The 57,671-nt window shown below is 56.8% G+C and carries 47 protein-coding genes (1 of these 47 only partly in view); 32 read left to right on the forward strand and 15 right to left on the reverse strand.

The genetic code is table 11. The features are described 5' to 3' along the window. The first annotated feature begins 142 nt into the window (after window positions 1-142). From ACI0FJ_RS15890 to ACI0FJ_RS15900, 3 genes are all read left to right on the forward strand, one after another. Window positions 143-604, forward strand: a complete 462-nt coding sequence (locus ACI0FJ_RS15890; RefSeq protein WP_424304933.1) for a DUF6790 family protein — start codon at window positions 143-145, stop codon at window positions 602-604. A gap of 264 nt (window positions 605-868) precedes the next feature. Then, on the forward strand, window positions 869-2,176 hold the full coding sequence (locus tag ACI0FJ_RS15895; protein WP_424304935.1) for a (Fe-S)-binding protein: 1,308 nt from the start codon (window positions 869-871) through the stop codon (window positions 2,174-2,176). A 132-nt stretch (window positions 2,177-2,308) separates the two neighbouring features. Then, window positions 2,309-2,956, forward strand: a complete 648-nt coding sequence (locus tag ACI0FJ_RS15900; RefSeq protein ID WP_424304937.1) for a hypothetical protein — start codon at window positions 2,309-2,311, stop codon at window positions 2,954-2,956. A 256-nt stretch (window positions 2,957-3,212) separates the two neighbouring features. Here the strand turns inward: ACI0FJ_RS15900 and ACI0FJ_RS15905 are convergent, their stop codons facing one another. The 4 genes from ACI0FJ_RS15905 to ACI0FJ_RS15920 form a co-directional block, all read right to left on the reverse strand. Further along, the gene (locus ACI0FJ_RS15905; protein WP_424304939.1) at window positions 3,213-3,962 is read right to left on the reverse strand and encodes an SDR family NAD(P)-dependent oxidoreductase; all 750 of its coding nucleotides are present in this window, start codon (window positions 3,960-3,962) and stop codon (window positions 3,213-3,215) included. A gap of 138 nt (window positions 3,963-4,100) precedes the next feature. After that, the gene (locus ACI0FJ_RS15910; protein WP_424304941.1) at window positions 4,101-5,981 is read right to left on the reverse strand and encodes an aryl-sulfate sulfotransferase; all 1,881 of its coding nucleotides are present in this window, start codon (window positions 5,979-5,981) and stop codon (window positions 4,101-4,103) included. A 12-nt stretch (window positions 5,982-5,993) separates the two neighbouring features. Next, the gene (locus tag ACI0FJ_RS15915; protein WP_424304943.1) at window positions 5,994-6,302 is read right to left on the reverse strand and encodes a thioredoxin family protein; all 309 of its coding nucleotides are present in this window, start codon (window positions 6,300-6,302) and stop codon (window positions 5,994-5,996) included. Between the two features lie 35 nt (window positions 6,303-6,337). Next, complete coding sequence (locus tag ACI0FJ_RS15920; protein ID WP_424304945.1) at window positions 6,338-7,870, reverse strand: SLC13 family permease; 1,533 nt, start codon at window positions 7,868-7,870, stop codon at window positions 6,338-6,340. Window positions 7,871-8,190: 320 nt separating this feature from the next. On the opposite strand from ACI0FJ_RS15920, the gene ACI0FJ_RS15925 reads away from it, so the two are divergent. The 6 genes from ACI0FJ_RS15925 (at window position 8,191) to ACI0FJ_RS15950 (ending at window position 13,697) form a co-directional block, all read left to right on the forward strand. Continuing rightward, the gene (locus ACI0FJ_RS15925) at window positions 8,191-8,880 is read left to right on the forward strand and encodes a Crp/Fnr family transcriptional regulator (RefSeq protein WP_424304947.1); all 690 of its coding nucleotides are present in this window, start codon (window positions 8,191-8,193) and stop codon (window positions 8,878-8,880) included. 104 nt (window positions 8,881-8,984) lie between these two features. Beyond that, window positions 8,985-9,260, forward strand: a complete 276-nt coding sequence (locus ACI0FJ_RS15930; RefSeq protein WP_424306476.1) for a transposase — start codon at window positions 8,985-8,987, stop codon at window positions 9,258-9,260. Window positions 9,261-9,271: 11 nt separating this feature from the next. Beyond that, window positions 9,272-10,138, forward strand: a complete 867-nt coding sequence (locus ACI0FJ_RS15935; RefSeq protein WP_424306474.1) for an IS3 family transposase — start codon at window positions 9,272-9,274, stop codon at window positions 10,136-10,138. A 975-nt stretch (window positions 10,139-11,113) separates the two neighbouring features. Further along, window positions 11,114-12,397 (forward strand): serine--tRNA ligase, encoded by a 1,284-nt coding sequence (gene serS / locus ACI0FJ_RS15940; protein WP_424304949.1) that lies wholly within the window; start codon window positions 11,114-11,116, stop codon window positions 12,395-12,397. Between the two features lie 78 nt (window positions 12,398-12,475). Then, on the forward strand, window positions 12,476-13,132 hold the full coding sequence (locus tag ACI0FJ_RS15945; RefSeq protein ID WP_424304951.1) for a hypothetical protein: 657 nt from the start codon (window positions 12,476-12,478) through the stop codon (window positions 13,130-13,132). Window positions 13,133-13,148: 16 nt separating this feature from the next. Next, a complete protein-coding gene (locus tag ACI0FJ_RS15950) occupies window positions 13,149-13,697 on the forward strand; it encodes a GNAT family N-acetyltransferase (protein WP_424304953.1) in 549 nt (182 codons plus the stop codon). A gap of 118 nt (window positions 13,698-13,815) precedes the next feature. On the opposite strand, the gene ACI0FJ_RS15955 is transcribed toward ACI0FJ_RS15950, so the two are convergent. After that, window positions 13,816-14,916, reverse strand: a complete 1,101-nt coding sequence (locus tag ACI0FJ_RS15955) for a linear amide C-N hydrolase (RefSeq protein WP_424304955.1) — start codon at window positions 14,914-14,916, stop codon at window positions 13,816-13,818. Window positions 14,917-15,297: 381 nt separating this feature from the next. Between ACI0FJ_RS15955 and ACI0FJ_RS15960 the strand changes: the two genes are divergently transcribed. Next, the gene (locus ACI0FJ_RS15960) at window positions 15,298-16,074 is read left to right on the forward strand and encodes a DUF169 domain-containing protein (protein WP_424304957.1); all 777 of its coding nucleotides are present in this window, start codon (window positions 15,298-15,300) and stop codon (window positions 16,072-16,074) included. Between the two features lie 385 nt (window positions 16,075-16,459). On the opposite strand, the gene dnaE is transcribed toward ACI0FJ_RS15960, so the two are convergent. Further along, window positions 16,460-19,924 (reverse strand): DNA polymerase III subunit alpha, encoded by a 3,465-nt coding sequence (gene dnaE, locus ACI0FJ_RS15965; protein WP_424304959.1) that lies wholly within the window; start codon window positions 19,922-19,924, stop codon window positions 16,460-16,462. Window positions 19,925-20,140: 216 nt separating this feature from the next. Next, complete coding sequence (locus tag ACI0FJ_RS15970; RefSeq protein WP_424304961.1) at window positions 20,141-21,424, reverse strand: class II fructose-bisphosphate aldolase; 1,284 nt, start codon at window positions 21,422-21,424, stop codon at window positions 20,141-20,143. Window positions 21,425-21,731: 307 nt separating this feature from the next. Here ACI0FJ_RS15970 and ACI0FJ_RS15975 point away from each other — a divergent pair, with 307 nt between their 5' ends. Further along, entirely contained in the window at window positions 21,732-22,127 is a 396-nt protein-coding gene (locus ACI0FJ_RS15975; protein WP_424304963.1) for a response regulator, read from the forward strand. A gap of 663 nt (window positions 22,128-22,790) precedes the next feature. On the opposite strand, the gene ACI0FJ_RS15980 is transcribed toward ACI0FJ_RS15975, so the two are convergent. Next, window positions 22,791-23,951 (reverse strand): FUSC family protein, encoded by a 1,161-nt coding sequence (locus ACI0FJ_RS15980; protein ID WP_424304965.1) that lies wholly within the window; start codon window positions 23,949-23,951, stop codon window positions 22,791-22,793. 2 nt (window positions 23,952-23,953) lie between these two features. Continuing rightward, on the reverse strand, window positions 23,954-25,042 hold the full coding sequence (locus ACI0FJ_RS15985; protein WP_424304966.1) for a hypothetical protein: 1,089 nt from the start codon (window positions 25,040-25,042) through the stop codon (window positions 23,954-23,956). 155 nt (window positions 25,043-25,197) lie between these two features. Between ACI0FJ_RS15985 and ACI0FJ_RS15990 the strand changes: the two genes are divergently transcribed. The 4 genes from ACI0FJ_RS15990 (at window position 25,198) to ACI0FJ_RS16005 (ending at window position 29,322) form a co-directional block, all read left to right on the forward strand. Beyond that, complete coding sequence (locus ACI0FJ_RS15990; RefSeq protein WP_424304968.1) at window positions 25,198-25,980, forward strand: type III pantothenate kinase; 783 nt, start codon at window positions 25,198-25,200, stop codon at window positions 25,978-25,980. Window positions 25,981-26,052: 72 nt separating this feature from the next. Continuing rightward, on the forward strand, window positions 26,053-27,354 hold the full coding sequence (gene eno / locus ACI0FJ_RS15995; RefSeq protein WP_424304970.1) for a phosphopyruvate hydratase: 1,302 nt from the start codon (window positions 26,053-26,055) through the stop codon (window positions 27,352-27,354). A 147-nt stretch (window positions 27,355-27,501) separates the two neighbouring features. Further along, the gene (gene folD / locus ACI0FJ_RS16000; protein ID WP_424304972.1) at window positions 27,502-28,395 is read left to right on the forward strand and encodes a bifunctional methylenetetrahydrofolate dehydrogenase/methenyltetrahydrofolate cyclohydrolase FolD; all 894 of its coding nucleotides are present in this window, start codon (window positions 27,502-27,504) and stop codon (window positions 28,393-28,395) included. A gap of 291 nt (window positions 28,396-28,686) precedes the next feature. Next, complete coding sequence (locus ACI0FJ_RS16005; protein ID WP_424304974.1) at window positions 28,687-29,322, forward strand: LysE family translocator; 636 nt, start codon at window positions 28,687-28,689, stop codon at window positions 29,320-29,322. 49 nt (window positions 29,323-29,371) lie between these two features. Here the strand turns inward: ACI0FJ_RS16005 and ACI0FJ_RS16010 are convergent, their stop codons facing one another. Continuing rightward, window positions 29,372-29,842 carry a DUF3124 domain-containing protein gene (locus ACI0FJ_RS16010; protein ID WP_424304976.1) on the reverse strand — a complete coding sequence of 157 codons (471 nt, stop codon included), beginning with the start codon at window positions 29,840-29,842 and terminating at the stop codon, window positions 29,372-29,374. A 99-nt stretch (window positions 29,843-29,941) separates the two neighbouring features. After that, entirely contained in the window at window positions 29,942-31,321 is a 1,380-nt protein-coding gene (locus ACI0FJ_RS16015) for a phosphomannomutase/phosphoglucomutase (protein WP_424304978.1), read from the reverse strand. A 160-nt stretch (window positions 31,322-31,481) separates the two neighbouring features. On the opposite strand from ACI0FJ_RS16015, the gene hflK reads away from it, so the two are divergent. Further along, window positions 31,482-32,549 carry an FtsH protease activity modulator HflK gene (gene hflK, locus ACI0FJ_RS16020; protein WP_424304980.1) on the forward strand — a complete coding sequence of 356 codons (1,068 nt, stop codon included), beginning with the start codon at window positions 31,482-31,484 and terminating at the stop codon, window positions 32,547-32,549. Then, window positions 32,549-33,406, forward strand: a complete 858-nt coding sequence (gene hflC / locus ACI0FJ_RS16025; protein WP_424304981.1) for a protease modulator HflC — start codon at window positions 32,549-32,551, stop codon at window positions 33,404-33,406. The genes hflK and hflC overlap by 1 nt, the downstream gene beginning before the upstream one ends. Before the next feature lie 131 nt (window positions 33,407-33,537). Here hflC and trpS read toward each other — a convergent pair whose 3' ends face one another. The 4 genes from trpS to ACI0FJ_RS16045 all read right to left on the reverse strand — a co-directional run bounded on the left by trpS (window position 33,538) and on the right by ACI0FJ_RS16045 (window position 36,734). Then, window positions 33,538-34,545 carry a tryptophan--tRNA ligase gene (gene trpS, locus ACI0FJ_RS16030; protein WP_424304983.1) on the reverse strand — a complete coding sequence of 336 codons (1,008 nt, stop codon included), beginning with the start codon at window positions 34,543-34,545 and terminating at the stop codon, window positions 33,538-33,540. A gap of 148 nt (window positions 34,546-34,693) precedes the next feature. Further along, the gene (locus ACI0FJ_RS16035) at window positions 34,694-35,560 is read right to left on the reverse strand and encodes a hypothetical protein (RefSeq protein WP_424304985.1); all 867 of its coding nucleotides are present in this window, start codon (window positions 35,558-35,560) and stop codon (window positions 34,694-34,696) included. Window positions 35,561-35,562: 2 nt separating this feature from the next. Continuing rightward, window positions 35,563-36,321: a hypothetical protein gene (locus tag ACI0FJ_RS16040; protein ID WP_424304986.1), complete on the reverse strand. Its 759-nt coding sequence runs from the start codon at window positions 36,319-36,321 to the stop codon at window positions 35,563-35,565. Between the two features lie 113 nt (window positions 36,322-36,434). Further along, window positions 36,435-36,734: a YciI family protein gene (locus tag ACI0FJ_RS16045; protein ID WP_424304988.1), complete on the reverse strand. Its 300-nt coding sequence runs from the start codon at window positions 36,732-36,734 to the stop codon at window positions 36,435-36,437. Window positions 36,735-37,544: 810 nt separating this feature from the next. On the opposite strand from ACI0FJ_RS16045, the gene ACI0FJ_RS16050 reads away from it, so the two are divergent. The 15 genes from ACI0FJ_RS16050 to ACI0FJ_RS16120 form a co-directional block, all read left to right on the forward strand. Beyond that, window positions 37,545-38,579: a transporter gene (locus ACI0FJ_RS16050; protein WP_424304990.1), complete on the forward strand. Its 1,035-nt coding sequence runs from the start codon at window positions 37,545-37,547 to the stop codon at window positions 38,577-38,579. Window positions 38,580-38,599: 20 nt separating this feature from the next. Further along, entirely contained in the window at window positions 38,600-39,562 is a 963-nt protein-coding gene (locus tag ACI0FJ_RS16055; RefSeq protein ID WP_424304992.1) for an ABC transporter substrate-binding protein, read from the forward strand. Window positions 39,563-40,100: 538 nt separating this feature from the next. Continuing rightward, window positions 40,101-41,129 (forward strand): transporter, encoded by a 1,029-nt coding sequence (locus ACI0FJ_RS16060; RefSeq protein ID WP_424304994.1) that lies wholly within the window; start codon window positions 40,101-40,103, stop codon window positions 41,127-41,129. Window positions 41,130-41,258: 129 nt separating this feature from the next. Then, window positions 41,259-41,462, forward strand: a complete 204-nt coding sequence (locus ACI0FJ_RS16065) for a hypothetical protein (protein ID WP_424304996.1) — start codon at window positions 41,259-41,261, stop codon at window positions 41,460-41,462. A 115-nt stretch (window positions 41,463-41,577) separates the two neighbouring features. Continuing rightward, entirely contained in the window at window positions 41,578-43,395 is a 1,818-nt protein-coding gene (locus ACI0FJ_RS16070) for a sensor histidine kinase (protein WP_424304997.1), read from the forward strand. Continuing rightward, a complete protein-coding gene (locus ACI0FJ_RS16075) occupies window positions 43,388-44,749 on the forward strand; it encodes a sigma-54-dependent transcriptional regulator (protein ID WP_424304999.1) in 1,362 nt (453 codons plus the stop codon). The genes ACI0FJ_RS16070 and ACI0FJ_RS16075 overlap by 8 nt, the downstream gene beginning before the upstream one ends. Before the next feature lie 437 nt (window positions 44,750-45,186). Beyond that, entirely contained in the window at window positions 45,187-45,834 is a 648-nt protein-coding gene (locus tag ACI0FJ_RS16080; protein ID WP_424305001.1) for a succinate dehydrogenase/fumarate reductase cytochrome b subunit, read from the forward strand. Between the two features lie 12 nt (window positions 45,835-45,846). Beyond that, window positions 45,847-47,721: a fumarate reductase flavoprotein subunit gene (locus tag ACI0FJ_RS16085; RefSeq protein ID WP_424305003.1), complete on the forward strand. Its 1,875-nt coding sequence runs from the start codon at window positions 45,847-45,849 to the stop codon at window positions 47,719-47,721. Between the two features lie 27 nt (window positions 47,722-47,748). Further along, entirely contained in the window at window positions 47,749-48,486 is a 738-nt protein-coding gene (locus tag ACI0FJ_RS16090; RefSeq protein WP_424305005.1) for a fumarate reductase iron-sulfur subunit, read from the forward strand. Window positions 48,487-48,510: 24 nt separating this feature from the next. Continuing rightward, a complete protein-coding gene (locus ACI0FJ_RS16095; RefSeq protein WP_424305007.1) occupies window positions 48,511-49,350 on the forward strand; it encodes a fumarate hydratase in 840 nt (279 codons plus the stop codon). Beyond that, the gene (locus ACI0FJ_RS16100) at window positions 49,350-49,907 is read left to right on the forward strand and encodes a Fe-S-containing hydro-lyase (protein ID WP_424305009.1); all 558 of its coding nucleotides are present in this window, start codon (window positions 49,350-49,352) and stop codon (window positions 49,905-49,907) included. Before ACI0FJ_RS16095 ends, ACI0FJ_RS16100 begins: the two co-directional genes overlap by 1 nt. 290 nt (window positions 49,908-50,197) lie before the next feature. After that, window positions 50,198-51,520: a malic enzyme-like NAD(P)-binding protein gene (locus tag ACI0FJ_RS16105; protein WP_424305011.1), complete on the forward strand. Its 1,323-nt coding sequence runs from the start codon at window positions 50,198-50,200 to the stop codon at window positions 51,518-51,520. Between the two features lie 275 nt (window positions 51,521-51,795). Beyond that, on the forward strand, window positions 51,796-53,331 hold the full coding sequence (locus ACI0FJ_RS16110; protein WP_424305013.1) for an SLC13 family permease: 1,536 nt from the start codon (window positions 51,796-51,798) through the stop codon (window positions 53,329-53,331). 382 nt (window positions 53,332-53,713) lie between these two features. Further along, on the forward strand, window positions 53,714-57,331 hold the full coding sequence (gene nifJ / locus ACI0FJ_RS16115; RefSeq protein ID WP_424305015.1) for a pyruvate:ferredoxin (flavodoxin) oxidoreductase: 3,618 nt from the start codon (window positions 53,714-53,716) through the stop codon (window positions 57,329-57,331). Window positions 57,332-57,614: 283 nt separating this feature from the next. Continuing rightward, on the forward strand, window positions 57,615-57,671 hold the 5' portion of the coding sequence (locus ACI0FJ_RS16120) for a tetratricopeptide repeat protein (protein ID WP_424305017.1). 717 nt of this gene lie beyond the right edge of the window; 57 of the gene's 774 nt are visible here — the first part of the coding sequence; its start codon is at window positions 57,615-57,617; its stop codon lies beyond the right edge, outside the window.

Below are 57,671 nucleotides of genomic sequence, written 5' to 3' on the forward strand. Positions count from 1 at the left end.
ACCGACGCCCTTTCCCCCGCAGCCAAAGCATCATTCACCAAAGGGTGGCCGAAAGCATCCAAGATGTGCTAATACGAAGAAGAATATTCAGCTACGGCTGTGCGTACAGCCATGTACATTAACTTATTTTTTGGAGGCTACCATGTACGTCGCATATCTGGCCGTAGCCGCAGTTGTCGGCGCGCTTTTGCAGCTGTTGTTTGTCGGTGGCGGCTTTGCAGGCACTTTACTGGCCTGGTTTTTGGGGGTGCAGGTCGGTTTGGGCGGTATTTGGGCTTTTCTGGGCCACTATTTCAAATCCGCTGAAGTCGCCCGGTATATTGGCTGGCCTCCCGGCAGTCCCTTTCAAAAGGAAATTGCCTTTACCAATTTGGCCCTTGGCGTATGTGGCGTGCTGAGCTTTTTTATGCGCAACACAGCGTGGCAGAACGGTTTTTGGCTGGCCACCATTCTTTTTGCCACCGTCTTTCTGGTCGGTGCCTTTTCCGTCCATGTAAAGGAAAGAGAAAAGACCGGGAACACCAATCCGGGCAATGCCGGGCCGGTTTTTTTCGCCGACCTTCTTGTGCCCATTGCTCTTTGGGTGCTTTTTCTTGCCGCATAAGACAGTAGAGGTGCTGTCGATGCCAAGTATCTCATTTATCGATATAAATATTTTGACTTCTGTAGCAATAATGATGATTTTTCATATACGTGGAAAACTCATCTGCTTCGGTTGCTCCTCTTGCGCCAATTGGCTGGTCGTCGCTCCGGTCGCCCACTGATTTTCCCCTCCTGTCCGCTTCTTCCTTGACTCCACGTTGGTGGCGTCGGTTTTCCTGTCCGAACAGTTTCATGGAAGGACCGTATCTTTCCAAGGAGTCAGATCATGGCGGAACCCGCAATTCGCATCGAAGGCAGGCGGCAGGGGGCGTTTATGGACACGGTGATGGACATCCTGCCCCAGGGCGGGAACCTCAATTTGTGTCTTACCTGTGGACTGTGCGTGGCAGGCTGTCCGGCCACGGGGCTGGAAAATATGGACCCGCGCAAACTCCTGCGCATGGCCGCGCTGGGCATGGACGAAGAACTCATGGAAACGCCCTGGGCCTGGATGTGCACCATGTGCTTCCGCTGCATGCATGTCTGCCCCATGCAGGTCAACATCCCCATGCTGGTCTACGAGCTGCGCTCCCGCTGGCCGCGCGAGAAAAAGCCCAAGGGCATCATCGGCTCCTGCGACCAGGGGTTGCGTACCGAAGGCGCCAGTGCCGTGGGCATATCCAGCGAGGACTTCAAGTTCGTCATCGAGGACGTCTTGGAAGAGGTGCACGAGACCCAGCCGCGTTTCAAGGACCTGCAAGCTCCCATCAACAAGGAAGGAGCCTACTTTTTCTTTAATCAGAACTCCCGTGAACCGGTCAAGGAACCCGAGGAAATGATTCCCCAATGGAAAATCCTGCAGGCCGCGGGCGTGGACTGGACATACGGCACCTTGGGCTGGGGCGCGGAAAACTATTGCATGTTCGCGGCCGAGGATGACCATTGGCGCGAAATATTGGTCAAGCAGGTGGAAGGGGTGAAAAAGCTGGGCTGCTCCTCCTGGGTGAACATCGAGTGTGGCCATTCTTTCTACTCTGTCTGGGCCGGACTCAAGCGCTTCAATATCGACGCGGGTGTGGACTTCGACCACATCGTGCGCTGGTACGCCCGCTGGATACGCGAAGGCAAGCTCAAGCCCAGCTCGGACTGGAACAAGGACCTGCGTCTGCGTTTCACCGTGCAGGACCCGTGCATGGCCGTGCGCAAGTCTTTGGGCAATCCCTTTGCCGACGATCTGCGCTACGTGGTCAAGGCCTGCGTGGGCGAGGACAACTTCGTGGACATGTTTCCCAACAAGACCAACAACTATTGCTGTGGCGGAGGCGGCGGTTTCCTGCAATCCGGCTTCAAGGACGCCCGGCTTGCCTACGGTCGCATCAAGACCAACCAGATATTGGCAACCAAGGCCGATTATGTGGTCACCCCTTGTCACAACTGCCACGCCCAGATCGAGGAACTCTCGGAACATTATGAGGGCGGCTGGCACACCGTGCATCTCTGGACCATGCTCTGCCTCAGCCTCGGGCTGCTCGGACCGGAAGGAGAGCGCACCTATCTTGGCCCGGAACTCGCCGAGGTCTGGCTGTCGGAGTAAAAGACGAATAGAAATGTAATGTTACCTATTATTAGTTTGGTGTGTCTAATATGAATTAAAGTTTTGATCTCTCCTTGAATGAAGTATAAGTTCGGCTATATTGCTTATACTTTTAATGTGGAGAGGTGGTCCATGTCAGACATGCCAAATAATACTGTAAAGGTGTACATTTGGGACAGTGGAAAAAGTGGGCAATTGACGGGCTCTCATTTTCAACAGGCTAAAAAGGATCCTGAAACAGGTCACTGCGCCCTTGCGGTACAGGATAACCAAGGACAATTTAAGTATTTAAGTTGGTACCCTACCAGAGGTGTATTCTGGCCTAGTAGAGCTAGAATGCCCCCTGGATATGGGCGTCATAGATCCGTAATTCCAGTCGGGGGTGGGCATCGTTTGTTGTCTGATAAAGTTTTGAATGCTGGTGTACCTGCTCCCGGTACGCCCTTAGCGGCTATGCCAACAGAGTCAGCAAACAGAAAATATCGATTTTATGAGGCATTTAATTGCAATTTTATCGTTAACTTCATTGTTAACCTGGAGCTTGGATTGGCTAGAACTTCAGGGCTTGTTGGGGCAATGATGTATAATCTTTTGCTGCAGAATTGTTCGGCAACGGTCGCACATGCTCTTCGAACTGGTGGCGCAGATAATTGGACTCCATGGCCAGCCCATATCGTCTGGTCTCCTGGGTGGGTAAGAACTTATTGCGACGCCTTATACGATGCCATTAATGCTTTAGCTCATGGAAATATTTACGCTATTCGTGGGGTGAACCTATAGAGGTAAGTGGATTTGTCCAGCTTCTGCTTGCCTACGGGGCGTGCCGTATTTTTACAAACAGCGAGGTTCGATGGATTGTTTTGGGTATGCGGTTTTCTTCAACAACGTTTTAGAAAAAGAAAGAGAGGCGAGGGGGAAACCTCTTGAAAGAGGTTCTCCCCCTCGTGCTCCCCTTTCCAAAGACTTTTATAATTAAGGGGAGAATCGGCCGCCGGAGAATTTTTCTTTATAAAATCCGCCAGAATGGCGCCCGCAACTAGCTGGTTACGAAGAAGTTCTGCCCAGTGATGTTTTGGGCCAGGTCGGAGGACAGGTAACAAGCCATGTTGGCGATGTCCTCGATCTTCTGCGCCCGGCCCAATGCGAAGCCCATTTCAATGTCCTCAAAAACGTGTTGGGGATTCAGTTTGTCCGCTACCTGCACGTAGTCCTGCGACCACAGGCGGGTGTTCACCGCGCCGGGGGAAATGCAGTTGATGTTCAGGTTGAACTCGGCGTGTTCCTTGGCAATTGCATTGGTGAATGCGATAACGGCGGCTTTGGACGCGCTGTAATGGGCATAGGCGGGCATGGGCGAGGTCCCCACCATGGCGGCGATGTTGACGATCTTTCCGTGTTTTCGTTCGATCATCTGGGGGATGACCGCACGGGTTACCAGAAAGGTGCCGTACATGTTCACCTTGAAAACCGTGTCCAGATTTTCAAACGACATGTCTACAAGTTTCACCCGGTTGCTTACGCCCGCATTGTTGATCAAAATATCGATTTGTCCGAAATCGCGGCCAATGCGCTCCACGGCGGATTGCACGCTGCCTTCGTCCGTTACATCCATCCTGACGAATGCCGCCTCTTTCAGCGTTTCAAGAGTCCGCTGGGCGCGAGTTTCGTCCTGATCGGCAATGATGACCTCTGCGCCTTCCGCAGCGAACTGATGGGCAATGCCTTCACCGATCCCCCGGGCTCCTCCTGTGACGAGCACTCTCTTATTGCTCAGATTCAGTTCCATGACGCACTCCATATTTGTCGGCCCGGCCAGCGGTTGTACCCGCCGGACGGGCCGCGTTCTTTGTTCTGGGGCGGTTATACCGCTTTCAGCATTTCAGGTCACGCATGGCGGGCCATGCCCGCCATACTGCATACGATACTAGCAATAGATCGTAATGCCGGTCTGGTACATCTTGTCGTTGTAGATGACCTTGATTTCGTACTTGCCGCTCAGGCCGATCTTGCTGATGTTCATTTTAAGCTGGCGGTCGTCCTTTTCCAGGAATGCGCCGGAGCACATGGCCAGGTGGCTTACCGCAGCAGTGTTCAGGTAGTAGCCGCGGTTTTCTTTTTCTCCCGCCAAAACGACCATTGCCAGAGAACCGTGCTCGAACATGCCGTGGAAGACAAAGCGGTCTTCGTCTTCTTCAATGGCGATCTGGCGTTCGGAACTGGGCAGTTCGTTCACTTCTTCCACATCCGGAATGGTGTCGAAGGTGGGGGTTTCGTCCAGATTGCCTACAAGGCGGCCTTCGCCCAGCACGAGGTTTTCCCCGCCATGGTAAGGGGAGAGCTTTTCGCCCCGGTAGAAGTTGCCTTCCACGTCCATCTTGTACAGGACCACGCCGTCCTTTTCCTCCACCGTGGTGGAGTGCAGCTCTACGGACGGGTCTTTGGGATCCATAAATGCGCCCAGGCCGTCGGAGGCGTAGCCGTCCACGGCGGAGATGCCACCGGAGTGAATCATGTAGTGGCCTTCGTCGTAGTATTCGACGTTGCTGATATACGGGGAGAAGAACTGCTGTCCCAACTCCTTGCCGTACTGCCAGACCTGCTCGATCTCCATTTTGTCGGTATCGATGCGGTAGCGGACGCCACGAGAGAAGTTGTCGCGGTTTTTGATGTACTTTTCCTTGACCTTGGCGCGGTACTGGCCGTTGTCAAAGCACATGATGTCTCCGTCCGGGCAGACCACGCAGGCATGCTGCTCATACTGCCAGTCGAAGTTCTCCACATCGCCCACCGGAGTAAAAAAGTACTTGTCCACCATCTCCTGGGGCCAGCCTTCGGGATCGCCGATGATCCAGTTCAGCTTGCTGGTGTCGTAGTCGATGTTCACTACGGCGTCCTGGTGACGTCCGGACAGGGTGATGCTGTTGTTCTTCTTGTTGTACCACAGGGCATTGTTGTGGAACCAGTCGTGGGCGTCCTGGGAACCGGACCCGCCCACGTTCTGGGGCAGGAAGTCCTTGAAGTCCCAGGTGCGCAGCACTTCGCCGGTTTCGCGGTCCAACAGGGCAATCATGTCTTCCACCGTGCTGTTGCGGAAGTCCTGGGTAAGCGCCAGGATGTTGCCGTCTTCCATTTCCCAGTGGTCGTGGTGGTAGTTGCCGGGCATCCGGTATTCTTTGTAGATTTTACCTATCAGGCTCAGCTCCACAAGGCCGGTGGCATTGTAGGGCATGCGGCAGAACCGGGAGGAACCGGTCATGATATTGCCGTTGGCCAGACGTTTGATGTCGAACATGGTGTTGACGGTCAGCAGCCACCGGATATCGCCCTTGTAGTCGTAACCAGTGGGCAGGTTCTTGCCAGCCGGAGTCAGGAACATGATATTCGTGCCGAAATAATCCATGGAAGTCAGGATGTTCTTGCAGCGGCACACGTCTTTGGGCAGCTCTTCGCTTTGAATCTGGAAGGTTTTGCTCTGCCCGTCGGACAAGGCCACGGTGACCTTGGTTTCAATTCCCTCGTAGAGGCACAGCACCGGGATGACGTGGGATGTGGACTCGGCAAAGGTATGTGTGATGTCTTCACGGCTGTTGCGCTTGCCATGCACGGTCACTGTTGCCGTCACCTTCTTGTCCGTCTTGAACAGGATAAGGGCGGAAAGCGGGTTGATGATGTACGGGTTAACAACGATGTGGGCGTTGTCCAGGCAAGGCTTTTCCGCTTCAAAAGCTGTCAGAAAAGCTTTTTCCTTCCGATTTTGCTGCGTAATCAGATGATCTTCGCAGGTGTACGCGACTTTCTCACTCATGGTGCTGCTCCTTTACTTGATGTTTTCTATTTCTTTGATGATGGCGGGCTTTTGTTTCAGCCCTTCCAGGCGGCTCACTTCCTCGCCGTCCTTCATAAAAAGCATGGTCGGGAACCCTTTGACGCCGCAGCGTTCCTTGAGTTCCGCATTCTCATCAAAATCGATGGTGTAAATGGGAAAATCCGGGGTGTTCCTGTCTATGTCCTTGAGGACGAAAGCCAGCATTTTACATGGGCCGCAGGTCTTGGAGTAGAACTCCACGAGCATGGCGCCGGCTTTGTCCATGGCATCGTATTCCGCGGTGTTGATTTCTTTGATCATACCTTTTCTCCTGCCTCCTTCTGGTTCTCTCCGGCCTAGAAAATGACATTGGAGAGAGGAATTCCCACCACTATGAGAACCAGCACAACGAGCAGGGATGCATACGAGGCGTGGAGTGCCACATCCTTTTTGGAAATCCAGTCGGATTGATCGTAGAGCATGGCTGCAAAGGGGGAACCGGCCGGAGTGGCCGCCGCTATGAGCACTATGTAGAAAAAGCAGGCCAGAACCGGAGCGGGGTTGAAGCCGAACGCATTGGCAATGGCCAGAAGAACGGGGGAAAGCACAAGGCCCGCCACCACGGAGTTGAAAAAGTTGGTGATGATGATGCCCAGAAGAATGATGACCACGGAAAGGGTGAGTATTCCCAGGCCGGAAAGATGATCACGCAACATGTATTCCATAAAGATGGTGATGTTGGTGCCCTTGCTCGACATGGCGCCGCCCAGCAGAAAGGCCGTGGCAATGAGGAAAAAGGTCCGCCACGGATAAACTTTGCCGACTTCCTGAATTTCGGCCACGGGTTTGCCGTCCACCCGCAGAAACGTAACCAGGAAAATAATCAGAAGGGTGCCCCCCAGCGAGTTTTGCGCCATGAATGCTCCCAGAATATTGTCGTGCCCGATGATACCGGGCAGCAGAAGCCAGGCGGCATAAAAGGCGAACAGCCCGATGACGATCTTTTGCTGCGTCGAGAGAGGGGGAAGCTGGTCCTTGTTGATGGCCTTCATATCGACACGCTTCAGGGGGCTGACGTCCACCCGGAAGATAAAGCGCATGGACAGAAGGATTACGCCGATACATACAAAGGAAATGATGATGGCGAACAGCAGGTATGCCGCCAGGTTGATGGGCACAAACTGCAGGTCCGTAGCCTTTGTGGCAAGGTTTTGCAGGTTTGCCAGCAGGTAGAACGCTCCGCCCTTGATGGGGTCGCTGGCAAAGCTGAGCAATGCCATGATGACGATGTTGACCGTCATCATGGTGACGTATCTGTCACCTTTTTTGAATCCCACGTAGTCCAGGACGATATAAAGGACAGGCCACATAAGAAAGCAGGCTGTGGTCTGTTCCAGAAAGGCGACAAAATATGTGGCCAGCAGAATGGCTGCGGTAAAACGCCAGGGCCTTCCCTGCACGTAGGGGTGCGTCATGAACCAACGCGCCAGATAAACCGAGATGTTGCTTTTTACCAGCACCGAGGCAAACATGAAGAGGAAAAACATCATGACGACCATGGGATTGCCGAAGTATTGCTTCAAAACAGCAGGCATGGGAGCGTAATTGCTCATGCCAAGAAGCAGAATTCCGAGAAAACTTGGCCAGAGTGTGTCAACAAAGGTCCAGAGATAAACAACGCCGAGAAACAAGGTGATGACCGTCATTCCCATGGGAGTGACGGAAAGCAGAATTCCGCCGTCCACCTGGGGGAGTCCCATCTTGATAAGTCTGTCGGAGGACTCTACAATCATGGACGGAGGAGAAACCATGCGGCCGAAAAGCATGATTCCCAGGCCGATTAAAATGTGAATAATCTCACCAATCTGTATTTTTGTCTGCTTACCCATGCAACCCACCATACTGAGTTAAAATGTCCCTGTTTCAGGAAGATTATGCGCATTCGGCAGAAGAAGAATGTAGCCTGGACTAGTTTTGTGAAAAAAAACTCAAGCTATCTGCAATAGTGTTGTTGGCTTATTTCCTTTAAGTCTCCTCTGGGTGGGCGGGCTTAGGGAAATTTGCAACTATAAATAGACAAATGAGAACGAGACAGCAGGGGGACAGGTGTTTTTGGGGGCCTGTTCTTGGGGGGCCTGGCATTGGCAGCCGGGTACTATTTTGCGTACACTACGAAAACATGTTCTGAAAAAATACAAGGAAGGGCGAAATGACCTTTGCCATGGAGCGCGAGAGCATAGAAAAAATTCTTGAGCCGATTGCCATTGAAGTCACTCTGCCCAAGGACGCCCGGTTCGAGCGGCAGAACGTATATTATCTGAAGCAGGGCTTTGCCGCCCTGACGCACTTGACCCGCAATGGAGAGCAGAGTTCGTTTTTGTATTTCAAGGCGGGCATGCTGCTCAATTTTCTGCCGCCCATCATCATGGAAACGGGAATCGGCACCGACTTCACGGTCAAACGGTTTGCTTCGCTCGACCATGTTATTCTGGCAAAAAACAGGTGCACGGCCCTGTGCATGAATGGAAAGATTTTTCTCGACTATGTGGAAAAGAATCCACAGCTCTACAAATTGCTCTTACGCTCGGTCAGCGAAAATCTGATCAATGCTCTCGCTTTGTCCACAGACCTTTCCACCAAACCCGCCGGGGTGCGGGTCTGCCAGCTTCTCCTGGACTTCATGTACGAAGGGGAAAACGGCGAGCCCCCACAGATTCCGCGCTATCTTACCTACAACGAAATCGCCTTTTATCTGTCCATGCATGTGATCACCGTTACGAAAATATTCAAGGCCCTGAAACAAAACGGAATCATAACCAAAAAGGGCAGAATCACATTTGTTACCGACCGGGAGCAGCTGCTTGCCATTGGTGAAGGGCTGAAAGAACTCAAGTATTGAGATTTTGAGAAGAGGGGAGAGAGAAGAGATTGAAGTGCCCTATAGATGACGGACACGAACCGAGAGGTTACTGTTCGCTCCAACAGGAGAGCATAGTGGCACGTATGAGATATTCAAAAGATTTCAAGTTGTCAGCGGCAAAGCTTGTTGTCGAACAAGGGTATTCCTTTTCTGAGGTTGCACAGCAGCTTGGCTGTAGCGGCTGGTCAGTTCGTGATTGGGTTAGAAAGTATCGTGCAAGTGGCGAACTTTCTCCCAGAGAGGAAAGCACGTCAGCTGCCAGCGATTATGCCAAGCTGAGGGACGAGAATGCCCGCCTGCGCATGGAGAATGAAATTCTAAAAAAGGCAGCGGCGTACTTTGCAAAAGAGTCCCTGTAAAGTACGCGTGGATCGCAAAGCAAAGGGGACATTACCCGACGAAGGTTCTTTGCAAAGTTCTGTCCGTCAGCAGAAGCGGCTATTATGCGTGGGCAAGGCGAAAGCCCGGTAGACTGGCGTTGAAGCGGCAGCTGGTCCTTGCCGCAGCACAGAAGTCGTATCACGCCAGTAGGGGAATTTACGGCTATCGCAAGGTGCATATGGACGTCGTGGAGCAGGTTGGGTTTTGGTGTTGCCCGGAGACAGTGCGGCGGGTGCTGGCGGCTGCTGGACTGCAGTCCAAGTTGAAGCGAAAACATCGTTATCCCTGTCAAACTGGACCGAATCCGCCTGTGGCTGAAAACCATCTTTCACGACAGTTTTTAGCCTCGGCACCGAATCAGAAATGGGCGTCGGACATTACGTATATTCCGACACGAGAAGGCTGGCTGTATCTTGCTGTTACTCTGGACATGTTCTCCAGACGCGTGGTGGGTTGGGCAATGTCGGAACGCGTGGACTCACATCTCGCCTGCAAGGCTCTGACAATGGCCGTTAAATCCAGATCCCCCAAAGCGGGATTGCTCCATCACAGCGACCAAGGCTGTCAATACACCAGCGAACTGTATAGAAAAGCCCTGAGTCAAAATGGAATGGTTTGTAGCATGAGCCGCAGGGGAAACTGCTGGGACAATGCCGTTGCAGAAACGTTTTTCAGCAAGCTGAAAAGGGAATGGGTAAATTGGAGCAGGTACCAGACCCGCTCCGAAGCCAAACTGGATATCTTCATGTTCCTGGAAGGATTTTATAACAGGAAACGGCGGCATGCCGGAATCGGTTATAAAAGCCCGGTGGAATATGAAAACATCCACCAGGCTAAAAGTAACGTAGCGGACTAACCTCTCAGAGAATGTCCATTTTTTATATGGCACTTCAGATGCGAGGGGGCAACCTCTTGCAAGAGGTTCTCCCCCTCGCGCTCCCCCTTCCAGAAATTTTCAATATGTAATTGGGGGGATACTCAACGGCCTGAGACTCTTTTTCTGGAAGTGGGCAGAATAGCAGCCCGATGCACGGCATTGTAAAGGCAAAGAGCGAAAAGTTCTTGGCGTACGGTGTTACAATGAGGGAATAAAGCGAGTCATGGTGTCCCGTTGGCTTGTTTCCAGGTAGGGGCCAGGACAAATTTTGCCAGAAACAGTGGGGGAACCCGGCCAACGCGCCCGGTTCCCCCGGTTGTTTCCGGCACCTTCCCCTCCCCCTCCGGCACGAAGGGGCCGCAGGTATATTTCTGTATGGCTTTGCCGCCTCTTCGTACCAAGTCAGGTGAGGTAACGCCCTTGCGCCGTAGGTTTGTAAGCTGCATTTGCAACTGCTGCTGAGTCGCTACGCCACGCCAAAGAAAGGGGCGTGGCGAAATGGAGGCCATTGGTGATGTGAATTTGAAGGGCGTACGCGCGCTATTAAGAATTACCTGCTTCCATATTTTTTAAGGCCGAATATGAGTAAAAATTGGTTTTGAGGATAAGGCGTATTTTCTTTGTTTTTCATACAGCCAAAGCCCCAGGCCGTGTACGTTTCGGTTCGGGCAAGGCGCTACGGACTTTCGCGAGCGGGAAACGCAGAACATATTCCCCCTGATAAAAGTTTTAGGAAAAGGAATGGGGGTGTGGGGGAAGGGAAAGAACCCTTTTCCAAAAGGGTTTTTCTCTTCCCCCACTCTCTTTTTCCCTACAACCAGCAGCAACGCCGCCCCCGCCCTGATGGTCGCGAAAATCGCACGGCCACAATTCCCTTTTCGCCCCTTTATTCCCTCCCCTGTTTCGGTTACATGCTTGGGGAGTTGATACAAATTGCGAAGGAGAGCGTGGGATATGTTGGATATTAAATTTTTGCGTGGAAATCTTGAACTGGTTCGCCAGAGCATTGCCAACCGTGGTGGCAAGGTGGACCTCTCCGAATATGAAGCCTTGGACGCCAAGCGTCGCGAGATGATCCAGGAAGTGGAAACTTGCAAGATGCGGCGCAACGAGGCTTCCAAAGCCATTGCCCAGATCAAGCGCGAGGGCGGCGACGCGTCCGAAGCCATTGCCGAGCAGGCAGCCGTGGGCAAGACCATCAAGGAGCTGGACGAGCAGCTCAAGGTGGTGGACGAAAAAGTTCAGGAATTCCTGCTGGACATTCCCAACGTGCCGCACGAGTCCGTGCCCGTGGGCAAGGACGAGAACGACAACCCGGTTTCCTGGACCTGGGGCGAAAAGCCCGAGTTCTCCTTTGCGCCCAAGGAACATTGGGAGCTGGGCCAGGAGTTGGGCGGTCTGGATTTTGAGCGTGCAGCCAAGCTTTCCGGCAGCCGTTTTGCCGTAACCTATGGCGCCATTTCCAAGCTGGAACGCGCCCTGGCGACCTTCATGCTGGACGTGCAGACCGGTGAGAACGGATATTTCGAAGTGGCTCCTCCGGTTATCGTGAACAGCGACGCCTTGTACGGCACGGGCCAGTTGCCCAAGTTTGCCGAGGACCTGTTCAAGGTGGAGGGGCAGGAAGCGTACCTGATTCCCACTGCCGAGGTCCCTCTGACCAACCTGCACGCCAACGAGACCATTGACGGCGACCGGTTGCCCATCAGCTATTGCGCGCACACCCAGTGCTTCCGTTCCGAGGCCGGTTCCTACGGCAAGGACACCAAGGGCCTTATCCGCATGCACCAGTTCGGCAAGGTGGAGCTGGTACACTTTACCCGTCCCGAAGACTCCTTCGACCAGCTGGAAAAGCTGACCAAGAATGCGGAAAGCATTCTGCAGAAGCTGGGCCTGCACTACCGCGTGGTGACACTGTGCACCGGTGATCTGGGATTTTCCTCCACCAAGACCTACGATATCGAGGTCTGGCTGCCCGGCCAGGACAAGTACCGGGAAATTTCGTCCTGCTCCAATATGGTCGATTTCCAGGCGCGTCGTGCCGGAATCCGCTTCAAGGACAAGGGCCAGAAAAAGGCGCAGCTCTGCCATACGCTGAACGGTTCCGGCCTGGCCGTGGGCCGCTGCATGGTGGCGCTCATGGAAAACTACCAGCGCGAAGACGGCAGCATCGAGGTTCCCGAGGTGCTACGTCCCTACATGGGCATGGACGTTATCGAGCCCATGGAAAAGTTTTAGCGAAACCGCGTTTTTTGAATGCTACAGGGCAGGGAAGACTTCGGTTTTCCCTGCCTTTTTTGTTTTGGAGGCAACACCATGGAATTGGATCATATCTATATTTGTGTGGGGGAAAAGGCTCCCGAGGGCGACGCCCTGGTGGAGTTCGGCCTGGTGGAAGGCTCGTCCAACACGCATCCGGGGCAGGGCACGGCCAACCGCCGGTTCTTTTTTCATAACTTTATGTTGGAGCTGCTGTGGTGCGTGGACCCGGCCGAGGTCCGGGCAAAAATCACCCGGCCCATCCGACTGCATGAAGCGCTGCTCTCCCCCGAGTCCGACGCGTCGCGATTCGGCATGGGATTTCGGGCGGAAAATGGTGATGAGTCCGACGCGCCCTTTCCGTTCGTCCATTACAGGCCGAAGTATCTGCCCGAGCCGTTGTCCGTGCAGACCGGTTCCCAGCGTCCGGCCACGGAGCCGAACTACTTTTTCCTCAATTTTGTGCAAAGGCCGGACCCTGCTGAAATAAAGGAGCCCATCAACCATCCCAACGGCCTGCGCTTTCTGACCTCGGTGAAGGTCTGGCTGCAACAGGAGGTGCAACTTTCCGATACGGCAAAGCTGGTGAGCAGCCTGCCGGGCGTGGAGATAGACAGGGCAGACGAACAATTGATCGAACTTGAATTCGACCACGGCGAGCAAGGGCTGCGCAGGGATTTTCGTCCTGTTCTGCCACTGGTTATTACAGGCTGAAGAGGAGAGCGGGGCAATGGAAATTGTAACGGAACGCCTTGTGCTGAGGCAATGGAAGGACGAGGACTACGAACCGTTCGCAGCTTTGAATGCGAACCCGCGGGTGATGGAATTTTTCCCCGCGCCGCTCGACCGCGCAACTAGCGATGCCATGGCCGACCGCTGCCGTGCCCTGATTGCCCAGCGCGGCTGGGGGCTGTGGGCGGTCGAGGTGCAGGAAACCGGTCGGTTCATCGGCTATGTGGGGCTCCACGTGCCCACCGCGGAACTGCCGTTCATGCCATGCGTGGAAATCGGCTGGCGGCTCGAATATTCGGCCTGGGGCCATGGATTTGCCACGGAAGCGGCCCGCGCAGCCTTGGAGTTCGGCTTTGGCGAGCTGTGGCTGGATGAAATCGTTGCCTTCACCTTTGTGGGCAACCGCAGGTCGCGGGCGGTTATGGAGCGGCTGGACATGGTCGAGTCTTCCGATTTTTTGCACCCGGCCCTGCCGCAGGGCAGCCCGCTGCGCAAACATGTGCTGTACCGGCTTTCTCATGCGCGTTGGAACGGGCGGGAAGCATAAACAGGAGGGGCTGTTCCCGGCGCAATCCGTCCGGCCTGTATCTCCGCGTGTTTCAATAAAAAACGCCCCGTCAAAGCGTCTGCTCTGCCGGGGCGTTGTGTTGTTGAATGGGGGGGAATTATTTTGCCAGCCCGGACACGTCGTCGTACTTGGCCTTGGTGTGCCACATGGGGGCGATGAGTTTTTTGTCGCCGTTCACGGGCAGCTTGTCCATGCGCACCACACGGATATCCTGGTTGCCGTAGGTGCGGAAGGTGACGCCGCAGCGCGTCAGGTCGTAGACCACGGTCCATTGGGTGTAGTCGTCGTGCTCCTTGCCGTCCTTGTCGAACTCCCTGGCCGCTCCCTTGGGAATGGAGAAGTTGTTGATGAGGTTCCACGCCAGGGTTATGTTGCCGTCCGCATCCTTGGCAGGGTGCACGCTGTTCAGCAAAAAGGCGGCGCGCACGAAGCGGGAGGGCGGGGTGTAGTCGCCGGGCAGCCCGAGCATGCCGGAGCCCTGACCAAAGGCGGTCAGCTCGGCCTGGCCCAGTTTTGCCTGCGGCACGTTGGCGGCATGCAGGTTGATGTAGTTGTTCAGGTTGGCCTGGTGCCAGGTGAATTCCGGCCGGTTGGTGAAGACGCCCACGGGATTGTCGTTGATGACCAGCTTGCCCTTGAGCGGTTCCACGACCATGGCTTTGCCTGTGCCTTCCACGATGATCCAATGCACGCCGGGCACCTGGTGCATGGCTTCGAGATACACGGCGGGGATCTGGATTTTGGCGAGTTTGGCGCGCACGTCGTCCAGGCTGGCGCAGGTGCCCAGCACCCAGGCCACGAAGTCGGCCGGGTTCAGGCTGGTTTTGGCCAGTTTGGGCTGGAACTCGGGATATTCGGCCTGACCCGCGAACCAGAAGCCGCCCACGTACATGTGCTTTTCATTGATGCCGTCAATGGTCAGATAATCCATGCCAAAGCCGTTGGTTCCGATGAATGCGTAGTCGTTTTTCCAAGCCATGCCTTTTGCCTTTTTGGGCATGTCGCTTTGCCAGGACTGGCCGCGCGGTACGAAAAGCATATCGGAGTTCGTGTCAGAGCCGAATTCCATTGTTCTGGCAAATACCACCGAGCCGTCTTGGGCTTTGAGGCGCATGCCGGTGCAGGCCTGGGCGGGAATGGAAGCCAGAGTAAGGGCTATCAGACAAAATCCTGCTATAATTCCAAAGTAATGCTGCATTGAATTCTCCTTTTGTGGCGAGGGCTGTTGTTATTGGCTTGGGGGGGGAAGCGCCACCATGCTGCCTGTTTATCCTTTTTGCAGCGGCAAGAAAAGCAAGGGGGTGCTTCGTTGCAAAAAAACACATAAAAATGTGGTGGTGTATACGTGGAAATGGGGGTTATGGGAAAAAAATCACAAACTTTTCTTGTCGAACACCGTCCCCCAGGCGTATTTAGGGTGCTGAAGGGTTCTTTTTTTCACAAAGCTGTTTTTTGTTTGCTTCCGTGCCCAGGCCCGGTAGCTGTTGAGACCATCGAAGCAGGAGATCTGAGAAAGTCCGGTCCGCTTGGCGCATGCGCACGCGGTCGGGCTTGAGCCATACCTTAGGAGGGAATTTCAATGACGTACAAGGAAATGCAGGACGTATTGATGAAAGAGCTGCGGCTCTATCATTATCCTATTGCCGTGAAATTTTTCTACGACCAGGCCGAAGTGGACGCTTTTCTTGAAGCGGCACCGGAACTCCACACCCCGCTGAAGCCCATGACGTTTTGCCAGTGGGAGATTGCCGCGCGCATGAAAGGGCAGATCGTTTATTCGGATGAGAAGGGACTGGGCTGTGGCAATGCCCGGTACAGCTTTGGCTGGAAGGACCTGGACGACAGCGAGATCAAGGGCCACGCCAAGTACACCCGCGACCTGGACCAGGCAGAACGCTTTGTGAAATCCAAGGCACGTATGCCGGAAGGGTTGCTGGGCGTTGCCGTGGCACCTCTGGGCTCCGTGGAAGGACTGTACGAGCCCGACACCGTCCATTTCTACTGTGACAACATGCAGGCCTATCACCTGGCTGTCGATTATATGGCGGCCACGGATACGCACCCCCTGCACCCGACCATCACCATGAACTCCTCGGCCTGCGGCGGCAACGTCCAGACCTACCAGGCACAGGAATTCAACATGCTTCCCGCCTGCTCCGGCAGCTACAATGCAGGCAAGACCGAGCGCGGGGAAATCAACGTCATCATTCCCGGCAAGCAGTTCGGCAAGGTGGTCGACAGGCTCATGGAACGCATCGAAGCGACCAGCAGCTCCATCACGCGGCCCGGCGACGGTTTTCCCGGAGCGGACATTTGCAAGAACTGTCCGTTGATTGTCTTTAAAAAGGAAAAATAATCGGGAGGGCGTTGCGGTTCTTGCGTCCGTTTTGGCTGCACCAGCACAGGGACGCAGAGATCGTTTTGCTTTTCTTTATACTGTTCCCGCCCGTAACGCGGAATCTGTCCTCGCCGGACATCTTCTTTTTCCATTGTGAAAAAGGAGTTTACAGGGGGCATCGGGCGGGAACTCGTTTCTGAAAAGAAACATAGGGTGGAAAGGGCTGCGCAAGCATTGGGTCCGGTTTCGTCGCGTGGGTTGCTTCGAACGACCGGGCACAAAACAGCTTGCGCAGCCCTTGTTTTGTGCCTTCTTCCGCTCTAGTGAAATATGAAAAAGCTCCGCAGGCACAAGGTGCCTGCGGAGCTTTTATTATCTTGTGCGGGGGAATGTTCCCCTGTCCTTATCCGGCCATTTTCACCCACTCGTCCACATCATGGTAAAACTGCGGGCAGGGCTGCACGCTGTACTTGAAGCCCAGCTGCAACCGGCAGACCGCGTCGTCCACCTTGATGTGCATGTAGATGGGCGCGCCGCCCGGATAGCGGGAGAGGATTTCCTTGAATGGCTCCAGCCGTTCGGGCGCGCAGGCTTCTGCCGTGGCGTAGATGTCCACCGGGTCGGTGGAACCGGCCTGGACGTCGAGCAGATACTTGGCGGACTGGGCAAAAAGCTTGGCCTTTTTGGGGGCGTCGTCGCCTTCCTCTTCGTCCTGGGGCGCGATTTTTGCGGTGACAATGATGGGCTGGTCCGTGGAAAGGATGTCTTTCATCTCCTCGTAGGAGCGCGGAAAAACCAGCATTTCGCAGGAGCCGGTCAGGTCTTCCACAAGGCAGATGGCCATCTTGTCGCCTTTCTTGGTGAATTTTTCCTTGCAGTCGGTGATGATGACCGGAACCTTCACCTCGGTTTCCGCACCGTAGTCTGCGCAGTCTTCCAGGGTGTGCAGGTTCAGACGCTGTATCTCCCGGCGGTGGGCCAGCAGCGGATGGCTGGAAAGGTAAAAGCCCAGGGCGTCCTTTTCCCGTTTCAGCAGTTCCTCGTCCGGCCATTCTTCCATGGTCTGCTCGGTGCAGCTCAGCCCCAGTCCGGGCAGGCAGACGTCTTCGCCGGGCAGCATGGCAAGCATGGAAATCTGGCCCGAGTCTTTTTCCTTCTGCTTTTTCTGGGCCATGGTGACCACCCGCGCAATGCCGTTGAACAGGCCGCAACGGGTAATGCCAAAGCTGTCCATGGCACCGCTCTGCACCAGATTTTCCAGAACACGCTTGGTGATTTTGCGGGTGTTCAGACGGGTACTGAGGTCGAGCATGCTTTTGAAGGGCCCGTTTTCCTCGCGTTCGTGCACCAGCTCCTTGATGGCCTCGTAGCCCACGTTTTTCACGCCGCCCATGCCGTAGCGGATGGTGTCGCCTTCAACCGTGAACTGATAATCGCTCTTGTTCACGTCCGGGCCTGCCACGGTAATGTCCATGTCGCGGCAGGTGCCGATGTATTTGAGAATCTTGTCCTGGTTTTCAATTTCCGAGGTCATGAGCGCAGCCATGAACTCCCGGGGGTGGTGGGCCTTGAGATAGGCCGTGTGGTAGGAAATGAGCGCGTAGGCTGCGGAGTGCGACTTGTTGAAGCCGTAGGCCGCGAATTTTTCCATGAGGTCGAAGACCTCGTTGCCGATCTCGTCGGGAATCTTGTTTTCCCGGCAGCCCTCTATGAAGCGCTTGCGCTGGCTGGCCATTTCGGCCTGGATTTTCTTACCCATGGCCCGGCGCAGCAGGTCACCTTCACCCAGTGAGTAGTTGGCCATGATCATGGCAATGCTCATGACCTGTTCCTGGTAGACGATAACCCCGTAGGTGGGTTTGAGCGTCTGTTCCAGGGTGGGCCAGGGGTAGGTTACCTCCACCCGGCCGTGCTTGCGGTTGATGAACTCGTCCACCATGCCCGAGCCGAGTGGACCGGGACGGTACAGGGCGAGCATGGCGATGATGTCTTCAAAGCAGTTGGGGCGCAGTTTGCGAAGATACGAGCGCATGCCGCCCGATTCCACCTGGAACACGCCGTCCGTGTCGCCACGCGAGTAAATTTCGTAGGTGGCGGGGTCGTCCAGGGGCAGGGTGTCCAGGTCCGGGGCCTTTTTGCCCTGGCGGGTGATGTTGTCCAGGGCGTCCTGCAGCACGGTCATGGTGCGCAGGCCCAGAAAGTCGAATTTGACCAGCCCGATTTTTTCGACCTTTTTGCCGTCGAACTGGGTCACGATTTCGTCTTTCTTTCCCTTGTACAGCGGCAGATATTCAACCATGGGCTTGTCTGAAATAACAACGCCCGCGGCGTGGGTGGAGGCGTGGCGGGCCAGCCCTTCCAGCCTCTTGCAGATTTCCAGCAGTTTGTGGATCTGCGGGTCGGTGTCGTAAAGGACCTCAAGCTCGGGCTCTTTTTCCAGCGCCTTCTCGATGGTCATCTTCATTTCGTCGGGGACCAGCTTGGCGATCTTGTCGGTCTCGCCAAAGGTCATGCCCAGGGCGCGGCCCACGTCGCGCACCACGCCTTTGGCCTTCATGGTGCCAAAGGTGGTGATCTGGGCCACGGAATCCTTGCCGTATTTGGGCACCACGTATTCGCGGATAACTTCCAGGCGCCGACGTTCGCAAAAGTCGATGTCGATATCCGGCATGGAAATACGTTCCACGTTCAGAAAGCGTTCGAACAGCAGATCGTAGGGCAGGGGGTCCAGGTTGGTGATCTTGAGTGCGTAGGCCACAATGGAACCTGCCGCCGAACCACGCCCCGGGCCGACAGGAATGCCGTGGTCCTTGGCCCAGTTGATGAAATCCTGCACGATGAGGAAGTAGCCGGGGAACTCCATTTCGCAGATGACGTTCAGCTCGTAATGGAGGCGGTCCCAGTACTTTTGCTCGTCCACCTCGTAGGTGAGGGCGGCCAGCCGTTTTTTCAGCCCTTCCTCGGCCAGCTTGCGGAATTCGGTCTCCAGGGTCATGCCTTCGGGCAGGTCGTAGACCGGGAAATGCAGGGTTTTGAGGTCCAGCTGCACGTTGCACTGCTCGGCAATGCGCTGGGTGTTTTCAATGGCCTGCGGGCAGAAGTCGAACTCCTTTTCCATCTCCTCGGGGGTACGGTAGTAGAGTTCCTTGGTTTCGAAACGCATGCGCTTGGCATCGTCCACCTTGGCTGCTGTCTGGATGCACAGCAGCACGTCGTGGGCTTCCACGTCGTCGGCGCGCAGGTAGTGGCAGTCGTTGGTGGCCACCATGGGGATGTTCAGTTTCTCGCCCACCTGCAAAAGCATGTCGTTGACCTTGAACTGTTCTTCCAGCCCGTTGGCCTGCAACTCCAGGTAGTAGTTGTCCCCGTATATATCCAGAAATTCGCGGGCCACGTTCAGTCCTGCGTCCATGCCTTCGTTCATCAGGGCTTGGGGCAGTTCGCCCGCCAGACAGGCGGACAGGCAGATGAGCCCTTCGGAGTGCTTGCGCATCAGCTCCTTGTCGATACGGGGGCGGTAGTGGAAGCCCGTGAGATGGCCTTCCGTAACCAGGGCCAGCAGGTTGCGGTAGCCCACCAGGTTTTTGGGCAGCAGCACCAGGTGACGGGCGGCCTGCTTGGACGACTTGGCTGTTTTGTCCGTGCGGTCGCCGGGAGCCACGTAGACCTCGCAGCCCATGATGGGCTTGATGCCGAAGTCGAGCGCGGTCATGTAAAAGTTGACCGCTCCGTACATGTTGCCGTGGTCGGTTATGGCGGCGGCGGGCAGGCCGAAATCCTTGGCGGTCTGGCACAGGTCCTTGACGCGGATGGCCCCGTCAAGCAGGGAATATTCAGTATGGCAATGCAGATGAACAAAATCAGACATATTTTAACTTACCGGAATTGTTAGGCAATTTATAAGATGGGCACTTTGGCTGTTCAAGGGGCCATCGTAGCGAAAATCGTCGTGGGAGGAAACCCGAAGCTTTGCGAAGCAAATGGGGCGGGAAGCGGGCTTTCTGAGCGGCCTGCCGGGGGAATGACGTCCCCCGGCAGACCATTGAGCCATATTTTTTATGAAAGGAATGGAGCGGACAGTACACTAATCGTCGTAGTCGCCCTGTGGTCCCTTGTCCGTGTCGAGCGTTGCGGCCCGTTCCCGGATTTTCTTTTCGGTCCATTGCAGCGGGTCTTCCAGAGTGGATGCCTTGGGGCCGAGGTCGAAGGATTCCGCGCGCAAAATGATGTCCAGGGCGGTCTCCGCGGTATCCTCGGCATTGAAGACGTCCACCAGCAGATGATGGACAAAGCGCTGCACTCCGTCCTCCATGCGTTGACGGACCTTTTCGGGCTGGCCCAGAACGGCATTTTCAAAGGGCAGGTTCAACTTTTTGTAGCCGCCGCCGTTCCAGCCCTGTTTCTGGGCATAGGTGGTCATCCGTTCCCATATCCTGGCGGTCACGCCTTTGCCTTCCACCTTGTCGAAGTCGCCGGAGCGGTTGAACACGGCGTTGCCGTAGTCGTTGACGCTGACGCCCCAGGAAATCATCTGCAGGGCCGTTGCCACGTTCGCCTTGGTGGTCTTGGTGTTGGCGGCAATATCGCGCAGCCGGTCGGAATTGTTGCCTGACGTACCATGCTGGGCACCGGATACGCCGAAACTGGCCAGGGCTTCGTGAATTTCCGCGGTAAGGGGCACGGAGATGCCGGTATCGCTTTCCTCTATGCCGTGGGTGGTGCCGTTGTTCAGGGCTATCCAGTCCGGGTACAGGGAATAGGCGTTCAGCCCGCGTATCAGGAACAGCGCCTCTTCCGGCGTGGACAGACCGGCCTTGCCCTTTATTTCCCCCACCTCGGTCTCGTAGCCTGCCCATTTGGGAATAAGCGGGGCCAGCTCCAGATTCGCCAGCAGGTTGTCCGCATCGGGCAAATGGGAGGCGTCTATGGCAATGGAGGTTATTCCGGCCTCGAACAGCGTGGGGATTTCATCCAGGGCCGCGTCCACGTCGGCGCGGTTTTTTATGCCGTAGTGGTCGGCATGGATGGCCACGGGCACGGTGATGCCCAGTTCGTTCATGGCCTGGTCGGCCTGCATTGCCAGGTTCCAGAAATTGGTGGGGCAGTAGGTGCATTCGGACTTGGCGATTTCCAGAATAATGGCGGCTCCGGCCTGCTGGGCCGCCTTGAGCGCCCCGCGGATAACGCTGCGGTTGCGTCCGTTGGCCGCAATGGTCATGGCTTTGCCTTTGGAAATCATGGCCCGGTCGATGACCTTGCCGCTGACAATAAGGGCACGGGAATTGGGGAAAAGCTTCCGAATGTTGGGCGGTCTGCCCACGCTGAGAGCCTGATCGAACTTTTCAGTATACCGTGAACTCAAAGCCATGCCGTTCTCCCTGTTTTGATGTGCATCGACAGGTGCGTGCGCATTGCGGCTCATGCACGATGAAAAATATGACAAGTTTCAATATATAATGTACATGTACGGCAATAAATGTTCAATGTCACATAAGTGTCTGGAATAGATTGGATCTTTTTTTATGTGACAGCTGAAGCATTCTGTTTTCCTCATCTTGTTGCCGATATTTTTCATGCGCAAATTGGGAAGAGTGAGCAAATCCCCTCTTTGAATAGAATGCGGGGAGCGTAGGGGCGGGCATCCCGAGCATGCCGTTCGTCCCAAAGGATGTACCATGCGGATTTTAATAACAGATGACGATGAAAACCATCTTTTGCTGATGCAGAGCATTCTGGCCCCTTTTGGAGACTGCGACTGTGCATCCAACGGTCAGGAAGCAGTCGATGCAGTGGCCTCTCTGCTTCAGGAACAAAGTACATATGATCTGATTTTTTTGGACATCATGATGCCGGTCATGGATGGGCAGGAGGCGTTGCGGCAGATACGGGCCAAGGAAAAGGAAGCCCGCGTGGAGCCCATGCAGCAATCCAAGGTGTTTATGACCTCCGCGCTGGACGATGCCGACAACGTGTGGGAGGCCCATTTCGGTGGGCTGGCAACGGGATATTTTGTCAAACCCATCCGCCCCAGTGTGGTGGTTCGACGTTTGGAGGAATTGGAATTGATTTAGACGGTGTCGGCAGAATGTTTTCATTTTGCCTCTTGTGTTCGACTGCTCCAACCGCCATTCGGCGGTTTTTATTTTGAGGCGAGTCGTTCCGGTAGTCTAAAATTTTGCCTTTCCTTTCTTCTCTCCCTCTTCCCCCTTACTCCCCGATTTCGCAGGTTGGCTGGAGTGGTGCGAGAACCAGGCGCGAGGGAAACGCAAGACCGACACGTATTTTTAGATATGCGAGGGTTTGGGTTTCCCGCAGCAACGCCGTTATCGAGTCTTTTCCTGTGCTCTTTGGCCCTGCTTTACTGCTTTGCCTTTCCTTTCTTCTCTCCCTCTTTTTCGTTTACTCCCTCATTTCGCAGGTTGGCTGGAGTGGTGCGAGAACCAGGCGCGAGGGAAACGCAAGACCAACGCGTATTTTTAGATACGCGAGGGTTTGGGTCTCCCGCAGCAACGCCGTTATCGAGTCTTTGCCTGTGCTCTTTGGCCCTGCTTTGCTGCTTTGCCTTTCCTTTCTTCTCTCCCTCTTCCCCCTTACTCCCCCATTTCGCAGGTTGGCTGGAGTGGTGCGAGAACCAGGCGCGAGGGAAACGCAAGACCGACGCGTATTTTTAGATACGCGAGGGTTTGGGTTTCCCGCTGCAACGCCGTTATCGTGCCACTCCAGCCAACCTAAATTCAGAAAGGAGAGGTGTCCCGTACCCCCTCGGTCAGCTCCACCAACAGAGCTTCCAGATCGGCCAGTTCCTGGTCCACGGCACGGTAATGCCAGAGCAGGGCGGAAATATTCAGCAATTCGTCTGTTCCGTACGGTTCCAGTTCCCCGGATTTTCCAGCCCGCTGCAACCGGGCAAGAGCGTCGTCCAAAAGTTCGGTCAGGCGGGGCCTGGGCGTTGGGACCGTGTGGTAGCGCACGTGGTCGGTCAGCTCGGAATACGCGTCCAGCAGCACGTCTTCAGCCTGCGTAAGTTGGCTGGCAACGAACCGCAATGCCCCGTCAGAGTCCGAGTCGCGGACAACGGTGTCCATGGAGACCTGAAGATAATAGAGGTGATCCATGCGGCTCTTGAGGCGGCGCATGAGTTTGCGCCACACCGTGTTCAGCCCCGGCTCGCTGCGGGCTTCCTGCAGGGTGTCGGCAAAATCGCCCAGCATGAGGAATGATTCACGCCGGGTAAAGGGCAGGGCGTCACCCGTGGGGCCGTACAGGGCGGTTTCGCACAGGGCCTGGGCATGGCCTGCCAGGGCTTCCAGCGTGAGGGCCAGCATGTCCCGTATCCGTTTACGGGCCTGGTTCGGCCAGATGAAACGCTGGGCCAGCAGCCCGATGACCACGCCGCCAATGGTGGCGTACACGCGGTACAGCCCTGCCATCCAGCCCTCGGGCAGAAAGCGGGCAAAGGCCAGCACCACGGCAAAGGTCATCACCGCCACAAAGACCCGGTAGCGGAAGGCGTTCAGATAAATGGCCGTGCCCGCACCCAGCAGAAGGACCAGCCAAAAATAGTTTCCCTCCGTGCCGAAGAGCAGCAGATAGCCCACGGCTGCCAGTGCGCCGAGGAATGTTCCGATGATCCGGTCCAGGCCGAAGCGCAACGCACCGCCCAATGTCGGTTTCATCACCACGATGACGCTGATAACCAGCCACATCTGGTGGCTGAGGCCCAGCAGTCTGGCCGCGACCACGGCCAGGGATATGGCCAGTGCGGCTTTTGCCGAAAGGCGGAAGACCGGCGAGGACAGGTTGAAGCCCTCGCGTATTTTTTTGAAAATTTCGCGCAGCGGTGGAATGGTCGGCTCGGTTTGCGCCTCGGGCTTGGGGGAAACAGTATTGTCCATATTTACTCGCCCCCCTCGTGGTCGGACAGGCGTTTCATTTCACGCCCCAGGGTTTTGAGCGCATACAGGGCATTGAACGCGCCAACCACGCTTTGGGTGCTCAGAAGGCTGAGGTCGCCCCCGCTGCGGACCGGGTTGACGAGCTGCCGTTCCAGGGAATCGACAATAAGGTCGTAGCGGGAGGTGTCGGGCCAGGGGCCGCCGTTTACAGCGTTCCGGGCCAGGGTGTTGATGGCCTTGGCCGCTTCCTTTCCCGCCAGCCGCGCCTGCTCGGAAATTTCCGCGGAAACAGCCTCTGAAAGGCAGTCCGCATGTTGGGAGAGTGCCAGGATGGCCTTGAAAAGGCGTATCTGAATGATGTAAAGCCGGGTGGCCCAATCGCCGCCAGGGCGTATTTGGCTGTCGGAATAGCCCATGGCTTCGAGGTTGCGGCGGTAGCCGCCCACGGAGTTGCTGGCCCGGGCATGGGACGGATCGCATATCTCGCGCGCTCCGGGAATGCCGCGTACCACGTCCAGCGCGGGCTGCACGTAGTCAGCCACGTCGCTCAACCCCACCCGTCCGGCGGAACGCAGGATGGATTCGGGGTTGATCGGCCAGATGAGAAAATAGATCAGGAACGAGCAGCAGCCCCCAACCAGAAGGGAGAGGGAGCGGATCAGCCCCTGGTCCAGGCTGGCTGGCGTGCTTACGGCAATGGTGCTCAGGATGAGAACCCAGATGGCGGCCTTGCCCACGTTCTGCCCCAGCGTGGCCGAGTAGTAGGCGCAAAAGGCCAGCACAAAGGCGAAGACGCCCGCGCCTACGGGCGAATGTCCTGCCATGGTGGCTATGGGCACGAAAACTGCGGCGCACAGCCCGGTGGCCAGCATGAACAATCGCCGCTGGGTTATGGTGTTACCACCGCGCGCCAGCATAAGGGCCAGCGCGCCTGCCACGCACCATACTTCGGCCAGACGGGGCCACAGTATGGCGGCAAGCAGGGCGCACATCCCGGCCAGTACGGTCTTGAGTGCGAAACGCAATATGATGAAGGCCGGGTCCACAGGGTAGATCCAGCGTTTGTACAACGTTTGAGTCAGTGCGGTCATGGTACGAGTATCCGTATCATCGGCCTTCCCGTCAACTGGTGAGAGTGTGTTTCCCCCGACGGATGGTTGGCGGCAGGTTGGAAAATCGTTTTTTTTCGTCAAAAAAGAATGCCATCCGACTTTTCTTCGCAATACAATTCAGCTACAGGCATGATATGAATGATAAAAATTTACTGTTGGTTGATGCCGGAAACACGAACATCAAATTCGGCATAGCCGTAGGGGACAGGGAACCCGTTTCCTATGCCCTGTCCACGGCCCAGCTGGGCACCTCGGACTCGCTGGGATTTGCCGTGTTGGAAATGTGCCGTCTGGCAGGGGTGACCCCGGAGAGCCTGGAGGCCTGGGTGGTTTCCTCGGTCGTACCGGGCGCGGACGAGCCAATGCGCGTGGCCGCTTCCAGATATTGTGGCTGCCAAGTGTTTTTTGCCAACAAGGACCTCCCCATTCCCATGGAAAACAGGTATGAACGACCTCAGGAAGTGGGTGCGGACCGGTTGGTCAGCGCATACGGCGCGGTACGCTTGTTCGATTCCGATGGGTTCATCGTCATCGACTTTGGTACGGCCACCACGTTCGACCTGGTCAAGGGCAACGCCTACCTGGGCGGACTGATCTGCCCCGGCGTGCTGTCTTCAGCGCGCGGGCTGGCCGCGGGTACGGCCAAACTACCGCAGGCCGATCTGTCGGTTTCGCCGGACGTCATCAACGTGGGCCGCACCACCGCCCAGAGCTTGAGCCAGGGCCTGCTGCACGGCTTCGCCTCCATGACCGAAGGGCTGTGCGCGCGTCTTTCCAAACAGTTTGATACGCCGCCCAAGGTTGTTGCCACCGGCGGTTTTGCCGGGCGCATAGCCAGAGCTGCAAGATGCGTGGACGTGGTAAGGCCGGATCTGTTATTGGAGGGGTTGCGTCTGGCCTACGATGCGAATAAATAATAAGGGTAATAGCCGCAAGGCACTGAATATGTTTTGAATTGCAACCGTTACTTTATACAAGGAGAAAACGCCATGAGCACTATCCTGGCTGTATGGGCACGTGAGATTTTGGATTCCCGAGGCAATCCCACCTTAGAGGTAGAAGTTACCCTGGATTCCGGTCACACCGGCCGCGCCGGAGTGCCCTCGGGCGCATCCACCGGGTCCCGCGAGGCCCTGGAATTGCGTGACGGCGACGCTTCCCGCTATGGCGGCAAGGGCGTTCAGCTGGCCGTCAACAACGTCATCGACGTCATTTCCGAAGAAATCATCGGCATGGACGCCACCCGTCAGGTGGCTTTGGACAATACGCTCATCGAACTGGACGGCACCGAGAACAAATCCAAACTCGGCGCCAACGCCATGCTGGGCGTGTCCATGGCAACGGCCCGTGCCGCTGCCAACTTCCTGGGCCTGCCCCTGTACCAGTACCTGGGTGGCGTCAACGCCAAGCTGCTGCCTGCTCCCATGATGAACATCATCAATGGCGGCGAGCATGCCCCCAACAACCTGGACATCCAGGAATTCATGATCATGCCTCTGGGCGCGGACACCTTTGCCGAGGCCCTGCGCATGGGTTCGGAAACCTTCCATGCCCTGAAGAAAATCCTCGCCAAGGACGGCCACGTAACCAGCGTAGGCGACGAAGGCGGATTTGCCCCCAACCTGAAGAACCACGGCGAAGCCTTTGAATACATCGTGCGCGCCATTCAGGAAGCCGGTTACGAGCCCGGCCGTGAAATCGCCCTGGCTATCGACGCCGCTGCCAGCGAGTTCTACAAGGACGGCAAGTACAACCTGAAGGGCGAAGGCAAGATCTTCACCTCTGCCGAACTGACCGACTTCTACAAGGACTTCGTCTCCCGCTTCCCCATCATTTCCATCGAAGACGGCCTGGCCGAAAACGATTGGGAAGGCTTTGCGCATCACACCGCCGAGCTGGGCAACGACATCCAGCTGGTGGGCGACGACCTGTTCGTGACCAACCCCGAAATTCTGGCCGACGGCATCGAGCAGGGTGTGTGCAACTCCATCCTCATCAAGCTGAACCAGATCGGTACGGTCACCGAAACCCTGGATACCATTGAAATGGCCAAGGAAGCTTCCTACACCACGGTTGTTTCCCACCGTTCCGGCGAAACCAGCGACAACTTCATCGCCGACCTCGCCGTGGCCACCAATGCCGGACAGATCAAGTCCGGCAGCCTGTCCCGTTCCGACCGGCTGGCAAAGTACAACCAGCTGCTGCGCATCGAGGAAGACCTGGAAGAAGAGGGCATCTACTTTGGACCTGCCCTGGCCGCCCAGTTCTTCGACGTGGACGACGAAGACTAAGCTCCTCACCAATGTGATACTTTGGGCGGATTGTGCTACGGCACGGTCCGCCCTTTGCTTTTCAAACCGCGCCCTTTAGGGTATCGGCCCGAGAGGAAGACGAACCGGAGCCAGATATCCAACCCATAGCAAGCAAGGGAGCTCGCAATGATTCTTATAGACGGTAAAGCCACTGCCGCTGCTATACGCGCGGAACTCAAGGAAGAAGCGGAAAAATACAAGGAAGTCTGCGGCCGTGCGCCCGGACTGGCCGTTGTGCTTGTGGGCGACGATCCTGCCTCCCAGGTGTACGTGCGCATGAAAAGCCGGGCCTGCGACGAACTCGGCCTGCACCATCGTCAGTACGACAAGCCCGCCGACACGCCCCAGGACGAACTGGAAGACCTTATCCAGGCCCTGAATCAGGACCCGCAGATCGACGGCATCCTGGTGCAGCTCCCCTTGCCCAAAGGGCTGGACAGCCAGCGCATTCTGGACATGATCGATCCGGACAAGGACGTGGACGGTTTTCATCCGGTCAACGTGGGTCGTCTTTCCCAGGGCGCCCCCTGTTTCGAGCCCTGTACCCCCGCAGGCTGCATCGAACTGCTTCGGCGCTACAACCTGCCAACAGCCGGTAAAAAAGCCGTTGTGGTGGGCCGCTCCAACATCGTGGGCAAGCCCCTTGCCATGATGCTTACCCGCGGCGGCGACTACGCCAATGCCACGGTTACGGTCTGCCATTCCCGCACCCCGGACCTGGGCGCGGAAATCCGCCAGGCCGACTTCATCTTTGCCGCCGTGGGCGTGCCCAAGCTCATCAAGGCCGACATGGTCAAGGAAGGCGCCGTGATCATCGACGTGGGCATCAACCGCACCGATGAAGGACTGGTGGGCGACTGCGACTTTGAAGATGTGAAGGACAAGGTTTCCGCCATCACGCCCGTGCCCGGCGGCGTAGGCCCCATGACCATTGCCATGCTTATGAAGAACACGGTCACTTCCTTCAAGAAGCGCATGCGCGTGGGTGAGTTTGAAGCCAAACTCAAGTGGGAAAAATAAAATTTAGGCTAGGCTGCTGAAAAAGGCACGATAGCTGCGTTGCTGCAAAGAAATTGAGTCCTCGCGTATATGAGAATACGCGTCGACCTCGATTTCTTCTCGCGCCTTGCTCTCCCTCCTTTTTGAGCAGCCTGCGGACGAAAGTATTATGAGGGTGTTCCTTTTACGGGAGCACCCTTTTCTTATGGAATACAGGAGAAAATCGGCGCGGCAGGCGGGTCGCATTTGACAAGAACGGGGCGAGGTGGTTCTCCTACTCTTTTACACCGAACCCAACGGGATATTGATACCATGTTCGACTATACTCTGGCGCATTGGTCCGGCTTTTTCCTGGCCGCGTTTCTTTTGAATATTTCGCCAGGGCCGGATATCGCCTTTATCCTCGGCCATACGGTTCGGGGCGGCAGACGGGCCGGTACCGCCGCCATGTTCGGTCTGTGGGCCGGGGCGTTCTGCCATGTGCTGTTTGCAGCGCTGGGGCTTACCGCCATTGTCGCCACATCCGCCACCGCCTTTTCCGTGGTCAAATGGATAGGCGCGGTTTATCTGGTCTGGCTGGGTATTCAATCGCTGCGTTCCAAGGGCGATCTGGTGCCGCTGGCAGAAGAGGCTCAGAGCAAAAGCCTCGGCTCCGTGTTCCGCCAGGGCGTATTCATCGACCTGCTCAACCCCAAGGTCGCCACATTCTTTCTGGCGTTTCTGCCGCAATTCATCGTGCCGGGGGCCGGGCCCATGTGGGCGCAGCTTCTGCTGCACGGCACGCTCATCATAGTAGTTGCCGCCTGCGTGGAGCCGCTGGTGGTACTGACCAGCGACCGCGTAACCTGCAAACTGCGCGAGAGCCGTTCCCTGAGCCTGTGGCTGGAACGGGGGCTTGGAATGGTCTTTATTTCGCTTGGAATAAAGCTGGCAATGACGGAACGGTAGGGCTCCGCAAGCGCTGCAGACACACGGGATGCGGTCTTGCGACCATGTCTTACTTCTTCCTGTTGTCCCGTATCACCACGCCGTCCACCACAAAGGACACACCCTGTGTGCTGGCGGTGCTGACCATCACGCCCTGCACAACCGGCGTGTTCACGTCCTTTTCTGAGGACCACCTCACCACGAAATTCGCGCCCGATCCGCCGCGTTCGTCGCTTTCTGGCACCAGAATGCGTTTGGACTGCATGGGGCAAAGATTTATGGGTTCCTTGAGGAATTGCTCCACAAGGTTGCCGTTGGAATCATAATACGATGCTTCCTTCACCAATATGGAATGGACGAAATCCGTATTGCGGATGCTCAGGATGACGGTGAGGGGAAAGGGTTTGTTGCGCGGTCCCTGGTACACGTTGGAGTAGACCGGCACATACAGGGTTTGCCCTGTGGACGTTTGCGGGGCTTCCGCCAGAGCAGTCGCGCCCAGCAGCAGGACGAGAAAAAGGCTTGTAATGAGGGTGCGCATGGTGTCGGCTCCTGTGCCAAGGTTTTATGGAGGCACCATAACCCGGTCCGTCGTTGGGGACAATATGGATTCCGCAACCAACGGTAAGTTTTAAAAAAGCTACTCGCCGGATGGCTTGGCCGTCTCTTCAATCCATTGGCGCACCGGGGCCTCTATCATTTCCCGCAATTGGTCCAGCCGCTCGGCGGTCTCGGCTTCGAAGCGCAGGGTCAGCACCGGCTGCGTGTTGGAGGCCCGCACCAGGGCCCAGCCGTCGGCAAAGGTGCAGCGCGCGCCGTCTATGGTCTGGGTATCGTACAGGGCGGAAAATTCCTTCTGCGCCCTGGCGATAACCGCGGCCTTGTGTGCCTCGGGGCAGGGCAGGTGGATTTCCGGGGTGCTGCATGTGGGCGGCCAGCCCTCCAGAAAGCGTGACAGGGGCTTGTCCGCCTTGCTGACGATTTCTACAAGCTTGAGCGCGGCGTACGAGGCGTCGTCAAAGCCCAGGTAGTTGCCGAAAAAAAAGATGTGGCCGGACAGTTCGCCGCCCAGGGGCGCGCCCAGTTCGCGGAGGCGGGCTTTCATAAGCGAATGGCCGGTGGCCGACATCACAGGCTTGCCGCCGTGCGCTTCAATATCGCGGTACATGCGGTGCGAACACTTGACGTCGCCCACAATGGTTGCGCCGGGATTGCGGGCAAGTTCTTCGCGGGCCAGGATGGCCGTCAATTCGTCGCCGTAGAGCATTTTCCCCTTTTCCGTTACCGCGCCCAGCCGGTCGCCGTCGCCGTCCAGCCCTATGCCCAGGTCGGCCCCTTCTTCCTGCACGCGTTGCATAAGGTCGATGAGGTTTTTCTCAATGGTGGGGTCGGGATGGTGGTTGGGAAAATCGCCGTCCGGCTCACAGTACAGTTCGATCACCTCGGCCCCGGCCTTGCGCAGCATGGCAGCGGTAACCGGACCGCCCGATCCGTTGCCGCCGTCCAGTACCACCTTGATAGGCCTGCCCAGGGTCACCCGCGAGGCAAGGTTTTCTATGTAGCTGGGCGCAATGTCGTGATACGCGGCAATGGCCGATCCTTTGGCAAACTGGCCCGAACGCATCAGGGCCAGAATGTCCTGAATCTGCTGGCCGTATATGGTGGAGTTGCCGCTCCATACCTTGAATCCGTTGAATTGCGGCGGGTTGTGCGAGGCCGTTATCATGACTCCGGCCTGAAAATTGAGGGTGCTGGCCGCGAAATAAAAGCCGGGGGTGCTGGTATGCCCCAGAAAGGTGACGTCCACGCCGGTGGAACACAGCCCCTTGATGATGCGGGTCTGATATTCGGGGGAGGTGCGGCGGCAGTCGTGCCCCACGATGGCCCGGTCCTGGCCGCGATTCTTGAAAAATGTACCCAGGGCGCAGCCCAGGGTTTCCACCCATTCTTCATCGAAGTCCTTGCCGATGATGCCTCGGATGTCGTACTCTCTGAATATCTCGCCACGTATTGGCAGCATGGGCATATTCCCTTAAGATGAGGTTTGGCGGTCTTGGCCGTTTTGCAGAGAAGCGGCATTATGAGCTGAACATCTGGTTGGCGCAAGAGGGAGTCTTTTCCTTGTGGCCATTTTTCGACTGACCTTGACCTGTAACTACGACTTGCCTAAGAGTTTGCTTATGAATTGGGACTGGGAAAAACTACAGGAAAAACGGCAGCGGCAGGATGGGGGCCCACCACAGGGGCCTGATTTCAAAGATATCAACGACCGCTTGAAAAAGTTCAAGCTGATCAGGCCCGGAAGCGGCGGGGCCAAGCTTATTTTTTTGGCCCTCGTGCTTTTGTGGGCGGGCAGCGGTATTTACATCGTAGAGCCTGACGAAGTCGGCGTTGTACAGCGTTTCGGCGCGTACGACAGAATTACCGGCCCCGGGCCGCACTATCACATGCCTTTCCCTCTGGAAAGCGTGCAGACGCCGCGCGTTACGGAAATTCAACGTATCGAAATCGGCTTCCGTTCCCGCGGACGGGGGGGCAAGTTCGACCAGGGAAATATTCGCCTTGTGCCGGATGAAGCCCTGATGCTGACCGGCGACGAAAACATTGTCGACGTGCAGTTCATCGTCCAGTTCCAGATAAAAGACCCCAAAAATTATCTGTTCAACGTGGATAATCCCGTGGAAACCGTGAAAAGCGCCGCCGAGTCCGCCATGCGCGAAGTTATCGGCAAGAACAAGATCGATAGCGCGCTGACCTCGGGCAAGCTGGAAATCCAGGTGCAGACCATGGACCTGCTGCAACAGATTATGGACCGCTATAAGGCCGGTGTCCGTATTGTCGCAGTCCAGCTGCAGAACGTTCATCCGCCGAATGAGGTTGTCGAGGCCTTCAAAGACGTGGCCAGTGCCCGAGAGGACAAGAGCCGCTTCATCAACGAGGCCGACGCCTACCGCAACGACTTGATCCCCAAGGCCCGCGGACAGGCTTCCGTGGTCATCAACGACGCGCAGGCATACAAGGAGTCCGCCATTCTCAAAGCCAAGGGCGACGCAGCCCGGTTCAAGAATGTGCTGAGGGAATACGTCAAGGCTCCCGATATTACGCGTAAGCGTATGTATCTGGAAACTATGGAGGAAATCCTCTCCGATCCGACGGTTCGGAAGATGGTTCTTTCGGACGAGGCCATGCGGCGCGCTTTGCCCTATCTGCCTTTGAATCAATTGGGCGGCGGCCAGGGGGGTAAATAATGAAACGTTCACCCGTAATCGTCATTCTGGTGGCCGTGCTTGCCCTTGTGGCCCTGCAGCAGAGCGCCTTTATTGTGGACCAGACCGAAACGGCCCTGGTGCTGCAGCTCGGCAAGCCCGTGCGCGGCGCCCAGGCTCCGGGCCTGCACTTCAAGCTGCCCTTTGTGCAGAACATCATCTTCTTTGATGCGCGTCTGCTGAACTACGATGCCCAGCCGTCTGAAGTCCTGACCAAGGACAAGAAGACCATGGAAGTGGACAACTACTCCAAGTGGCGCATTGCCGACCCGCTCAAGTTCTACACCACGGTGCGCAGCATCCCGCGTGCCCAGGCCCGCCTGGACGACATCATCTATTCGGAGATGCGTGTGGCGCTTGGTAAGTACACGCTTATCGAGATCGTTTCGTCCAAGCGTGCGGAAATCATGGAGCAGGTGACGCGCGAGTCCAACAAGCTGATCAACCAGTTCGGCATCATGGTCAACGACGTGCGCATCAAGGGCACCGACCTTCCGCCGGAAAACGCGCGCGCCATTTACGGACGCATGCGCGCGGAACGTGAACGGCAGGCTCGCCAGTATCGTTCCGAAGGTAAGGAAGAGGCTGCCAAGATCAAGGCCTCTACAGACAAGGAGCGGTCCATCATCCTGGCCGAAGCCGGAAGACAGGCTGAAATCCTGGAAGGTGAGGGCGATGCTGAATCGATCAAGATTTACGCCGACGCCCTGAACCGTGATCCCCACTTCTACGAATTCCAGAGAAGTCTGAAAGCGTACAAGGCCGGGCTCAAGAACGGCACAACCTTTGTGCTTACTCCGAAAAACGAGTTCCTGCGCTACATGGCTTCGCCCAAGTAGCCGGAACGTTGATATGAAATAAAGAAGGGTCGCTCTTTGGAGCGGCCCTTCTTTTTGTCGCGGGCAACATGAAAAAGGCCGCTTCCCAAAAAGAAGCGGCCTTTCTCTGTGCGAAAGAAAGAGGGAAAAAATTAAATCTTACGGATGCCCACGGCGTGGCGTACTTTCTCGAGCAGCGGAACCGTGTACTCGCGCGCTTTTTCCGCACCGTGCAGTAAGGTGGCTTCAATGTATCCCGGATCGTCCATGAGCTCCTTGTAGCGTTTGCGAGGAGCTTCCAGGTGCGCATTCAGGTAGTCGAACAGTTCTGTTTTCATGGTTCCCCAGGAAATCCCCTGGGCATAGCGTTCCCGCATGGTTGCCACTTCTTCCGGCGTGGCAAATGCCGAATACATGGCAAACAGGGTGCAGGTATCCGGGTCTTTGGGTTCGTCCGGGCCCAGGGAGTTCGTTGTGATCCGCATGATGCGTTTTCTGAAATCCTTTTCCGCCAGGAAGATGGGGAGGACGTTGTCGTAGCTTTTGCTCATCTTCCGGCCGTCCGTTCCCTGCAACAGAGGGATCTTTTCGTCGATCATCGCTTCCGGCAGGATGAATGTTTCCCCGTAAAGGCGGTTGAAGCTTTCGGCAATGTCGCGTGCCATTTCAAGATGCTGCTTCTGGTCCTTGCCAACGGGAACGTACTTGGCATTGAAGATCAGAATGTCGGCCGCCATCAGCACCGGGTAGCAGAACAGCCCTACATTGATATTTCTATCCGGGTCCGAGTCTTTTTCCTGAGTATTCTTGTCTACCGCAGCCTTGTAGGCGTGGGCCCGGTTCATAAGCCCCTTGGGGGTTACGCACTGGAGAATCCAGGTAAGCTCCGGCGTTTCGTGGATGTCGGACTGGCGGTACAGGGTGACCCTGTCCGGGTCCAGGCCCAAAGCCATCCACGAGGCGATGATTTCCCTGCTCGACGTATTGACCCGTTCCGGGTCCTTGCATTTGATCAGGGCATGGTAGTCGGACAGAAAGTAAAAACATTGGGCATCGCTACGGTGGCTCATTTGTATCGCAGGGCGAATGGCTCCGACGTAGTTTCCCAGGTGAGGCGTGCCGGAAGGCGTTATTCCGGTCAGAATTCTTGTAGGCTCCATCAGATTTGGTCCTTGCTCAGCGTATTTAGAAAATGGACAAGTAGTTTTTTGACCTGCCAAAGTCAATATTATCAGCCTTGGGAAGCCCTGTTTCCTTGAGAACTGGCCGTGGCAGACGGCTGTGGAAAGGGACACCGCCGGTGGTTTGTTAGAGCATGAGCCCCACGATATACGAGGCCGCGTTGCAGGTAAGGCTGATGAGAAAGGCCATGCGCCACGGCAGTTTTGCCAGCCAGGTATAGACCAGGGTTTCCACGCCCACGGCCAGAGATTCCGCGCCTATGGCAACGATGCTGCCCATCAGGTTGTAGTGTTCAATAAGAAACCAGAGCACGGGCAGGGTCAGGGTTTGGGCCACGACCACGGAGAAAAGCGCCCGCAGCGTTCCCGGCGTTTTGTAGCGGAACACAAGGCGCAGCAGCATGAAAAAGGCCACAAGCTCCACACTGAAGGTGGAAGCGAACGCGAACAGGAAGAGATTGACCGGGTATTGGTTGGGCTGCTCGGTAAAGATTTTTTCCCCGGTTTTTTCCAGCGCCACCGTGCCGTTGGTCACGGAGAGGATGCGATAGAAAATTTCCTTGCCCGCGACTTCCGAGGTGCGTGGAACAAGCTGTTGCCCGGCCTCGATGGGCTGTGTGGTGCGGGCAATGGCCGGGTTTTCCCGAAGGTTCAGGACGTCCAGCTCTTCCACTGTGGCCAGTTTTTCTCCCGCCTGCACCTTGGATGCGAAAAGCTCCTTGGGCACGGCCAGAATTTCCAGATGGTTGAACTTGTATCCCTTGTGAATGCGCCCCTTGCCGTCCAGCACTTTGGCATTTCGGATATCGCGTCCCAATGTTTCCAATTGAATAAAGACGTACTGCGGGTACTCGCCCAGGTTTTCCAGAATCGTGGTCAGGAAGATGGGCTTCATCTCCTTGGGGATGATGTCCGCCCTGGCGGAAAAGGGGGAGCACAGGACCAGCAGCAGGCAGAGCACGGGGAAAATGCGGCGGACGGGGCGAAAGAGCATGGCTACTCCGTTTTGGTTCGCTCGGATGAGCTGGGCGTTTGCAGTTGTTCAACAATGTCGGGGCGCATCCAGGCGCGTATGGCGGAATACGGAACCGTCGCATTCTGCATGCCGACAAAACGCGCCCCTGTCTGGGAAATCGGGAAGAGAACCAGCAACCCGTTCGGGGCAAGCAGCAGATGGGTGTAGTTTTCAGGTTCGGGTGCCAGCCGGTAGCGTTCAGATTCCGGGAGTGGATTTCCCCGTTGTTTTTCAAGCTGGCGTATGGCTGTGTTGGCAATGACAGGCAGCGCCCTGTCCGGCTGGGCAAGAATGTCCTCCGGGGCGAGGAGTTTGCCGTTGCGCATGTCGAAAACAAAGGTAAGGCAGGAGCGCGTGGGGTGCGCACCACCCATGAATTCTTCGGTGGTGTAGGCAAGGCTGAGGAAAGGACCGGTTTGGACGCGGCAGCCCAGCCGTCCGGACAGAAAAGGGCGGGCAGCATCGTGCGCCATGTCGGGGTCCAGGCCGGAAATGAAATTGCGGGCCAGTTCTTCAAGCTGTTTTTGCAGGGTCTTGTCCGCAACCGGGTTGCAGAGGCTGGGGCGCTTCAGCCGGATGTCCACGGTGGTGGGCTGCGCCACCCGCACCATGCCATGCGCTTTGGCCTGCACATAGGGGCTGCACACAGATGCGGTTTGCGCTCGCGCCTGCTGCGGCATGGTCCAAAACATGGAGAACGCGGCGAGCAGGCCGGAAATGGCTGCGGTCGAGATGTTCATACCTTGGGCTGTACCCCATGTGGTGGAAAAGCGAAACCTTGGACCGTTTTCCAAAGGAAACGACTGCCGAAATCGGCAGCCGTGCCCTGTAACCATGTCCTGCCCGGACCTTGTCAGCCGTCCAGAGTTTCCTTCATGGCTTCAAGTTCAGGCGCGGTCATGGTGGGGATGAACTCGGTAATTTCGTATTCGGCCGCCTTTTCCCTGTAAAAGGGGTCGCGAGACAGGATTTTGTCCAGGGCCTCGCGGGATTCGGCCCGTGCCAGGATAACGCCGCCATTACGGGGCACTTTGCGTCCCGAGGCCATGAGTACGCCTTCCGCATACCCCGCCTTGAGAAATGCAATGTGTTCCTCCAGCAGGGCGTCGATGGTTTCCAATGGGGCGATGTAGGTGAGGTTGACTATGAACATGTTGTATCTCCTTTTTGTCTTAGGCTGCTGAAAAAGGCACGATAGCTGCGTTGCCACGGTAAATTGATTCCGCTCGTGTACGAGAAGAGTACACGTCGCGTTTCAATTTACCTTGCGCCTTGCTCTCCCACCTTTTTGAGCAGCCCGCGTGATGTGGGCATCAATTTCGCGATTGATGGGAGCAGGCCAACCGGCTGAAAAAGGCACGATAGCTGCGTTGCCTCGGTAAAATTGAGTCCTCGCGTATATAAGAATACGCGTCGACCTCGATTTTACCTTGCGCCGGTGAGTTTTTTGGTTCTCCCGCCTTTTTGAGCAGCCTGGAATATGACGGTTGCTACCAATCCGTTGGGGGGCAGTGTCAGTACTCCTGGCTGTAAAAGGCATGAGAGCTGCGTTGCTTCATCTTTTTGAGCAGCATTCGGGACAGCCGTCAATCCACAGGTTTGCTTTGTCTCAGTCCAAAAGATCGGCAGGTTATGCAATCGGGCACAATAGGCCACACATGCTGGTGTCTCTCCACTATGCACGGCCTTGTGAGGTCTTTGCAACCGTATCTCTTTGGGTTCTTGCTTTTTGTACCATCTTGCCCAGCTTTGGGAGTGGGATGAACAAGGGCGGAAGTATTCCATTCCACGAGGAATATGTAGCAATGCTCCCTGGAGGTTCGATATTTTGATTTTCTTGACTTGTTTTCCTCTTCGTGTGTATTTGCCCGCTTGTGATTATGAGAACGATATTCGTTTTCATAATCAATTGGCAGGTGCCAGAGGGAAGGCACGGAGCTGGCGGCAAGTGAGGAGGTGTTTTGTGAAACCATTCATGGCGTTGCTTGCAACGCTGCTGTTGCTTGTGGGGAGCACACAGCTTGTGCTGGCTGGGCCGGTTATGGGCAAAGGTCCGGATTCCGGAAAGCAGGTGAAGAAAATCCCGGACAGAAAACCCATGCGCTGCATCGGTCCGGTCAACATGTCCAACGGCATGGTGCTGCCCACGGGCAAGGTCACGTCCAGCCTCAAGTACGTCTATGTGCACAAGGGCGACCTGTACGATGGCAGCGACCGTATGACCGGGGATTACAACGGCAAGTACGACCGGGTGAATAGGGTGGTCAAACTGACGTTGAAGGCCGGGCTGTTCAAAAACTTTGATGCGCGCGTCATGGCCCCGTTTTTTGAAAAGGAAGTCAAGCGCAAGGCCGGTCCCAAACTCGATAGCTACAAGGACGATGTGGTCGGGCTGGGCGATATTGTGGTTATGGGGCGCTACGCCCTGATGACTCAGCGCAGCGGGGACTGGTTCAACCTTGCCATTGGTGCGGGGCTGAAAATTCCTACTGGTGACCCGAACAAGGAAAACCAAGCTCCATTTTCCGCCAAGCACCAGTACATGGGGCCCGGCGTCCAGCTGGGAACCGGATCGTGGGACCCCAAATTCGAGTTGGGTGCAACCAAGTTCATGGGCCGCTCGCGGGTGGACGCACACTGCATGCTGACCCTGCCCGGCGACGGTGCCCATGGATCGCGCAAGGGAACCCAGCTGAAGTACGACCTTGGGTATGGATACGCCCTGAACCGTTCCTTTGACGTGGAGCTGGAGTTCAACGGCGTATACCAGGAAGCCCACATCTACGACTCCGACCTCACCGTGAACACCGGGGGCACCACGCTGTACATCACCCCCGGCGTGCATTGGAAGATCGACGATGCCTGGCATCTCTCCCTTGGTGTGCCCGTGGTCTTTTACCGGGATTTGAACGGCGAGTCCGCCACCCCGGACAGCAAAAGCACCTACGGCATTGGTGAAGATTTCCAGGTTGTGGCCCGCCTCGGGTACTGCTTCTGACCCCTCATATGGAGAATATAATGCGCAAGACTCGTGTATTGCTGAGTGTGTTTTGTCTGTCGGCCTTTTTGGTTTTCTGCCTTGCGGCAGGCGTGTGGGCCAACCCGGTGAAGGCCCCGGAAAAAATCAAGGCCGTTATGGTGGGCGACCGTCTGGTGGATATCTCGCGCAGCCTGGGTGTGTTGCCCGAAGCCATGTCCGTGCGTTGTTCCACATGGCCCATGTGCAAGGAGTTGCGCCTGGCCTCGCAGGTATTGGGGTGCCCCAAGTGCATAGTCACCAAAAAGCCCAAAGTCCTGCCCAACTATATGAAACAGCATGGGATAACCCGGCTGATTCTGGAAAATAATGACAACTTTTGCCTGTACAGGAACATCAATCCCGCCGGGACTGCAAAGTTGGTCCGCGACCTGCCGGGCGTACAGGTGGAGTATGTGGATTTCAACAAGGGCCTCATCCCGGCCATTGAGCAGACCGCCAAACTGCTGGGCAAAGAAGTCCAGGCCAGGCAGGTCATTGCAAGCTACAATGAACGCATGGCCAAAGTGGAAAAGAGCATTCCCAAACAAAAATTGGGGCTGCGGGTGCTCATCCTCAACGGCGTGTATTCGGACGCCACGGGCAAGACCTTCATCCGGGTGGAAGCACCGGGTGGATACACCGATCAGTATATTCTGGAGCCCCTGGGATGCACCAACGCGGGTGCTCCCATGGTGGGAGACGAAAGCCGGATATCCAAGGGCCATGCCATGACGGCACGGCTTCGGGGCATGGCGGAAGCCAATCCGGACGTGATTGTTCTCACAGGCGATGCCTTTGCCGTGCAGCTTGCCCTGCGCGCGGCGCAGGAAAAGAATTCGGACCTGTCCAAAATTCCCGCGTTGGCAAATGGGGCGGTGTACAGCCTGCCTCTGTATACGGACTCCAGCGTGCTTGAATATCCCGAAGTGTTCACGCGCTGGGCCACTGCCCTGAAGCAATAAACCCGAACAACACTCCTGGCGTATGCCCGTTGCCGCATTTTTTGCGGTGGCGGGCTTTTTGTTGCTGGGTTTTTCCTGTTTTTCATCGTGGTTTGGGCGGAAGCAGAGGGGGGAAACATAAAGGCAGCTCCGTCAGACGACCTGGCAAAGTGTCTGCGCCTACATTTTTGCAATGACTTGGCGGTCTAGCTGTGCCGTACGCATTGTTTTTCAGAACCGCATTGTTTCTCAGAACCGCGTGGTCACAAGAAAAATATTTTTTTTAAAATGTAAATGGCCTGCATGTTTCATCAGAAGAAATTTGATTTCATTGTATTTTAAGACATAATTGTATTTAATCTGAAAATCAAAAAACTTTTTAAGCGATGAAATGACCGTCTTTATTGGTATAACTGCATTATATCCATTCATAAATTGACATTCAAAGTGTTCATATTTACGCTGTTGCAGTTGTTATGAAAACAATTATCGTTTTCATGGCGCAATGGCAAAGGATGAGGGAAGGTTCATGGAGCGGCGGTACATGAGGAGGTGTATTTTGAAGCTGCTTACCACTGTTCTCGCGGCACTCTTTCTGTGTGTTGCGGGATGGTCCCCGGCCTTGGCCGGGCAAACAACAACCCAGGGGCCTGCATCTGCCCAACAGGCAAAGGCCAAGAAAAAACCGATCAAATGCATAGGCCCCGTCAACATGTCCAACGGCATTGTTTTGCCGCAAGGGAAGGTGAAGGCGAACCTCAAGTACATCTACACGCACAAGGACAACCTGTACGACGGAAACGACCGCCAAACCGGGGATTACAACGGCAAATACGACATGCTCAGCCAGGTCGTGAAGCTGACGGTGCGGGCCGGTTTGTTCCAGAACTTCGAGGCACGGGCCATTGTTCCGTACTTTGACAAGCAGGTGAAAAGAAAGGGCGGCAAAAACCTCGACGGCTATACGGACAGCGTAAACGGTTTGGGGGATGTCGTTCTTTTCGGCAGGTACGCGCTGATGACCCAGCGCAGCGGTGACTGGCTCAACCTGGCCGTGGGCGTGGGGCTGAAAATGCCCACCGGCGACCCGGACAAGAAGAACCAATCACCTTTTTCCAACACGCACGAATACATGGGCCCGAGTTTTCAGCTGGGCTCCGGCTCCTGGGACCCGAAGATCGAATTGGGCGCCACCAAGTTCATTGGACGTTCGCGGGTGGATGCGCATGTGATGGCGACGTTTCCCGGCGATGGAGCGCATGACTCCCGCCTGGGCGACAAGCTGACCTACGACCTGGGATACGGATACGCCCTGAACCGGTCGTTCGATCTGGAATTGGAATTCAACGGCGTGTATCAGGACTCCGACTGGTACGACGGCGATCTGGCGGGGAATACGGGCGGCAATACCATCTATCTGACGCCCGGCGTTCACTGGAAGATAAGCCCGCGCTGGCATCTTTCGTGTGGCGTTCCCATCGTTGTTTTTCGTGACCTCAACGGGGTAACGGCCGTTCCGGAAAGCAGAAGCACGTACGGACTCGGAGAAGATTTCCGGGTTGTGGTGCGGCTGGGGGCCGATTTCTGAACATGATGATAAAGGGCGGTGGTGTCGTGTCCGTCCTGTTCGTTTTGCCGAACGAACGCTTGCCAAAACGACACAATTTCAACCCTTCGAATGCCGGGCATCCGCATCGGCCCAATTGACGGCAGCGCAATGGAAAAGATCATCCATGCGAAAGGAAGAGCCGCCGGAAAATTCTACTGCACGATTGCAGATCAACTCCTTTCAAGTCGATTTCTGTTGCTGAACAAGCAGCCGAAGCACCGCGCATGCGGGCCACATCCAGAACGTATACAGACAAAAAGCATCTTCATTCCATCTTTTGTTCATGGGCTTTCAACGGCATCCACCGACTGATGCATTGCAAATTTTCACTGCTTTTCAGTTCATTGGCCTTTTCTTCCAGGGCGCGGGATGGCAGGATAAGGACAAGATACCACGACACGCTCATCTGAATTCGAAAGGCGGCAGGATGCTGAAACGGCTTTGGGAAAACGGAGAGTCGGGAGCCGGACTGTACAAAATGGTGGCGGGAGCAGTGCTTCCCGTGTTTCTGCTGTTGGCGATTCCCCTGCTCGTGGCCCTGTTCGTCCAGTTCGATTACATTCAGGATATGGAGCGCGTTTCAGATGAACGCCTCACCCTGTACGAGAGCACGCTCAAGCTGGAACTGAACAAGTACAGCTATCTGCCGTTCCTCATTGCGCACAATGGCCTGGTCCGCAAATTTCTTACCGAAGGCGGCGATTCGGGGGCGGTCAACCGTTTTCTGGAAGAAGCCAACCACAAGGCCGGATCGCGGGCCGTCTACATTCTCAACCCCCAGGGCGTGGTCCTTTGCGCCAGCAACTGGCGGCAGGACAAGAATTTCATAGGGCTGGACCTTTATTTCCGCCCTTATTTCAAGGACGGCATGAAGGGCCGGGAAGGCAAGTTCTACGGCGTGGGCATCACCGTGGGCAAGCCGGGCTATTACATGTCCTATCCCGTGGTGGTGGAGGATGAAATCGTGGGGGTGGCCGTTACCAAGATCGACCTCTCCCAGCTGCAGACCATCTGGCAGGAAGGCGGCGAAAATCTCTTTGTGGCCGATGCCAACGGAGTCATCATCCTGTCCAGCCGTCCGTCCTGGAAGTATCGTACTCTTACGCCTCTTTCCGCCGAAACCCTGCAGACCATCCACGAACGGGGACAGTATCCCGAGCCCAAACTGCATTGGCTGGAAGCCCGGCCGAGCTCCATCGGCCTTATGGATATGGTCACCATCGACCGCGAGCATTTTCTTCAGACCAGCCGACACATTGCCGGAACCGACTGGGAAATGAGCTATCTGATGGGGGTGCGCGTGTTGTGGGAACGCACGCTGGGGTCGGTGCTCACCTCCTTTGTGCTGGTGGGGCTGGCCATTTTGATGCGCATGTTCCTCAAGGAACGCGAACAGAAGCAGGAATCGCGCCGTCAGGCCAAGGAAGCCCGGAAAATACGGGCCATCAACACCAAGCTGGCTCAGGAAATCGAAGAACGCAAACGCACCGAACGGGAACTGCGGGCCGCGCAGGACGAGCTTATCGAGGCGGGCAAGTTGGCGGCAGTGGGCGAAATGGCAACGGCAGTCGGCCATGAGCTCAACCAGCCTTTGGCCGCGCTTAAAATGTACGTTGCCAGCTGCCGGCTGATGCTTTCCCGCAACAAGCTGGATGAGCTGGATCCCACCTTGGTCAAGGTTTCGGGCATAGGCGACCGCATGGCCCGGGTAACCGGCCAGCTCAAGTCCTTTGCCAGAAAATCCATGGATCAGGACTCGGAATTCGATCTGCGCCTGGCCATAGACGATGCCATGACCCTGATGCTGCACCAGTTTGAAGTGGAAAATTGTCTGGTGCGGCTGACGTTGCCCGGCGGCCGGATTCCGGTGCGGGGAGACTGCGGACGGTTCGAGCAGGTGCTCATCAACCTTTTCCGCAATGCCTTGGATGCCATGCAGGACGAAGAGGACAAGCGTCTGGAAATTTCGGCCAACCAGCAGGGGAATTTCGCCTTGCTCTACGTGCAGGACACCGGCGAGGGGATAGACCCGGAAGTGAGCGACCGGTTGTTCGAGCCGTTTGTCACCACCAAGACAAAAGGGGTGGGGCTTGGCCTGGGATTGTCGATTTCCTATAAAATAATCAAGGACATGGGTGGAAGCATCCGCGCAGAAAACCGCAAACGCGGCGGAGCCAGATTTCTCCTTTGGCTGCCGCTTCACATCAGTCGCGAGCAAATGGAGGGAGAAGACGCCAATGGTTGATGTCATTCTCATTGATGACGAAAAGACCGTGCGGGATTCGGCCCGGCAGTGGCTCGAGCTTTCCGGACTCAAGGTCAGGGACTATTCCGACGCCAGGGAAGTGGTGCAGACCATTACCAAGGATTTTCCCGGCGTGGTGCTTTCGGACGTGAAGATGCCGGGCATGGACGGTGTTGCCCTGCAGCGGACCCTGGCACTGATAGATCCCGGAATCCCGGTCGTCCTGTTTACCGGCCACGGCGACATTGCCATGGCGGTACAGGCCATACGGGACGGGGCCTACGATTTTGTGGAAAAACCGTTCGAGCCGGAACGGATTCTGGAAACGATCAACCGTGCATTGGAAAAACGCCATCTGGTGTTGGAAAACAGGGAACTGCGGCGCGATATGCAGCGATCCAAGGGGTTGGAATCCCAGCTTGTGGGCACCAGCCGTGTGATGCGGGCCCTTAAGCGGGAAATTGCTCATATCGCTCCAACCATGGCCAACGTGCTGGTCATCGGCGAAACAGGCACGGGCAAGGAGGTGGTGGCCCGCGCCATCCACGCCATGAGCGAGCGCAACGACGGTCCCTACATGGCGCTCAACTGCGCGGCCATTCCCGTGAACATGGCCGAAAGCGAACTGTTCGGCCACTGCTCCGGTGCCTTCACCGGGGCCCAGGCCAGCCGCATGGGCAAGCTGGAAGCGGCCAACGGAGGCACCCTGTTTCTGGACGAGGTCAACAGCATGCCCCTGGATGTGCAGGGCAAGCTGCTGCGCGCCCTGGAATGCAAGGAAGTCACCCCGCTGGGCAGCAACCGCAGCCGCTCCGTGGAGTTTCGGCTGGTTTCCGCCATGAACGAAGACCCGCGTCAGGCAGTCAGGGAAGGCAGACTGCGCGAGGACCTGTTTTTCCGGCTCAATACCGTGGAATTGGTGGCTCCGCCCCTGCGGGAACGCCAGGACGACATCCCTCTGCTGTTTTCCTTTTTCATGGACCGGGCCGCGGAGAATTACGACAAGCCCGCAGAGCCCCTTGCTCCAGAAAGCCTGGGCCAGCTCATGAGCCACCAATGGCCCGGAAACGTGCGTGAACTCAAGAACCTTGCCGAGCGCTACGTGCTCTCCTCCCTGCCTCCGGCCCAGCGTATCAACAAGCTGCTTTCCGGCAGTTCCGTGGACAAGCGCGCCTCGGCCGTGCGGCTGAAGGATCAGGTAAACCTGTTCGAGCGCAATCTCATCAAGGACTCCCTCATCCGCCACAAGGGCAATATGAAGGACGTCATTGCCGAACTTATGATTCCGCGGCGGACCCTCAATGAAAAAATGGCGAAATTCAATCTGAAGAGGGAATATACGTCTGATTCGTAAATTTATTGCCGTATATTTTTGAATAACGAAAGAAAACCCGGATAGTTTTTTACTGTCCGGGTTTTTCTATTTTGAAAAATAGGGCCGTGTATAATCGGCGGTTTTTTGCTTATGAAAAAAATGGTATCGGCGGATTTTCGCTTAAGGCACTTTGTGATAATGTGAACATATAATTATTCAGGGCTGTTATATTTTTGATCTTTGGCATGTGTGTTGCTCTTGACATAACACTCGATAATTTAACCAGTCACCGTGAAACGGAGGTGTATTCGGCAAGGGTATGGGAACCATCCGGACCGGCGGTGATGTTGTCTCTCCCGGACTTCGGCGCAGATTGTGTATGCGAGGCTGAGGGCCTTGTGCCGCTGTCGGTCGATACCTGGGGAAAGGTTCGGGGAACTTCATGAAGAACTATCCAAACAACAGGTTGTGAGACGATGCTGAAAACCAGTTCAATTCCACATTCCGGCCTGTCCCGCACCGATGGAGTGCTTGACTGGCTCCAGATGCTCACAGGGGCGGGGCTCGTCCTGTTCATGTGGTGTCACATGCTGCTTGTGTCCTCGGTGGTGATCTCTCCCAAGCTTATGAACGCCATCGCCTATTTTTTTGAAGTCACCTACATGGCACAGCTGGGCGGACCGCTGATTTTCCTGGCGTTTCTGTTTCATTTTGCTCTGGCCGCCCGGAAGATCCCCTTCCGTGTGGAAGGGCAGAAGACCATTTGGGACCATGCCAAGATGCTGCACCACCGCGACACGTGGTTGTGGGTGGTACAGGCGGCTACGGCCATGATCATCCTTATTCTTGGTGCCATCCATATGTGGGTGGTGCTCAACGACCTGCCCATCACCGCGGCCAAGTCCGCAGCCCGCATGCAACAGACCTGGTGGTTCCTGTTCTACATGATTCTGCTTCCCTGCGTGGAGCTGCATGTCAGCGTGGGCTTTTACCGCATTGGTGTGAAGTGGGGCGTTATCAAGGCCGAAACCCGTCCCAAGGCCAAGAAGTTCGAAGGCTGGATGTTCGGCATCTTCATGACCATCGGCATCATAACCCTGATTCGTTTCGTGACGTTAGGCTAGCGAGGGTATCTCATGCAAACGTACTATTCCGATCTGCTCGTCATAGGAGCGGGCCTGTCCGGCGAACGGGTCGCGGTCGAGGCGGCGCAAAACGGTTTCAAAGCCACATGTCTTTCCATTGTCCCGGCACGGCGTTCCCACTCTTCGGCGGCCCAGGGCGGCATGCAGGCCGCACTCGGCAACTGCGCCAAAGGTGAAGGCGACTGTACCGACATTCATTTTATCGACACGGTCAAGGGGTCGGACTGGGGCTGCGACCAGGAAGTAGCCCGTCTGTTCGCAGACACCGCTCCCATTGAAATGCGCAGGCTGGCCCATTGGGGCGTGCCCTGGAACCGCGTTGTTCCCGGCAAGTCCTTTTACTTCAAGGGTGGGGAAAAATTTGAAAAATACGAAAAGGAAGAAAACGAAGGCCTGATCACGGCCCGTTCCTTTGGCGGCACGGCCAAGTGGCGTACCTGCTACACGTCCGACGGCACGGGCCACGCGGTCATGTGCACCATGGACAACCGCTGCGCCGAACTGGGCATTGACGTCTTCGACAAAAAGGAAGCCATCTCCCTGATTCACGACGGCGAATGCTGCTACGGCGCGGTCGTGCGCTGCCTGCGCACCGGCGCGCTGGAAGTCTTCCTGGCACGGGCCACGGCCATCTGCACGGGCGGATTCGGCCGCATCTACAAAGCCACCACCAACGCAGTCATCTGTGACGGCGCCGGTCACATCCTGGCCCACGAAACCGGGCTGGTTCCCATCGGCAACCCCGAATCCATCCAATTCCATCCCACCGGCATAGTGCCCACCGACATTCTGGTGACCGAAGGTTGCCGGGGTGACGGTGGCACCTTGTTGGATGTGAATGAAGAGCGGTTCATGCATATCTACGAGCCGGAAAAGGCCGAACTCGCCTCGCGCGACGTGGTTTCCCGGCGCATGACCGAACATATGCGCGCAGGCAAGGGCGTGCAGTCGCCGTATGGCGAGCACCTCTGGCTGGATATCCGCCACCTGGGCGACAAGCACATCTCCACCAAGCTGCGCGAAGTGGATGAGATCTGCCATCACTTCCTGGGCGTGGACCCGCGTACCCAGCTCATTCCGGTACGGCCCACCCAGCACTACACCATGGCTGGCATCCGTACCGACAAGAACGGCGCGGCCTACGGTCTCAAGGGGCTGTTCTCGGCTGGCGAAGCCGCCTGTTGGGACATGCACGGCTTCAACCGCCTGGGCGGCAACTCCCTGGCCGAAACCGTCGTGGCGGGCGGCATCATCGGTGCCAAGATCGTGGAATTCCTCGACGGCCACGACATCTCGTTCAGCACCAACGTGGTGCGCGACTCCGTGCGTCAGCAGGAAGAACGCATCAGCGATCTTATCCAGGGCCGCAACGGCAAGCTCAATGTCTATGAAGTGCGCAACGAAATGCAGGAAGCCCTGATGAAAGGCTGCTTCGTCTTCCGCAACCAGAAGGACCTGGAAGAGTGCGTGGCCACCCTGCAAAACGTGCTGGAAAAATCAGATAAAATCGGGCTGGTTTCCGACGGTGAAGGCGCAAACTACGAGCTGGGCGCCGCGCTCAAGCTCAAGGGACAGGTCCGTCTGGGGCTGTGCATTGCCCAGGCCGCACTCATGCGTACGGAATCGCGTGGTTCGCACAACCGCGAAGACTATCCGGAACGCAACGACAGGGACTGGCTCAACCGTACCCTGGCCTACTGGCCCGAAGGCGCGGTTCTGCCCGACCTCCAATACGAAGACACCACACCTGTGTTCGAATTGCCTCCGGGCGACCGCGGTTACGGCGGCGGCAAGATTATTCCCGCCGATGCCAAGTATGTGAAGGAACGGACCGTCAAGAGCCCTGTCACTGAAATCGGAAAGTAGTTAACTCCGCAGCATGAGGAAGACGTTATGGGAAGACAACTGACCTTTGAAATATTCCGGTACAACCCCCAGAAAAAAGGGGATGTGCCCAGGATGCAGACCTATGTCCTGGATGAGACCGTCAACATGACCCTCTTTATCGCCCTGAACCGCCTGCGCGAGGAACAGGACCCCAGCCTGAAGTTCGATTTCTGCTGCCGGGCCGGTATCTGCGGGGCATGCGCCATGGTCATCAACGGACGTCCCGGCCTGGCCTGCCAGACCAAGACCAAGGACCAGCCCGAAAAGATCATCCTGCACCCCCTGCCGGTCTTCAAGCTGGTGGGCGACCTGGCCGTGGATACGGGCGTCTGGTTCCGCGACATGTACCAGAAGACCGAATCCTGGGTTCACACCAAAAAGACCTTTGATCCCACGGCGCCGGAAGAACGCATGGACAACGCCGTGGCCGAGGAAATCTACGAGCTGGAACGCTGCATCGAATGCGGATGCTGTGTGGCGGCCTGCGGAACGGCCCGCCTGCGCGAGGACTTCATGGGCGCGGCTTCGCTCAACCGCATTGCCCGCTTTGTGGTGGACCCGCGCGACCAGCGTTCGGACAAGGAATACTACGAGATCATCGGCAACGACGAAGGCATTTTCGGCTGTATGGGCCTGCTGGCCTGCGAAGATGTCTGCCCCAAGAATCTGCCGCTGCAGAACCAGCTTGGTTTCCTGCGCCGCAAGATGGGCATTACCGCGTTGAAACAGATCTTCTGCAAATAAAATTATTCAACCCAAGGAGTACCCATGCGCCATATCGACTCCCGGAACGTCATAGACGCCGTGGCCAAACTGTGCATGGACGCCAACCGCTACCTGCCCGAAGACGTGCGCCAGCGGTTCAAGGACTGTGCTGCCCAGGAAGATTCCCCGGCCGCCAAGGAAATATTCCGTCAATTGGAGGAAAACTGCCAGCTGGCCGCCGATTCCGGCCTGCCGCTGTGCCAGGACACCGGCCTTGCCGTCTTCTTTGTGGAACTGGGCGGTGAAGTGAGCATAGACGGCATGACGCTTCCCCAGGCCATCAACGAAGGCGTGCGCAAGGGCTATCAGGAAGGCTATTTGCGCAAGTCCTCGTGCGATCCGCTTACCCGGGCCAATGTGGGCGACAACACGCCTGCGGTCATCCATCTGGATATCGTTCCCGGCGAGACCCTCAAGATCAGCATGATGGCCAAGGGCGGCGGCGCGGAAAACATGTCCCGTGTCACCATGATGGCCCCGGCCCAGGGCTGGGAAGGCGTGCGCAAGTTCGTCATAGACCGCGTGGCCGAAGCCGGTCCCAACCCCTGTCCGCCCATTCTGGTGGGCATCGGCATGGGCGGCACCTTCGAACGCTCGGCCATCCTGTCCAAAAAGGCCCTGATGCGCGAAATCGGCGACACCAACCCCGACCCGCGCCTGGAAGAAAAGGAAAAGGCACTGCTGGAAGATATCAACAAGCTGGGTATCGGTCCCATGGGGCTGGGCGGCAAGACCACCTGTCTGGACGTCAAAATCGCCATGGAACCCTGCCACATTGCCAGCCTGCCTCTGGCGGTCAACATCCAGTGCCACTCCTCGCGGCACAAGGAGGTGATCCTCTAATGGCCGAATACAAACTCACCACGCCGCTTACCGATGCGGATATCGAACAGCTGCACGCCGGTGATGTGGTCAAGCTGACCGGGAACATCTTCACTTCCCGCGATGCCGGGCACAAGCGCATCTTCGACCTGCTGGACGAAGGCAAGGACCTGCCGTTCGACCTGAAAGGCGCGCTCATCTACTACGTGGGCCCCAGCCCGGCGCCTCCAGGGCGTCCCATCGGGGCTGCCGGTCCCACCACCAGCTACCGCATGGACACCTACGCACCGCGCCTGCATTCCCTGGGCCTTAAAGGCACCATCGGCAAGGGCAAGCGCGACGCGGGCGTCAAACAGGCGCTCAAGGACCACAAGGCCGCCTACTTCGGCGCCACGGGCGGTGCGGGCGCGCTGCTTTCCCAGTGCATCAAGGAAGCCGAGGTCATCGCCTTTGACGAACTGGGCCCTGAAGCCCTGCGCAAACTGACAGTGGAAGACTTCCCCCTGCTGGTCATCAACGACTGCCACGGCGAGGAACTCTACGCCGTGCCGGATCGCAAAGCAGCGGGAATAGAATAACCAAAGCCGAATTTCTGCCCGCTTCCGTTCACCTGCGCATCATGGGGGGCATGAGGGGTAAGTGACGGAAGCGGGCCAGATACGGCTCCAGGACCTGTTCCAGGTTCTGCGCGTTTTCTGGACAGTTCAAGCACAATGCACAGGCACCACGCCACAATCGTGCAACGCGCCGTATTCCATGGAAAACCGCAATTTTCCGAAAAAGCGATCTTTGGGCAGAGGGAGCGTGGAGACGTCATCCGTCTGCCTCTCGTCACACTCACCACGTCGAGAACTTCAAGGAGGTTCTGATGGCTCTTTTCACGAAACAAGAAGCACTTGATTATCATTCCAAGGGTCGGAAAGGGAAGATCGAGGTCATTCCGGTCAAACCCTGCGTTACCCAGAAGCATCTGTCCATGGCCTACAGTCCTGGTGTGGCCGAAGCCTGCCGCGAAATCGCCGCCGACAAGGAAAAATCCTACGACTACACCGCCCGCGGCAATCTGGTGGGCGTTGTCTCCAACGGAACAGCCGTACTTGGCCTCGGCAATATCGGTGCCTATGCAGGCAAACCCGTCATGGAAGGCAAGGGCGTGCTGTTCAAGGTTTTTGCCGACGTGGACGTCTACGACATCAACCTGAACGTCTCCGATCCCGACAAGATCATCGAGATCGTCAAGGCGCTGGAACCCACCTTCGGCGGTATCAACCTCGAAGACATCAAGGCTCCGGAATGCTTTTACATTGAAGAAAAGCTCAAGGAAATCATGGACATTCCCGTGTTCCATGACGATCAGCACGGCACCGCCATCGTAACCGCCGCTGGCATGATGAACGCCTTGGAAATCTCCGGCAAAAAGGCCGAGGACCTGCGCGTGGTCGTCTCCGGCGCGGGCGCGGCAGCCATTGCCTGCACCAACCTGTACCGCAACATGGGTGTCGATCCTGAAAACATCGCCATGTTCGACTCGCGCGGCCACATCAACAAGGGCCGTACCGACCTGAACGAATTCAAGGCCATGTATGCCACGGAAACGAAGTTCGACTCCCTGGCCGATGCCATGAAGGGTGCGGACTGCTTCCTGGGCCTGTCGGCCGCCGGCGTGGTCACCAAAGACATGGTCAAGTCCATGAGCGACAACTGCCCCATCATTTTCGCCTGCGCCAACCCCGACCCGGAAATTCCCTACGTGGATGCCAAGGAAGCCCGCCCCGATTGCATCATGGGCACGGGCCGTTCCGACTTCCCCAACCAGGTCAACAACGTGCTCGGCTTCCCCTTCATCTTCCGGGGTGCCCTGGACGTGGGTGCTACGGCCATCAACGAAGAAATGAAGCTGGCCGCGGCCAAGGCCCTGGCCGATTTGGCCAAGCAGCCAGCCCCGGAATACGTGTGCAAGGCGTTTGGCGTGGACAAGCTGGAATACGGCGTGGATTACGTCATTCCCAAGGCGCTGGACCTGCGCCTGAGTGAATTCGTCTCCGTGGCTGTTGCCAAGGCCGCCATGGAAACCGGTGTTGCCAAAAAGCAGCTTGATCTCGAAGCCTACCAAAAGGAACTGCGCGAACGCATTGCCGCGTCTGGCAAGCGTATCTCTGGCGTTGTGGAGTCCTACGGTTTGGATATCTAACCGCACCGTCCCTCGTGGATGCCGGACATGGCCTGCGGAAGTCGTCGGAGGGTGGCTTCCGCGGGCCAAAGACTACGCCGGTAGGGGCGTCAGCAAACCCAAGGCGGCCACTGGAAGGGGGTGGCGAAAACAGAGGTTTTGCAACCCGCTTTGAAAAAGGTCGGCGGACCTTTTTCAGCAAGCTGCCGGTCGATTTGCGCCCGGCATGATGGAAATCTCGGATGTGGGGTCCTTTGAATGCGGCCTAGGCCGTGCAACCAGGAAAGGAGTGAGTTATGGCGCAAGAACCAGGTGCTGCTAAACGAATCGGTTTTTTTCTCGGACCTGCCATTTTTTTGCTGATGCTGCTGCTTCCTCATCCCGAGGGGATGTCTCCAGAGGCTTGGAAAGTTGGTGCCGTCACCGTGCTGATGGCAATCTGGTGGATTACTGAAGCCATCCCCATTCCGGCCACATCCCTCCTGCCCATTGCCATGTTTCCGTTGCTCGGCGTAATGAAGTCCGCGCATGCCACGGCGCCTTACGCAAACCACCTTATTTACCTGTTCATGGGCGGTTTTTTCCTGGCCGTCACCATGGAACGCTGGAACCTGCACCGCCGCGTGGCCGTGCATACCATCAAATTGGTCGGCACCAGTCCGGCCCGGATGATTCTCGGGTTCATGCTGGCTACGGCCTTCCTGTCCATGTGGGTGTCCAACACCGCCACCACCATGATGATGGTGCCCATCGGCCTGGCCGTTATCCAGCAGGCCCTGAACCTTACCTCGGATCAGATTCGCGAAGGTGCGTCCCACAGCAAGGCGACAGAGTTCAACTTCGGCAAGGGGCTGATGCTCGGCATCGCTTACGCAGCCTCCATAGGCGGCGTGGCAACCATCATCGGTACCCCCCCCAACACCATCATGGTCGGCATGGTCGACAAAATGTACGGCGTGCAGATCGGTTTCGACCAGTGGATGATGTTCGGCGTGCCTCTGTCCGCTGTCATGCTCGGAGCTACCTGGCTTATTCTGGTGAAATTCCTCTTCCCCATGAAAGGCCTGGAACTGGGCGGCGGCGCTGCCATCATCGACGAGGAAATCCGCAAGCTCGGCCCCATGAGCAAGGAAGAAAAGTACATCGTCTGTGTTGGCCTGTTCGTGGCTGCTTTCTGGATGTCCCGCGGCTTTCTGAACAAAGCCGACTTCATCAAGGATATTTTCCCCAACTTTAAGTACGTGGCCGACGCCACCATCGGTATTCTCGGCTCCCTGATCCTGTTTGCCATTCCCATCGACTTCAAGAAGGGCAAGTTCCTCCTGGATTGGAAGACGGCCGTGAAAATTCCCTGGGACGTCATCCTGCTCTTCGGCGGCGGCCTTGCCATTGCCAACGGTTTTGCCAAGACCGGCCTGGCTGCCTACATCGCCAGCCAGCTGTCCCTGCTGGAAGGTTCCAGCATCGTGGTCTTTGTCGGCGTGGTCGTGTGCATGACCATCTTCCTGACGGAAATCACCTCCAACACCGCCACCGCCACACTGCTGGTGCCCATCATGGGTGCAGCCGCCATAGCCATGGGCGTGCATCCCTACGCCACCATCATCGGCGCCTGCGTGGCCGCTTCCTTCGCCTTTATGTTGCCTGTGGCAACGCCGCCCAACGCTGTCGTGTTCGGATCGGGCTGCGTGACCATAGGGCAGATGGCCAAGGCGGGCATATGGCTCAACATTATTGGGACCATTCTCATCACCGCCTTTGTCGTCTACATCATGCCCGTACTGTGGGGCGTGGATCTTACGCACCTGCCTGCATGGGCGATTCCCAAATAAACCGGTACTTCGTCCGATCCTCATAGCTTAGGGATCGGACGAATTCTCCGGACGGGCGGTCATCGCCGCCCGCCCGGAGAAAAATGTGGAGAGCCGATTCCGCTTCCCGGCCGGATGTTCGAGGCAAAGATGCGACGTGGTTGAACCATCGGGAAATCTACGGGGCATAAGGGTTGCGCGGAATTTTGACCATCTGACTGATATTTTCTGCCTTCATCCCCTGTTTTTTTTCGGCAAACTAAAATATGAGTACCTTGGGTTGTTCCGCATGGGTCGATACGGCAACTAATTGCCGTATAAGGAAGTGTATGCGGAACAGCTTTTTTAGGGCTTCGGTTTCCACGATTTTCGACAACGCATCGAGATGCAAGGAGGACACGATATGTCCAAAATGAAAACCATGGACGGCAACACCGCCACCACGCACGTGGCTTACGCCATGAGCGAGTGCGCCGCCATTTATCCGATCACCCCCTCGTCCACCATGGGCGAAATTGCCGATGAATGGGCCGCGCAGGACCGCAGGAACATCTTCGGCCAAAAGGTCAACGTTCGTCAGCTGCAGTCCGAAGCGGGCGCGGCAGGTGCTGCGCACGGCTGTCTGGCCGGTGGCGCGCTGACCACCACCTTTACGGCCTCGCAGGGCCTGCTGCTGATGATCCCCAACATGTACAAGATCTCCGGCGAGCTGCTGCCCGGCGTGTTCCACGTTTCGGCCCGCGCCATTGCCGCGCACGCCCTGTCCATCTTCGGCGACCATCAGGACATCATGGCCTGCCGCCAGACCGGCTTTTCCATCCTGTCGTCGGCTTCGGTGCAGGAATGTATGGACCTCGCTCTGGTCGCGCACCTTTCGGCCATTGAATCGAGCGTGCCGTTCCTGCACAGCTTCGACGGTTTCCGCACCTCGCACGAAATCCAGAAGATCGAAGTGATCGACTACGAGGACATGGCCAAACTGGTGAACATGGAAAAGGTGGATGCCTTCCGCGCCCGTTCCATGAACCCGGAGCATCCGCAGATTCGCGGTACGGCCCAGAACCCGGACATCTACTTCCAGGGACGCGAGGCCGCCAATTCCCACTACGACAAGGTCATCGACATCGTGGCCGCGGAGATGGCCAAGGTTTCCAAGCTTACGGGCCGTTCCTACAAGCCGTTCGACTACGTGGGCGCACCCGATGCGGATCGTGTGGTCGTGGCCATGGGCTCGTCCTGCGAAGCCGTGGAAGAGGTGGTCAACCACCTGCTTGCCAAGGGCGAAAAGGTCGGCCTGATCAAGGTCCGCCTGTTCCGTCCCTTCTCCATTGCCCATCTCATGGACGTGCTGCCGGCTTCCGTCACCAAACTCAGCGTGCTGGACCGCACCAAGGAACCCGGTTCCCTGGGCGACCCGCTGTACCAGGACATCTGCACCGCCTTCATGCAAAAGGGCAATGCACCCGACATCATCCCCGGCCGTTACGGTCTGGGCTCCAAGGAATTCAATCCGGCCATGATCAAGGCCGTGTACGACAATATGGCCGAAGGCCAGCCCAAGCATCACTTTGTGGTGGGCATTGAGGACGACGTTACCAACACCTCGCTGCCCCTGCCCGAAATTGCCGACACCACGCCCGAAGGCACGGTGCAGTGCAAGTTCTGGGGGCTGGGCTCCGACGGCACGGTGGGCGCCAACAAGCAGGCCATCAAGATCATCGGCGACAACACCGAACTGTACGCCCAGGGATACTTTGCCTACGACTCCAAAAAGTCCGGCGGCATCACCGTCTCCCACCTGCGTTTCGGCGAAAAGCCCATCCAGTCCACCTATCTGGTTTCGGCTGCCGATTACATTGCCTGCCACAAGTCCAGCTACGTCAATCAGTACGACGTGCTCGACGGCATCAAGGACGGCGGAACCTTCGTACTCAACTCCTCCTGGAACAGCGTGGAGGACATGGAGCGCGAACTGCCCGCAGCCATGAAGCGCACCATCGCCGCCAAAAAGCTCAAGCTGTACAACATCGACGCGGTCAAGATCGCGGGCGAGGTTGGCCTGGGCAACCGCATCAACATGGTCATGCAGACCGCCTTCTTCAAGCTGGCCGACGTCATCCCCTTTGAGCAGGCCGTTGATCTGCTCAAAAAGGGCATCCACGCCGCCTATGGCAAGAAGGGCGACAAGATCGTGAACATGAACGTGGCCGCCGTGGACAAGGCCGCGGACGCTCTGGTGGAAATCCAGGTGCCCGCCGCCTGGGCAGACGCCAAGGACGCTCCGGCCAAGGCCGTGGACGAACCCGCCTTCATCAAGGATGTGGTCCGGCCCATCCTGGCCCAGAAGGGCGACGACCTGCCCGTTTCGGCCTTTACCGCCGACGGCATCTTCCCGGTTGCCACCTCCAAATACGAAAAACGCGGCGTGGCCATCATGGTGCCCGAATGGATTGCGGACAACTGCATCCAGTGCAACCAATGCGCCTTTGTCTGCCCGCACAGCGCCCTGCGCCCTGTGCTGCTGACCGCCGATGAAATGGCCAAGGCTCCCGAAGGCTTTGCCGCACCGGAAGCCAAGGGCAAGCAGCTCAAGGGCATGCATTACCGCATGCAGGTCAACACCATGGACTGCCTGGGCTGCGGCAACTGCGCCGACATCTGCCCGGCCAAGGAAAAGGCGCTGGTTATGAAACCGTTGCCCACCCAGACCGATGTCCAGGTGCCCAACTTCAACTATACCGAGACCATCCCCTACCGCGACGACCTTATGCCGCGCACCACGGTCAAGGGCAGCCAGTTCCAGCAGTCCCTCATGGAATTCTCCGGGGCCTGCGCAGGTTGCGGAGAAACCCCGTACGTCAAGGTGCTTACCCAGCTCTTTGGCGAACGCATGGTTATTGCCAACGCCACGGGCTGCTCCTCCATCTGGGGCGCGTCCGCACCCACCGCGCCGTACTGCGTCAACAAGGACGGGCACGGTCCGGCATGGGGCAACTCCCTGTTTGAAGACGCGGCCGAGTTCGGTTTCGGCATGGAAATGGCCGTGAACAACCGGCGCGAATTGCTGGTTCAGAAAATTCAGGAAGCCTTGGACAGCGGCGTGGACGGCGACGTTGCCATTGCCCTGGAAGACTGGCTCCAGCACAAGGATTCTGCGGCTGCCTCGCGCGAGATCGGCGATAAGCTCAAGGGCCTGCTTGCGGGCAAGGACGGTGTTTTGGCTGAAATCGCCAAGGATGCCGACCTGTTCACCAAGAAATCCATGTGGGTCTTTGGCGGCGACGGCTGGGCCTACGATATCGGCTACGGCGGCGTGGACCACGTCCTGGCCTCGGGCGAGGACATCAACATCCTGGTGCTGGATACCGAAGTTTACTCCAACACGGGCGGACAGTCCTCCAAGGCGACCCCGCTCGGCTCCATTGCCAAGTTCGCAGCCGCAGGCAAGCGTACCGGCAAAAAGGACCTGGGCCGCATGGCCATGACCTACGGCTACGTGTACGTGGCCTCGGTCGCCATGGGCGCGGACAAGCAACAGACCCTCAAGGCCTTCCAGGAAGCCGAAGCCTATCCCGGTCCCTCGCTCGTCATCTGCTACGCACCCTGCATCAACCAGGGCATCCGCAAGGGCATGGGTAAGACCCAGGAAGAACAGAAGCTGGCCGTGGCCTCGGGCTACTGGCCTCTGTACCGCTTCAACCCGTCCCTGGCAGACGAGGGCAAGAACCCCCTCAGCCTGGACTCCAAGGCGCCCGACGGCTCCATGCAGGAATTCCTGGGCGGCGAAAACCGCTACGCCCTGCTGGAACGCCTGCACCCCGCAGACTCCAAGCGCCTGCGCGAGCAAATAGAAAAAGACTACAACGAACGCTACGAAGCCCTGAAGTTCATGACCGAAGCCAACTACTTCAGCTCCGAGGCCACTGCCAACGGCCCTGAAGCATGCACGGTCTCTGAAACTCCGGAACACGCCCGCCCCGATGGCGGCGAACCCTGCGACGACGGTCGCAGCGGGGAATAACGAAGAATAAAGATGGGGGAGAGCGGGGCGCTGCCCCGCACCCTGCCGGGGGCCATGATGGCCCCCGGACCCCCGCGGTGTGTTTCCACAGTAAGATCCCGGCAATGCTCTTTGAGCATTGCCGGGATCTTACTGTGGAAACACGTGCATGAATTGAATTACTAAAAGTGTAGTGTATAAAATCGTTTCCGCTAAAGGTGTTGTTGTTATATTTGCTTGTTATTGTTATAGATAATATTATAGCTGGTTGTGCATTTAGTTGAGTAAAAAGGAGAGGAAAGCGATGGGAGATGTTGTTTGGCTACAAATAATCCAATCTATTTTTTGGTTGTTGATAGTG

The sequence above is a fragment of the Desulfovibrio sp. 7SRBS1 genome, from assembly GCF_049723905.1.
Lineage (GTDB): Bacteria > Desulfobacterota > Desulfovibrionia > Desulfovibrionales > Desulfovibrionaceae.

What these genes read in the sequence shown, in the direction of transcription:
- ACI0FJ_RS15890 (WP_424304933.1), top strand. Translation starts at nt 143, where the DNA reads ATGTACGTCGCATATCTGGCCGTAGCCGCAGTTGTCGGCGCGCTTTTG.
- ACI0FJ_RS15895 (WP_424304935.1), top strand. Translation starts at nt 869, where the DNA reads ATGGCGGAACCCGCAATTCGCATCGAAGGCAGGCGGCAGGGGGCGTTT.
- ACI0FJ_RS15900 (WP_424304937.1), top strand. Translation starts at nt 2,309, where the DNA reads ATGTCAGACATGCCAAATAATACTGTAAAGGTGTACATTTGGGACAGT.
- ACI0FJ_RS15905 (WP_424304939.1), bottom strand. Translation starts at nt 3,962, where the DNA reads ATGGAACTGAATCTGAGCAATAAGAGAGTGCTCGTCACAGGAGGAGCC.
- ACI0FJ_RS15910 (WP_424304941.1), bottom strand. Translation starts at nt 5,981, where the DNA reads ATGAGTGAGAAAGTCGCGTACACCTGCGAAGATCATCTGATTACGCAG.
- ACI0FJ_RS15915 (WP_424304943.1), bottom strand. Translation starts at nt 6,302, where the DNA reads ATGATCAAAGAAATCAACACCGCGGAATACGATGCCATGGACAAAGCC.
- ACI0FJ_RS15920 (WP_424304945.1), bottom strand. Translation starts at nt 7,870, where the DNA reads ATGGGTAAGCAGACAAAAATACAGATTGGTGAGATTATTCACATTTTA.
- ACI0FJ_RS15925 (WP_424304947.1), top strand. Translation starts at nt 8,191, where the DNA reads ATGACCTTTGCCATGGAGCGCGAGAGCATAGAAAAAATTCTTGAGCCG.
- ACI0FJ_RS15930 (WP_424306476.1), top strand. Translation starts at nt 8,985, where the DNA reads ATGAGATATTCAAAAGATTTCAAGTTGTCAGCGGCAAAGCTTGTTGTC.
- serS (WP_424304949.1), top strand. Translation starts at nt 11,114, where the DNA reads ATGTTGGATATTAAATTTTTGCGTGGAAATCTTGAACTGGTTCGCCAG.
- ACI0FJ_RS15945 (WP_424304951.1), top strand. Translation starts at nt 12,476, where the DNA reads ATGGAATTGGATCATATCTATATTTGTGTGGGGGAAAAGGCTCCCGAG.
- ACI0FJ_RS15950 (WP_424304953.1), top strand. Translation starts at nt 13,149, where the DNA reads ATGGAAATTGTAACGGAACGCCTTGTGCTGAGGCAATGGAAGGACGAG.
- ACI0FJ_RS15955 (WP_424304955.1), bottom strand. Translation starts at nt 14,916, where the DNA reads ATGCAGCATTACTTTGGAATTATAGCAGGATTTTGTCTGATAGCCCTT.
- ACI0FJ_RS15960 (WP_424304957.1), top strand. Translation starts at nt 15,298, where the DNA reads ATGACGTACAAGGAAATGCAGGACGTATTGATGAAAGAGCTGCGGCTC.
- dnaE (WP_424304959.1), bottom strand. Translation starts at nt 19,924, where the DNA reads ATGTCTGATTTTGTTCATCTGCATTGCCATACTGAATATTCCCTGCTT.
- ACI0FJ_RS15970 (WP_424304961.1), bottom strand. Translation starts at nt 21,424, where the DNA reads ATGGCTTTGAGTTCACGGTATACTGAAAAGTTCGATCAGGCTCTCAGC.
- ACI0FJ_RS15975 (WP_424304963.1), top strand. Translation starts at nt 21,732, where the DNA reads ATGCGGATTTTAATAACAGATGACGATGAAAACCATCTTTTGCTGATG.
- ACI0FJ_RS15980 (WP_424304965.1), bottom strand. Translation starts at nt 23,951, where the DNA reads ATGGACAATACTGTTTCCCCCAAGCCCGAGGCGCAAACCGAGCCGACC.
- ACI0FJ_RS15985 (WP_424304966.1), bottom strand. Translation starts at nt 25,042, where the DNA reads ATGACCGCACTGACTCAAACGTTGTACAAACGCTGGATCTACCCTGTG.
- ACI0FJ_RS15990 (WP_424304968.1), top strand. Translation starts at nt 25,198, where the DNA reads ATGAATGATAAAAATTTACTGTTGGTTGATGCCGGAAACACGAACATC.
- eno (WP_424304970.1), top strand. Translation starts at nt 26,053, where the DNA reads ATGAGCACTATCCTGGCTGTATGGGCACGTGAGATTTTGGATTCCCGA.
- folD (WP_424304972.1), top strand. Translation starts at nt 27,502, where the DNA reads ATGATTCTTATAGACGGTAAAGCCACTGCCGCTGCTATACGCGCGGAA.
- ACI0FJ_RS16005 (WP_424304974.1), top strand. Translation starts at nt 28,687, where the DNA reads ATGTTCGACTATACTCTGGCGCATTGGTCCGGCTTTTTCCTGGCCGCG.
- ACI0FJ_RS16010 (WP_424304976.1), bottom strand. Translation starts at nt 29,842, where the DNA reads ATGCGCACCCTCATTACAAGCCTTTTTCTCGTCCTGCTGCTGGGCGCG.
- ACI0FJ_RS16015 (WP_424304978.1), bottom strand. Translation starts at nt 31,321, where the DNA reads ATGCTGCCAATACGTGGCGAGATATTCAGAGAGTACGACATCCGAGGC.
- hflK (WP_424304980.1), top strand. Translation starts at nt 31,482, where the DNA reads ATGAATTGGGACTGGGAAAAACTACAGGAAAAACGGCAGCGGCAGGAT.
- hflC (WP_424304981.1), top strand. Translation starts at nt 32,549, where the DNA reads ATGAAACGTTCACCCGTAATCGTCATTCTGGTGGCCGTGCTTGCCCTT.
- trpS (WP_424304983.1), bottom strand. Translation starts at nt 34,545, where the DNA reads ATGGAGCCTACAAGAATTCTGACCGGAATAACGCCTTCCGGCACGCCT.
- ACI0FJ_RS16035 (WP_424304985.1), bottom strand. Translation starts at nt 35,560, where the DNA reads ATGCTCTTTCGCCCCGTCCGCCGCATTTTCCCCGTGCTCTGCCTGCTG.
- ACI0FJ_RS16040 (WP_424304986.1), bottom strand. Translation starts at nt 36,321, where the DNA reads ATGAACATCTCGACCGCAGCCATTTCCGGCCTGCTCGCCGCGTTCTCC.
- ACI0FJ_RS16045 (WP_424304988.1), bottom strand. Translation starts at nt 36,734, where the DNA reads ATGTTCATAGTCAACCTCACCTACATCGCCCCATTGGAAACCATCGAC.
- ACI0FJ_RS16055 (WP_424304992.1), top strand. Translation starts at nt 38,600, where the DNA reads ATGCGCAAGACTCGTGTATTGCTGAGTGTGTTTTGTCTGTCGGCCTTT.
- ACI0FJ_RS16065 (WP_424304996.1), top strand. Translation starts at nt 41,259, where the DNA reads ATGGAAAAGATCATCCATGCGAAAGGAAGAGCCGCCGGAAAATTCTAC.
- ACI0FJ_RS16070 (WP_424304997.1), top strand. Translation starts at nt 41,578, where the DNA reads ATGCTGAAACGGCTTTGGGAAAACGGAGAGTCGGGAGCCGGACTGTAC.
- ACI0FJ_RS16075 (WP_424304999.1), top strand. Translation starts at nt 43,388, where the DNA reads ATGGTTGATGTCATTCTCATTGATGACGAAAAGACCGTGCGGGATTCG.
- ACI0FJ_RS16080 (WP_424305001.1), top strand. Translation starts at nt 45,187, where the DNA reads ATGCTGAAAACCAGTTCAATTCCACATTCCGGCCTGTCCCGCACCGAT.
- ACI0FJ_RS16085 (WP_424305003.1), top strand. Translation starts at nt 45,847, where the DNA reads ATGCAAACGTACTATTCCGATCTGCTCGTCATAGGAGCGGGCCTGTCC.
- ACI0FJ_RS16090 (WP_424305005.1), top strand. Translation starts at nt 47,749, where the DNA reads ATGGGAAGACAACTGACCTTTGAAATATTCCGGTACAACCCCCAGAAA.
- ACI0FJ_RS16095 (WP_424305007.1), top strand. Translation starts at nt 48,511, where the DNA reads ATGCGCCATATCGACTCCCGGAACGTCATAGACGCCGTGGCCAAACTG.
- ACI0FJ_RS16100 (WP_424305009.1), top strand. Translation starts at nt 49,350, where the DNA reads ATGGCCGAATACAAACTCACCACGCCGCTTACCGATGCGGATATCGAA.
- ACI0FJ_RS16105 (WP_424305011.1), top strand. Translation starts at nt 50,198, where the DNA reads ATGGCTCTTTTCACGAAACAAGAAGCACTTGATTATCATTCCAAGGGT.
- ACI0FJ_RS16110 (WP_424305013.1), top strand. Translation starts at nt 51,796, where the DNA reads ATGGCGCAAGAACCAGGTGCTGCTAAACGAATCGGTTTTTTTCTCGGA.
- nifJ (WP_424305015.1), top strand. Translation starts at nt 53,714, where the DNA reads ATGTCCAAAATGAAAACCATGGACGGCAACACCGCCACCACGCACGTG.